At 59.9% G+C, this 57671-nt stretch carries 48 protein-coding genes (1 of these 48 running past the window's edge); 39 read left to right on the forward strand and 9 right to left on the reverse strand.

All coding sequences use genetic code 11. The features are described from left to right. Positions 1-387 precede the first annotated feature (387 nt). Positions 388-2577, reverse strand: coding sequence for a patatin-like phospholipase family protein (locus tag HU767_RS04035; protein WP_186704631.1), 2190 nt, complete (start codon positions 2575-2577; stop codon positions 388-390). Between the two features lie 71 nt (positions 2578-2648). Between HU767_RS04035 and HU767_RS04040 the strand changes: the two genes are divergently transcribed. Then, positions 2649-2936, forward strand: coding sequence for a SelT/SelW/SelH family protein (locus HU767_RS04040; RefSeq protein WP_003199006.1), 288 nt, complete (start codon positions 2649-2651; stop codon positions 2934-2936). On the opposite strand, the gene HU767_RS04045 is transcribed toward HU767_RS04040, so the two are convergent. Further along, positions 2930-3820 carry a DMT family transporter gene (locus tag HU767_RS04045; RefSeq protein ID WP_186728590.1) on the reverse strand — a complete coding sequence of 297 codons (891 nt, stop codon included), beginning with the start codon at positions 3818-3820 and terminating at the stop codon, positions 2930-2932. The two genes, HU767_RS04040 and HU767_RS04045, sit on opposite strands and share 7 nt — an antisense overlap. A gap of 219 nt (positions 3821-4039) precedes the next feature. Further along, positions 4040-4789: a helix-turn-helix domain-containing protein gene (locus HU767_RS04050; protein WP_186704749.1), complete on the reverse strand. Its 750-nt coding sequence runs from the start codon at positions 4787-4789 to the stop codon at positions 4040-4042. Positions 4790-4923: 134 nt separating this feature from the next. On the opposite strand from HU767_RS04050, the gene HU767_RS04055 reads away from it, so the two are divergent. Beyond that, positions 4924-5742, forward strand: a complete 819-nt coding sequence (locus tag HU767_RS04055) for a UDP-2,3-diacylglucosamine diphosphatase (protein ID WP_186704633.1) — start codon at positions 4924-4926, stop codon at positions 5740-5742. A 150-nt stretch (positions 5743-5892) separates the two neighbouring features. On the opposite strand, the gene HU767_RS04060 is transcribed toward HU767_RS04055, so the two are convergent. Continuing rightward, a complete protein-coding gene (locus HU767_RS04060) occupies positions 5893-6477 on the reverse strand; it encodes an HD domain-containing protein (RefSeq protein WP_186728591.1) in 585 nt (194 codons plus the stop codon). A 12-nt stretch (positions 6478-6489) separates the two neighbouring features. After that, complete coding sequence (locus HU767_RS04065; protein ID WP_186728592.1) at positions 6490-6801, reverse strand: DUF962 domain-containing protein; 312 nt, start codon at positions 6799-6801, stop codon at positions 6490-6492. Between the two features lie 138 nt (positions 6802-6939). On the opposite strand from HU767_RS04065, the gene HU767_RS04070 reads away from it, so the two are divergent. Then, the gene (locus tag HU767_RS04070) at positions 6940-8001 is read left to right on the forward strand and encodes an AraC family transcriptional regulator (RefSeq protein ID WP_186704636.1); all 1062 of its coding nucleotides are present in this window, start codon (positions 6940-6942) and stop codon (positions 7999-8001) included. Here HU767_RS04070 and HU767_RS04075 read toward each other — a convergent pair. After that, positions 7958-9412, reverse strand: a complete 1455-nt coding sequence (locus HU767_RS04075; RefSeq protein ID WP_186704637.1) for a TrkH family potassium uptake protein — start codon at positions 9410-9412, stop codon at positions 7958-7960. The genes HU767_RS04070 and HU767_RS04075 overlap by 44 nt on opposite strands. Before the next feature lie 161 nt (positions 9413-9573). Here HU767_RS04075 and HU767_RS04080 point away from each other — a divergent pair, with 161 nt between their 5' ends. Further along, entirely contained in the window at positions 9574-10137 is a 564-nt protein-coding gene (locus tag HU767_RS04080) for an NAD(P)H nitroreductase (protein ID WP_186728593.1), read from the forward strand. A gap of 196 nt (positions 10138-10333) precedes the next feature. Here the strand turns inward: HU767_RS04080 and HU767_RS04085 are convergent, their stop codons facing one another. The 3 genes from HU767_RS04085 to phhA all read right to left on the reverse strand — a co-directional run bounded on the left by HU767_RS04085 (position 10334) and on the right by phhA (position 12768). Continuing rightward, positions 10334-11527 carry an amino acid aminotransferase gene (locus HU767_RS04085; RefSeq protein WP_186728594.1) on the reverse strand — a complete coding sequence of 398 codons (1194 nt, stop codon included), beginning with the start codon at positions 11525-11527 and terminating at the stop codon, positions 10334-10336. Continuing rightward, positions 11527-11883, reverse strand: coding sequence for a 4a-hydroxytetrahydrobiopterin dehydratase (locus tag HU767_RS04090; RefSeq protein WP_003184087.1), 357 nt, complete (start codon positions 11881-11883; stop codon positions 11527-11529). Before HU767_RS04090 ends, HU767_RS04085 begins: the two co-directional genes overlap by 1 nt. A 99-nt stretch (positions 11884-11982) precedes the next feature. Beyond that, entirely contained in the window at positions 11983-12768 is a 786-nt protein-coding gene (phhA, locus tag HU767_RS04095; protein WP_186704640.1) for a phenylalanine 4-monooxygenase, read from the reverse strand. A 397-nt stretch (positions 12769-13165) separates the two neighbouring features. Between phhA and HU767_RS04100 the strand changes: the two genes are divergently transcribed. The 35 genes from HU767_RS04100 to HU767_RS04270 all read left to right on the forward strand — a co-directional run. Continuing rightward, positions 13166-14728 carry a sigma-54-dependent transcriptional regulator gene (locus tag HU767_RS04100; RefSeq protein ID WP_186728595.1) on the forward strand — a complete coding sequence of 521 codons (1563 nt, stop codon included), beginning with the start codon at positions 13166-13168 and terminating at the stop codon, positions 14726-14728. Positions 14729-15051: 323 nt separating this feature from the next. Continuing rightward, positions 15052-15789, forward strand: coding sequence for a flagellar basal body rod protein FlgF (locus HU767_RS04105; RefSeq protein ID WP_186704642.1), 738 nt, complete (start codon positions 15052-15054; stop codon positions 15787-15789). A 49-nt stretch (positions 15790-15838) separates the two neighbouring features. After that, positions 15839-16624: a flagellar basal-body rod protein FlgG gene (gene flgG / locus HU767_RS04110; protein ID WP_053120245.1), complete on the forward strand. Its 786-nt coding sequence runs from the start codon at positions 15839-15841 to the stop codon at positions 16622-16624. Between the two features lie 67 nt (positions 16625-16691). Continuing rightward, positions 16692-17387, forward strand: a complete 696-nt coding sequence (gene flgH / locus HU767_RS04115) for a flagellar basal body L-ring protein FlgH (RefSeq protein ID WP_186728596.1) — start codon at positions 16692-16694, stop codon at positions 17385-17387. A 60-nt stretch (positions 17388-17447) separates the two neighbouring features. Next, a complete protein-coding gene (locus HU767_RS04120; RefSeq protein WP_161798353.1) occupies positions 17448-18518 on the forward strand; it encodes a flagellar basal body P-ring protein FlgI in 1071 nt (356 codons plus the stop codon). 14 nt (positions 18519-18532) lie between these two features. Continuing rightward, on the forward strand, positions 18533-19837 hold the full coding sequence (flgJ, locus tag HU767_RS04125; protein ID WP_186704750.1) for a flagellar assembly peptidoglycan hydrolase FlgJ: 1305 nt from the start codon (positions 18533-18535) through the stop codon (positions 19835-19837). Positions 19838-19847: 10 nt separating this feature from the next. Further along, positions 19848-21914: a flagellar hook-associated protein FlgK gene (gene flgK / locus HU767_RS04130; protein WP_186704644.1), complete on the forward strand. Its 2067-nt coding sequence runs from the start codon at positions 19848-19850 to the stop codon at positions 21912-21914. Positions 21915-21927: 13 nt separating this feature from the next. Beyond that, on the forward strand, positions 21928-23493 hold the full coding sequence (locus HU767_RS04135; protein WP_186704645.1) for a flagellar hook-associated protein 3: 1566 nt from the start codon (positions 21928-21930) through the stop codon (positions 23491-23493). A gap of 94 nt (positions 23494-23587) precedes the next feature. Then, complete coding sequence (locus HU767_RS04140) at positions 23588-27160, forward strand: glycosyltransferase (RefSeq protein ID WP_186728597.1); 3573 nt, start codon at positions 23588-23590, stop codon at positions 27158-27160. A gap of 149 nt (positions 27161-27309) precedes the next feature. Further along, positions 27310-30930: a calcium-binding protein gene (locus tag HU767_RS04145; RefSeq protein WP_186728598.1), complete on the forward strand. Its 3621-nt coding sequence runs from the start codon at positions 27310-27312 to the stop codon at positions 30928-30930. A 251-nt stretch (positions 30931-31181) separates the two neighbouring features. Beyond that, complete coding sequence (locus HU767_RS04150; RefSeq protein WP_186728599.1) at positions 31182-32921, forward strand: type I secretion system permease/ATPase; 1740 nt, start codon at positions 31182-31184, stop codon at positions 32919-32921. Further along, positions 32921-34231, forward strand: a complete 1311-nt coding sequence (locus tag HU767_RS04155) for an HlyD family type I secretion periplasmic adaptor subunit (protein ID WP_186728600.1) — start codon at positions 32921-32923, stop codon at positions 34229-34231. The genes HU767_RS04150 and HU767_RS04155 overlap by 1 nt, the downstream gene beginning before the upstream one ends. Positions 34232-34435: 204 nt before the next feature. Then, entirely contained in the window at positions 34436-35209 is a 774-nt protein-coding gene (rfbF, locus tag HU767_RS04160) for a glucose-1-phosphate cytidylyltransferase (protein ID WP_186728601.1), read from the forward strand. Beyond that, entirely contained in the window at positions 35191-36273 is a 1083-nt protein-coding gene (gene rfbG, locus HU767_RS04165; RefSeq protein ID WP_186728602.1) for a CDP-glucose 4,6-dehydratase, read from the forward strand. Before rfbF ends, rfbG begins: the two co-directional genes overlap by 19 nt. After that, complete coding sequence (rfbC, locus tag HU767_RS04170) at positions 36270-36830, forward strand: dTDP-4-dehydrorhamnose 3,5-epimerase (protein ID WP_186728603.1); 561 nt, start codon at positions 36270-36272, stop codon at positions 36828-36830. Before rfbG ends, rfbC begins: the two co-directional genes overlap by 4 nt. Next, positions 36827-38053: a class I SAM-dependent methyltransferase gene (locus tag HU767_RS04175; RefSeq protein WP_186728604.1), complete on the forward strand. Its 1227-nt coding sequence runs from the start codon at positions 36827-36829 to the stop codon at positions 38051-38053. Before rfbC ends, HU767_RS04175 begins: the two co-directional genes overlap by 4 nt. Continuing rightward, positions 38050-39171, forward strand: a complete 1122-nt coding sequence (locus HU767_RS04180) for a DegT/DnrJ/EryC1/StrS family aminotransferase (RefSeq protein ID WP_186728605.1) — start codon at positions 38050-38052, stop codon at positions 39169-39171. The genes HU767_RS04175 and HU767_RS04180 overlap by 4 nt, the downstream gene beginning before the upstream one ends. Continuing rightward, positions 39168-39857 (forward strand): acetyltransferase, encoded by a 690-nt coding sequence (locus HU767_RS04185; protein ID WP_186728606.1) that lies wholly within the window; start codon positions 39168-39170, stop codon positions 39855-39857. Before HU767_RS04180 ends, HU767_RS04185 begins: the two co-directional genes overlap by 4 nt. 2 nt (positions 39858-39859) lie before the next feature. Further along, on the forward strand, positions 39860-40588 hold the full coding sequence (locus HU767_RS04190) for a cephalosporin hydroxylase family protein (RefSeq protein WP_186728607.1): 729 nt from the start codon (positions 39860-39862) through the stop codon (positions 40586-40588). A gap of 50 nt (positions 40589-40638) precedes the next feature. After that, complete coding sequence (locus tag HU767_RS04195) at positions 40639-43566, forward strand: TIGR00180 family glycosyltransferase (protein WP_186728608.1); 2928 nt, start codon at positions 40639-40641, stop codon at positions 43564-43566. Between the two features lie 26 nt (positions 43567-43592). Continuing rightward, on the forward strand, positions 43593-44594 hold the full coding sequence (gene pseB / locus HU767_RS04200; protein ID WP_186704654.1) for a UDP-N-acetylglucosamine 4,6-dehydratase (inverting): 1002 nt from the start codon (positions 43593-43595) through the stop codon (positions 44592-44594). Further along, positions 44591-45751 (forward strand): UDP-4-amino-4,6-dideoxy-N-acetyl-beta-L-altrosamine transaminase, encoded by a 1161-nt coding sequence (gene pseC, locus HU767_RS04205; RefSeq protein WP_186728609.1) that lies wholly within the window; start codon positions 44591-44593, stop codon positions 45749-45751. The genes pseB and pseC overlap by 4 nt, the downstream gene beginning before the upstream one ends. A 6-nt stretch (positions 45752-45757) precedes the next feature. Beyond that, the gene (gene pseF, locus HU767_RS04210; RefSeq protein WP_186728610.1) at positions 45758-46459 is read left to right on the forward strand and encodes a pseudaminic acid cytidylyltransferase; all 702 of its coding nucleotides are present in this window, start codon (positions 45758-45760) and stop codon (positions 46457-46459) included. Further along, a complete protein-coding gene (gene pseG / locus HU767_RS04215) occupies positions 46456-47961 on the forward strand; it encodes a UDP-2,4-diacetamido-2,4,6-trideoxy-beta-L-altropyranose hydrolase (protein WP_186728611.1) in 1506 nt (501 codons plus the stop codon). Before pseF ends, pseG begins: the two co-directional genes overlap by 4 nt. Next, a complete protein-coding gene (gene pseI / locus HU767_RS04220) occupies positions 47954-49006 on the forward strand; it encodes a pseudaminic acid synthase (RefSeq protein ID WP_186728612.1) in 1053 nt (350 codons plus the stop codon). The genes pseG and pseI overlap by 8 nt, the downstream gene beginning before the upstream one ends. A 197-nt stretch (positions 49007-49203) precedes the next feature. Next, on the forward strand, positions 49204-50130 hold the full coding sequence (locus tag HU767_RS04225) for a ketoacyl-ACP synthase III (protein ID WP_186704659.1): 927 nt from the start codon (positions 49204-49206) through the stop codon (positions 50128-50130). Between the two features lie 83 nt (positions 50131-50213). Beyond that, positions 50214-51506: a 6-hydroxymethylpterin diphosphokinase MptE-like protein gene (locus HU767_RS04230; protein WP_186728613.1), complete on the forward strand. Its 1293-nt coding sequence runs from the start codon at positions 50214-50216 to the stop codon at positions 51504-51506. After that, positions 51503-51772 (forward strand): hypothetical protein, encoded by a 270-nt coding sequence (locus HU767_RS04235; protein ID WP_186728614.1) that lies wholly within the window; start codon positions 51503-51505, stop codon positions 51770-51772. The genes HU767_RS04230 and HU767_RS04235 overlap by 4 nt, the downstream gene beginning before the upstream one ends. 253 nt (positions 51773-52025) lie before the next feature. Beyond that, a complete protein-coding gene (locus tag HU767_RS04240) occupies positions 52026-52877 on the forward strand; it encodes a flagellin domain-containing protein (protein WP_186728615.1) in 852 nt (283 codons plus the stop codon). 72 nt (positions 52878-52949) lie between these two features. Further along, the gene (locus HU767_RS04245; RefSeq protein ID WP_186704663.1) at positions 52950-53315 is read left to right on the forward strand and encodes a flagellar protein FlaG; all 366 of its coding nucleotides are present in this window, start codon (positions 52950-52952) and stop codon (positions 53313-53315) included. A gap of 82 nt (positions 53316-53397) precedes the next feature. After that, entirely contained in the window at positions 53398-54831 is a 1434-nt protein-coding gene (fliD, locus tag HU767_RS04250; RefSeq protein ID WP_186728616.1) for a flagellar filament capping protein FliD, read from the forward strand. Positions 54832-54961: 130 nt separating this feature from the next. Further along, the gene (gene fliS / locus HU767_RS04255) at positions 54962-55357 is read left to right on the forward strand and encodes a flagellar export chaperone FliS (RefSeq protein WP_030141090.1); all 396 of its coding nucleotides are present in this window, start codon (positions 54962-54964) and stop codon (positions 55355-55357) included. An 11-nt stretch (positions 55358-55368) separates the two neighbouring features. After that, a complete protein-coding gene (locus HU767_RS04260; RefSeq protein ID WP_109751343.1) occupies positions 55369-55665 on the forward strand; it encodes a flagellar protein FliT in 297 nt (98 codons plus the stop codon). 170 nt (positions 55666-55835) lie between these two features. Beyond that, on the forward strand, positions 55836-57311 hold the full coding sequence (locus HU767_RS04265; RefSeq protein WP_003199076.1) for a sigma-54 dependent transcriptional regulator: 1476 nt from the start codon (positions 55836-55838) through the stop codon (positions 57309-57311). A gap of 128 nt (positions 57312-57439) precedes the next feature. Beyond that, positions 57440-57671: the 5' end (the start) of an ATP-binding protein gene (locus tag HU767_RS04270; protein ID WP_186728655.1), read on the forward strand. 959 nt of this gene lie beyond the right edge of the window; only the first 232 of its 1191 coding nucleotides appear in the window; its start codon is at positions 57440-57442; the stop codon falls past the right edge of the window.

The raw sequence follows: 57671 nt of genomic DNA on the forward strand, positions 1-57671 counted from the left end.
TCAGGTGAATAGAAAGGCATGACCATACTCTTGCCGCCCCCGAAATGCTTTTAGGAATTTGGAGAGGCGACAACTAGCCTGACACCGGGGGATATCACCGGCACAGACCCACCGCTATCGCGAGCAGGCTCGCTCCCACAGGGATCTCTGGTGGACAGGGATTTTCGCGTATATCCCGATCCAGTGTGGGAGCGAGCCTGCTCGCGAAGGCGACTGCACAGCCAATATCACCGGCACAGACCCACCGCTATCGCGAGCAAGCTCGCTCCCACAGGGATCTTTGGTGGACAGGGATTTCGCCTACATCCCGAATCCAGTGTGGGAGCGGGCTTGCTCGCGAAGGCGTCAGGTCAGCCCCTCTACCTTTCCCAGGCAAACGCCTACTTCTCAAAACGTCTGCCCCAGGTTCAGGTAAACCGCCTGTTCATCATCGTCGTTAAACCCATAGCTGAAATTCAGTGGCCCCAGCGGCGTATCGAAGCCGAGGAAAATGCTCGCGGCATTGATGTAGCCGCTGTCGAACTCGTTGTCGTTGTTCCAGGCCCGGCCGCGCTCCAACGAGCCACCGATGTACAGCGGGAAGTCCAAGGGCAGGTAGGCCCGCGGTGTGAGGCGGCGGTAATACACGGCACGCATCAGGCTCATGTTCTGTCCGGACACTCCATCTTCGCGAAAGCCCGACAATTGCCGCGCGCCACCGAGCACAAAGCTGGACGTCACCACCTCGGCGGTGTCCAGGGTGCGGCCGTAGCGCCCGCCCAGGATGAAAGTGTCCGGGCCGCTGCTCAGGGCCTTGTCCAGTTTGAACTCCCATTGACGGTAACGTTGGTCGGAGCCCAGTCCCGGTTCGTATTGGCGCCAGCTCAGGCCGATGTCTTCCCCTTCATGGGGAAAATACACACTGTCCAGGGAGTCGAACGAATACTTGAGCTCGTAGAAACCCTCGTTGAAATTCTCGCTGGGCTGGTCGTGGTCGCCGATGCGCACATCGGCCTTGCCCCAGGCTTGGCCGACACCGAAGCGAATTTCACCACTGTTGCCAATCTGGCGGCCCACGTTCAGCCCGAAGCCATAGCGCTCGACGCGATACTGGGCCACCGGGTCGTTGTCCAGGATGGACTCCACGTTGCGCGATTCGAATTGCCCATAGGGGGCGATGAAGTAGCGCGAGCCGACATCCAATGGCTGGTAGAACTCGCTGTACAACTCCTGCTTGTCGCCGATCTGCGCCCGGGTCAGCCATTCGGCACCCAGGCGATTGATGCCGTTGACCCGATAACTGGCCCCCAGGTTGAAAGCGCTGTCGCCGCGCATGTCGTCCGACAGGCTCAGCCCCAGCCGCAGATAATCGGTGCCGGTCCGTCGGCCCCGGGCGCTGATCACCAGCGTACGGTCCTGGCCTTTGTGGACCACGCGGTATTGCACCTGCTCGAAGTAATCCAGGCCGTACAGCGTACCCATGTCGGTCTGCAGGCGAGCCAGGTCCAGCGGCTCGCCAATCTGCTGGCGAATGTAATAGCGAATCACGTCATCGCCGACTTTCGAGTCGTTCTCCACGCGAATGGCGGTAATGACCGGCGTGCGTTCGCTGGGCGTACGCGCGGCCATGAGTTCGGCGTCGGGTGTCTCGGACGGGCGTAGCGGGGCCAGGCGGGCGTCGAGTATGCGGGTGGCGCGGTAGCCGGCGTCGATCATTTCCTGGGCACGGCCGAAGTCGGTAGAGCCGAAGCTCGCCAGGGCCGGCTGGATCAATACGTCGTCTTTTTTCAGGGTCGCCAGTTGCTCTTCAGAGTTGCGCCGGGTCATCAGGGTGGTCGATTGGTTCAGCACATCGACCACCGTGACCAGTTGCTTGCGGGTGCGCAGCGGCGTGCCGATGTCGACCACAATGGCCATGTCCACGCCCATTTCCCGGGCCACATCCAACGGGATGTTATCGGCCATGCCACCGTCCACCAGCAGCCGGCCGTCCAGTTCCACCGGGGCGAACACCGCCGGGATCGACATGCTGGCGCGAATGACCTTGGGCAGGTGGCCTTTGCGGAACACCACCTTTTCGCCGGTGGCGATGTCAGTGGCGACGGCGCGAAACGGGATCGGCAGTTTGTCGAAGTCACGCGTATCGCTGGCATGGGCCAGCAGGCTTTCAAGCAGCAGGGCCAGGTTCTGGCCCTGGATCACCCCCAAGGGCAGGCCGAGGCTGCCGTCGTCACGAAAGCTCAGTTTCTGCTTCACGAGAAAATCCCGGTCATCCTGTTTGCGCCGGAACGGCACGTCCTTGCGCGGCGGCGCGTCGGACAAGGCCTGTTGCCAGTCGATGCCCAGGGCGAGTTTTTCCAGTTCGTCGATCTTGTAGCCCGAGGCGTACAGCCCGCCGATCACCGCGCCCATGCTGGTGCCGGCAATGGCATCGATCTTGATGCCTTGCTCTTCCAAGGCCTTGAGCACACCGATGTGGGCCAGTCCCCGCGCCGCGCCGCCGGACAGTACCAGGCCGATTTTCGGCCGCGGTGCTTCGACAGCCTGGACGAAAAGGGGCAACAGCAGCAGAAGCAGGAGGGGCAGGAGGCGGCGCATCGTCAATCTCGGGGAGGGCGATCAAAGGCGGGTATTATAACGACGCCTTAGCACCCAGGAGTCCACCCGCCATGACCGAACACAAACCGGAAGTCGTCATTACCTATTGCACCCAGTGCCAATGGTTGCTGCGCGCCGCCTGGCTGGCCCAGGAACTGCTCAGCACCTTTGGCGACGACCTGGGCAAAGTGTCCCTGGTGCCGGGCACCGGCGGTGTATTCCACATCAGCTGTGACGGTACGCAGATCTGGGAGCGCAAGGCCGATGGCGGTTTCCCCGAGGCCAAGGTCCTCAAGCAGCGGGTCCGCGACCGGATCGACCCGGAGCGGGACCTGGGCCACAACGATCGGGTTCAGTGAGACGCGGCTTGGGTCTCCACCCGCGGTTTTTTCGAGCCGCCCAGTTGGCTTGAGATCACGATGGCCGTGATGATCACCACGCCGCCCAGCAACATGCGCAACGTCGGGCGCTCGTCGAACAGCCACCAGGCCATGGCGATGCCGTAGACCGGCTCCATGGCAAAGACCACCGCCGCCGTGCGGGCCTTGATCACGGCCAGGCTGGCGACGAACAGGCTGTGGGCCAGGCCGGTGCAAAACACGCCGAGCAAGCCGATCCACAACCAGTCGATGGGACGAACGTCGCTCAATTGCGGTGCGGCCACCGGCAGCAGGCACAACCCGACCACCACGTTCTGGCACAGCGCGGCCTGTACCGGCGGCACATGGGCGGAACCAGCACGGTTGGTCAATGACAACAGCGAAAACAGCAGCCCCGAGGCCACGGCCCAGAGCAGGCCGGTGGTGGCACCGCTGGCCAGGTCGAAGCTCGGCGTGACCAGCACCAGGCCGACGCTCACCAACACCACCAGCCAGATTTCATTGGCGCGAATCCGCTCGCGGAAGATCAGCCCCTCGAGCAATACCGTGAAGGCCGGGAAACTGGCGAACCCCAGCGTGGCGATTGCCACACCGGCCACTTTCACCGCGATGAAGAAGCTCACCCAGTGCCCGGCCAGCAACAGGCCGCCCAGCAGCAATCGCCGACCATCCTGGGCCCGCAGTTTCTGCCAGCGGCTGCGGCTGGCGAACCGGGCAAACATCGCCAGGGCCAGCACGGCGAAGACGGCGCGACCGAACACGATGACCGCTGGCGAGGCCGCGGCGAGTTTGCCGAAGACACCGGTCAGGCCAAACATGAGTGCGCCAATGTGCAGGGCGCCGAGGGCAGTACGAGGCGTCATTTCGATCCTTTCAACAGACAGTGGGGCAACTGGTGAATGTCTTCTGTGGGAGCGAGCCTGCTCGCGAAAGCGCTGGTCCAGGCAATGCAGATATTGACTGACAGATAGCAATCGCGAGCAGGCTCGCTCCCACAGGGCTGTTCCCCTCACAGATTGCAGTATTTAAGCGCGGTTGAGGCGGCTGTGTCTGTCGCGAGCCTAGCGATTTTTAGCGCGAACCTAGCGCTGATGCCGCAGCTTGCCCGGCGTGGCGCCGAATTCGCGCAGCACCGCCGCGGCGAAAGCACTCTGGGAGCTGTAGCCGACCTGATGGGCGATCTCGCCGATGGGCAGGTCCGACTCCCGCAACAACGCCACGGCCTGGTGCAAGCGGCGGCTACGGATGTACGCCATCGGGGTTTGCCCGCACTCGGCGATGAAACGCGCGTGCAGGCGGGCACTGGAAAGGCCGGCGACCCGTGCCAGGTCCGCCACTTGCAGCGGGTAGGCCGCGTTCTGGTCGATGTGGGCGTTGAGCGCGGCATAGGGCAGGCGCCGGCCACCGAGGGTTTCCCGGCGAACGCCGTTGAGACTCGCCAGCAGCAGTACTGCGCCTTGCTGGGCGATCACCGGGTCGTCCACCGGGCTGCCCGCCAGCCAACTGACCAACTGGCTTTGCCCCGCGTCCAGGGGCAGGCGAACGCTGTCGTCGAGCAAGCGGCGGCTGGCGTCGGCGTGATCCCCCAGGCATTGTCCGACCCAGTCGTCACTGGGCACATCCAGTACCAGGCAGCGGCTGCCGTGGGGGCTGCCACAGCCATGATGGGCGCCGGCGGGTACCACCACGAAACTTTGTTGCACCACTTGGCTGCCACGACCTTCGACCTCGAAGTCCAGCGCGCCGGACAACCCGAACACCAGCTGCGCGTGGTCGTGGCTGTGGGCGATCAAGTCGTGGCTGTAGTGGCGTAGCGTGAGGATCGGTCGCATCGCGGTCTCCCGTGTCAGGCCGCCAGCATACACCGAGGGGCAACGCCCGGCGTTGTCATGCAATGGACTTGTGTTTGTCATAGGCCATTAACCGCTGGGGTGCACAGTGGCGAAAACGATCAGAGGGTTGCCCAATGACCAGCGCCGAACTCGCCAAACCCAGCCGCAAGCAGCGTGTACGCACCCTGTGGATCTCCGATGTGCACCTGGGCACCCGGGACTGCCAGGCCGAGCACCTGTCGCAGTTTCTCAAGGGCTACCACGCCGACAAGATCTACCTGGTGGGGGACATCATCGACGGCTGGAAGCTGCGCGGTGGCATGTATTGGCCCCAGGCCCACACCAACGTCATTCGCCGCTTGCTGACCATGAGCAAGCGCGGTACCGAAGTGATCTACGTCACTGGCAACCATGACGAATTCCTGCGGCGCTATTCGAAGCTGATCCTGGGCAATATCCAGTTGGTGGACGAAGCGGTGCACGTCACCGCCGATGGCCGGCACCTGCTGGTGATCCATGGCGACCAGTTCGATGTCATCACCCGTTACCACCGTTGGCTGGCGTTCCTCGGGGACTCGGCCTACGAATTCACTCTCACGCTGAACCGCTGGCTCAACCACTGGCGGGCCCGTTATGGCTACGGTTACTGGTCGCTGTCGGCGTATCTCAAGCACAAGGTGAAGACGGCCGTCAGCTTTATCAGCGACTTCGAAGAAGCCATCGCCCACGAGTGCGTGAAGCGCGAATTGCATGGCGTGGTCTGTGGGCACATCCACCATGCCGAGATGCGCAAGGTGGGCGAGGTGGAATACCTCAATTGTGGCGACTGGGTCGAATCCTGCACGGCGCTGATCGAACATTGGGATGGGACGATCGAGTTGTATCGGTTGGCGGACGCCCAGGCGCGGGAGGCGCTGGCCAAGACTGAGTTGAAAGTGACTGAGCCTGCCTAGGCCAGCCTGCCTGTTTCTCAAGCCCACAGAGTGCTTGTGTGGCGAGGGAGCTTGCTCCCGCTGGCTGCGCAGCAGCCCTGGAAAAGAGGGGCGCTTCGCGCCCAGCGGGAGCAAGCTCCCTCGCCACGGGTTTTCCTGCGTCCGTTGGATTCAGGCTTGCTCCGCCATCGCCGCCTTGTAGATCGATTGCTTCGGCGCGGCAAACAGCCTTTCCAGCATCGGCTCGAAGAAGCTCAACGGCAATGTGTCGTACTCGGGATCGAACGCCGCCGCGTCGTATTTCGCACAGAAATCAATGGTCGCCTGGTACTGAGGATGTTCGAAAAACTGCTCGCGCAGGTGCCGGTCCATGCCCAGGTGATGGAAGAAGTAATAACCCTGGAAAATGCCGTGCTTCTCCACCATCCACAGGTTTTCGGCGCTGACGAAGGGCTTGAGGATCGCCGCGGCGATGTCCGGGTGGTTATACGAACCCAAGGTGTCGCCGATGTCGTGGAGCAGGGCGCAGACCACGTATTCCTCATCGCGCCCGTCACGGTAGGCACGGGTGGCGGTTTGCAGGGAGTGGGTCAGGCGATCCACCGGGAACCCGCCGAAATCGCCGTCCAGCAGTTTCAAGTGAGCCAGGATCCGGCCCGGCAATAGCCGGGCGTAGGCGCTGAAGTCGGCCGCGATGATCGCCCAATCTTGCGCAGTGCCGTCCTGCATGTGGGTAAAGCGTGCGTGGTTGCTCATCGACACTCCTTATCAGAACGCGACCTTGCCCAGCAGCATGTCGCGGTACATGACGAAATCACCGAGCAGGCTGTAGAGCGGATGCTGGAAGGTGGCGGGACGGTTCTTTTCGAAGAAGAAGTGCCCGACCCAGGCAAAGCCGTAACCGGCCACCGGCAGGGCGACCCACAGCCACCAGGCGCCCACGACGAGGGCCATGACGAATACCAGGATGACCAGGGAGGTGCCGATGAAATGCAATCGTCGGCAGGTGCTGTTGCTGTGTTCGCTGAGGTAATACGGGTAGAACTCAGCGAAGGTATTGAATCGTTTGGCGTTTTCCACGACGGCTGACTCTGTGGTTATTGTTTTGATATTTAAGTCTAGAGCTATCAATTACAACGGCCAGTGACAATCAGCGCCACTTTAGTATCCTTCGCAAATCCAGCCGTACCCTGCGGCTCGTCATGCAAGTAAAACGTCATGAGCGAACGAACGACTTCTTCAAGCTGGGCGATGGGGATTGTCAAGGCGTTGGAAATGGACGGCCTGGATTGTCGGGCGCTGTTCAATCAATTGGGGCTGGATTTCGATGCGCTGGACGATCCGGATGCACGGTTCCCCCAGGACTCGATGACGCGGCTCTGGCAACGGGCGGTGGAGTTGTCGGGCAACCCGGCCATTGGCTTGAACATGGGCAAGGTGGTGCGCCCGGCCTCGTTCCATGTGGCGGGCTACGCCTTGATGTCCAGTCGCACCCTGGTGGAGGGTTTCCAACGGCTGGTGCGGTACCAGCGGATCATCGCCGAAAGCGCCGACTTGAGTTTTCGTCCGTTGGAAGGCGGCTATGGGCTGATCCTGACCGTTCATGGCGACCATCTGCCCCCGACCCGCCAAAGCGCCGAAGCGTCCCTGGCCTGTGCGCTGGCCCTGTGCAGCTGGTTGACTGGGCGCACCCTGCATCCGGTAAAGGTGCTGTTCCAGGGCGCCGAACCCTCGGACCCGGCGCCTTATCAGCGAGCTTTTCACGCGCCGCTGGTGTTCGGCGCGCCCTATGACGCGCTGATCTTCGAACGGGCCGACATGGAGGCGCCGCTGCCAACGGCCAATGAAGCCATGGCGCAGTTGCACGATCGGTTTGCCGGGGAATACCTCGCGCGTTTCTCGGAAAGCCGCGTGACCCACAAGGCACGACAAGTCTTGTGTCGGTTGTTGCCCCAGGGGGAACCCAAGCGAGACGTGGTGGCGCAGACGTTGCACCTGTCCCAGCGCACCTTGCAACGGCGCTTGCAGGAAGAGGGCACCAGTTTCCAGAGCCTGCTGGAGGACACCCGCCGCGAGCTGGCCGAGCAGTACCTGGCACAGCCGGGCATGACGCTGCTGGAAATCGCCTACCTGTTGGGATTTGCCGACCCGAGCAATTTTTTCCGGGCCTTTCGCCGCTGGTTCGACACCACGCCCGGCGAATACCGGGCGCGATTGGCGAGCCAGCCTGAACCGGTCAGTGACGCCAGAACGCCGGGATACACAGCACGAACACGGTGATGATCTCCAGCCGGCCCAGCAACATGCCCCCCGACAGAATCCACTTGGCGGCGTCCGGCAGCGGTGCGAAGTTGCCGGCCGGCCCGATGGTTTCCCCCAGCCCCGGGCCGACGCCCGACACGGTACTGGCCGCACCGGTCAACGCCGTCATCCATTCCACCCCCAACAGCGACAGCAGCAGGGCGATCACGCAGATCGTGATGGCGAAGAAGAACGAGAACGTCAGGATCGAGCGGACGATTTCCTCGTCGAGGCGATGACCGTTGTATTTTTGCTTGATCACCGCACGGGGATGGATCAATTGATTAAGGTTGGCCCGCAGCAGGATGTAGGCGACTTGGAAGCGAAAGATCTTGATCCCGCCGGCCGTCGAACCCGAGCAACCGCCGACGAACCCCAGGTAGAAAAACAGCATCAGCGAGAAATTGCCCCACAGGCTGTAGTCGCCGAGGGCGAAGCCGGTGGTGGTGACGATGGACGTCACGTTCAGCGCCACGTGCCGCAGGGCGTCCAGCCAATGCAGGTCGGTGGTCGCCCAATACCAGGTGCCGAGCACCAGCCAGGTCACCAGCAGCACGCCAATGAGCCCCTGGACCTGCTGGTCCTTGATCAACGCCCGGCGATTGCCCCGCAACATCGAGACGTACAGGGCAAACGGCAGGCTGCCGAGGATCATGATGACGATGGCGACCCAGTGCACCGCCGGCTGGGTCCACTTGGCCAGGGACAGGTCCGAGGTGGAGAAGCCGCCGGTGGAAATCGCCGACATCGAATGGTTGATGGCATCGAACAGGCTCATCCCGGCCCACCAGAGCGCCAGGGTGCCAAGAATGGTGATGCCCACGTAGGCCGCCACGATCAACCGCGCCACCATGTGGGAGCGGGGCATGACTTTTTCCGAGCGGTCCGATGACTCGGTCTGGAACAGCCGCATGCCACCGATGCGCAGCAGGGGCAGGATCGCCACCGCCATGCCGATGAAGCCGATACCGCCGAGCCAGTGCAGCAGCGAGCGCCACATCAGGATGCCCGGCGACATATTGTCCAGGCCGCTCAGGACGGTGGCCCCGGTGGCGGTGATGCCCGACATGCTTTCGAAGAACGAATCCGTATAGCTGATGTGCTGGGTCAGCAGGAACGGCAGCGCAGCGAAGATACACACCACCAGCCAGCTGCTGACGGTCAGCAGGTACATGTCCCGCGGCCGCAGGTGGATGTGTTCCGGGCGCCCGGGAAGTACCAGCGCCAGGCCGGCGAGGAACGTGATCATGCTCGACCAGAGGAACGACGGCAGGTCGCCAGTGCGCTCGAAGATCATCAGCGTGACCATGGGCACGACCATGAAGATCGCCAGGGTGATCAGGAAGATGCCGATGATGAAACCGATGATTCGCAGGGTCGGCAACGCCATGAAGTCCGCTCAGGCTGAAAGGGAAGGGCGCCATTCTACCTGCGGCCAGCGTCCTGTAAACCGGCACTCGGCGGCGCCTGGCTGCCTGGCCTCGGAATTTGCGCTAACGGACTCGCCGCACAGCCACTAGAATAGCTGGACATTTTTTCAGGAGGTGGCCGATGCAGGCTCTCGACGCTTTGCTCAACCGTGTTTCCGTCCCGCGCCTGGTGGAGCCGGCACCCACGCCGGAACAGCGCGAGCTCATGTTCGCCGCGGCCATGCGGGCACCGGATCACGGCCAGTTGCGGCCATGGCGCTTCTTGACGGTGGAAGGGCAGGCGCGGCATCGCATGGGCGAGCTGCTGGCCGAAGCGGCAAAGTTCAATGACCCGCTGGTGCCCGAAGCCGTCGTGGAAAAGGCCCTCAATGGCCCATTGCGCGCGCCCCTGGTCGTGGTGGTGATCGCCCGTCTGCAGGACCATTTCAAAATCCCGAAATCCGAGCAACTGCTGGCGGCCGGCTGCGCGGCCCATGGCATCCTGCTGGCCGCGTATGCCCAGGGGATTGGTGGCGTGTGGCGCACCGGCGAACTGGCGTACTCGCCACATGTGGCCCGGGGGCTTGGCCTGGAAGACGGGGAGGAAGTAATCGGTTTCCTCTACCTGGGCACGCCGCAGAAAGAAGCGCGTACCGCACCGCAGGAAGATGTGGGGCAGTTTGTCCGCGAGTGGACGGGCCAATAACGGCTCAAGGGCGGCGGATGACTTGAGGCTGGTTTGATCCACCGTGGCGAGGGAGCTTGCTCCCGCTGGGCGGCGAAGCCGCCCCAAGTGGAACAGCGCTATCCCTCAGGCACACCGCGCCAGGCCAGTTTACGACTGCTGCGCAGCCGAGCGGGAGCAAGCTCCCTCGCCACACAATCAACAGCCGACGGTGGTGTTATCTGCACGCGTCGGCAATCGCCTCGGCCAGCAAGTCCAGGCGCGTGGCATCGATACCGGCCACGTTGGCCCGGCCGGTGCCGACCATGTAGACGCTGTGGCGTTCGCGCAGGTGCTTGACCTGTTCCGGCGTCAGGCCGGTGTAGGAAAACATCCCGCGTTGCACGCCGATATGGGCGAAGCGCTCGCGCAGACCATGGGGTTCGAGGGCTTCCAGCAAACCGCTGCGCAATTGCGCGATGCGCAGGCGCATGGCCTGGACTTCATCGGCCCACAGGCTCTTGAGTTCCGGGTTGCCGAGGATGGTCGCCACCACGGCTGCGCCATGGTCTGGTGGCGTCGACCACAGGTTGCGGGCGATGTTGGCCAATTGGCTGCGGATATCGATCAGTTTTTCGCCGTCCCGGGCGCAGATGATCAACGCACCCGTACGGTCGCGGTACAGGCCGAAGTTCTTCGAACAGGAGCTGGTAATCAGCACTTCCGGCAACGCTTCGGCAAATAGCCGGACCGCCCAGGCGTCCTGTTCCAAGCCATCGCCAAAGCCTTGGTAGGCGAAGTCGATCAGCGGCAGCAGGTCGCGGCTGCGCACCACTTCCAGCAGCTGCTGCCATTGCTCATGGGACAGGTCGAACCCTGTCGGGTTGTGGCAGCAGGCATGCAGCAAGACCACATCGCCTTTGGGCGCTTGGTTCAGGGTTGCCAGCATCGCCTCGAAATCCAAGCGGTTATCGGCGCCCACATAAGGGTAATGGCTGACCTTGACCCCGGCCGTGGCGAAAATGGTTTCGTGGATCGGCCAGGTCGGGTTGCTCAGCCAGACGCCACGGCCCGGCAGGCACTGGGCGATGAAGTCGGCGCTCAGGCGCAGGGCCCCGGTGCCGCCGGGTGTCTGGGTGGCGCCGGCACGTTTTGCGCTGATCAGCGGCGAGTCGGCGCCCAGCACCAGCTCATTGATCAACTGGCCGAACGCGGCGTCGCCATGACCGCCGATGTAGGTCTTGGTGACCTGGCGATCCACCAGTCGCTGCTCGGCCTGCTTCACCGATTGAAGAATCGGCGTCAGGCCTTGGGCATCCTTATAGACGCCCACGCCCAGGTCGAACTTGCTCGGGTTGCTATCCGCCCCGTAGGCCTCCATCAGGCCGAGGATCGGGTCGCCGGGTACCCGGCCGATGGCGTCGAAATGCATTACTTGCGGCCCTCGGCGGTCTTGGCCACGTCATCGGTGCGAGCGGCCATGATGAAGTCGTTGCGGTGCAGGCCCTTGATGGAGTGGCTCCACCAGGTCACGGTGACTTTGCCCCACTCGGTGAGCAGGCCTGGGTGGTGGCCTTCGGCCTCGGAGATCTCGCCAACGGCGTTGGTGAACGCCAGGGCGTGCTTGAAGTTCTTGAACAGGAAAACTTTTTCCAGCTGCATGACGCCGTCGCGCACTTCGATGTTCCAGTCCGGGATCTGTTTGATCAACACCGGCAATTCTTCGTCGCTGACTTGTGGGGCATCGGCGCGGCAGGCTTCGCAGTGGGCTTGGTTCAGAGTGTTCATGGTGTGTTCCTGGATCGAATATTTGAAAAACGTCGATGCACCCACGCTAAAGCAAAGCCGCGTCATGCAACAGACTCAATTGGGATTAAAAGACGCGGCTCACGCCGCTTTGGGCGGAAATTTCGGGGCGTGCAGGCCCAGTTCCCGACCGCGCTTGACCATGCCCATGATGTCTTCGTGGGCCAGGTCGAACAGGCGCTTGAGCTCGGGCAACACGAAATACACCGGTTGCAGGATGTCGATGCGGTACGGCGTGCGCATGGCTTCCAACGGATCGAAGGCCTGGTGCTCGGGCTCGTCGGACAGGCAGTACACGGTTTCCTTGGGCGACGAGAGGATGCCTCCGCCGTAGATGCGTCGGCCCTGCGGGGTCTGCACCAGGCCGAACTCGATGGTCATCCAATACAGGCGCGCCAGGTAGACGCGTTCTTCCTTGGAAGCCTGTAGGCCGAGTTTGCCGTAGGTGTGGGTAAATTCGGCAAACCAAGGGTTGGTCAGCAACGGGCAGTGGCCAAAGATCTCGTGGAAAATGTCCGGCTCTTGCAGGTAATCCAGCTCTTCACGGGTACGAATGAAGGTCGCCACCGGAAACTGCTTGCTGGCGAGCAATTCGAAGAAGGTCTGGAAAGGTATCAGCGCCGGGACGCGGGCGACTTGCCAGCCCGTGGTCTCGCCCAGCACTTTGTTGACTTCGTCCAGTTGCGGGATGCGGTCGTGGGGCAGGCCCAGCTTGTCGATGCCGTCCAGGTATTCCTGGCACGCACGGCCTTCGATGACTTTGAGCTGGCGGGTGATCAGCGTGTTCCACACCGCGTGCTCTTCAGCGGTGTAGTGGATAAAACCTTGCGCATCGGGCTCGCGGGCCACGTATTGCGTCTGCTTCATGCTGCTCTCCTGCTGATTTCCCTCAGGGGGAAGATGCGTTTGTTGTTATGTCGAGCGATGCATTAGAGATAACCCGAAGCGGCGATGTGTGCATCGGCTTGGCGAGGATGGATTGGGCGAACGACGGGTTGAATCGTAAAGTTTTCGTTACGATTTGGCGGGCGGTACGATCTTTCCGGGATTTTCGGGTGGGAAAAGGCCTACATCTGTCACATAATCTTGACGATTATTTGCGTTGCCACGCCGAAAACCTTTGTGGCGAGGGAGCTTGCTCCCGCTGGGGCGCGAAGCGGCCCCTGTTTTGGGTCTGCTGCGCAGCCCAGCGGGAGCAAGCTCCCTCGCCACAGAGGGGCTGGAATGGCGCGGTTTTCTATCTCATATGCACCTGGGTCCTTTCATGCGCATCAAAGTCCATTGCCAGAATCGCATCGGCATCCTCCGGGACATCCTCAACCTGTTAGTGGAGTACGGCATCAACGTCGCCCGGGGCGAGGTCGGTGGCGAGCATGGCAATGCGATCTACCTGCACTGCCCGAACCTGATCAACATCCAGTTCCAGGCGTTGCGTCCGAAATTCGAAGGGATTGCCGGGGTGTTTGGCGTCAAGCGCGTAGGGCTGATGCCCAGCGAGCGTCGGCACATGGAGCTCAACGCCTTGCTCGGCGCCCTGGAGTTTCCAGTGCTGTCCATCGACATGGGGGGTTCCATCGTCGCGGCCAACCGGGCGGCGGCGCAGTTGCTCGGGGTGCGGGTCGACGAGGTGCCGGGGATTCCCTTGTCACGCTATGCCGAGGATTTCGACTTGCCGGAACTGGTGCGCGCCAACCAGTCGCGCATCAACGGCCTGAGGGTCAAGGTCAAGGGCGACGTGTTCCTGGCCGACATCGCGCCACTGCAATCGGAACACGACGACAGCGAAGCCATGGCCGGTGCGGTGTTGACCCTGCACCGGGCCGACCGGGTGGGTGAGCGGATCTATAACGTGCGCAAGCAGGAGCTGCGCGGCTTCGACAGTATTTTCCAGAGCTCGAAGGTGATGGCGGCGGTGGTCCGTGAGGCCCGGCGCATGGCACCGCTGGACGCGCCGCTATTAATTGAAGGCGAAACCGGCACCGGCAAGGAACTGCTGGCCCGGGCTTGTCACCTGGCGAGCCCGCGTGGGCAATCGCCCTTGATGGCACTCAACTGCGCCGGGCTGCCCGAGTCGATGGCCGAGACCGAGCTGTTCGGCTACGGCCCCGGTGCATTCGAAGGGGCGAGGGCCGAAGGCAAGCTCGGCCTGCTGGAACTGACCGCTGGAGGAACGCTGTTCCTCGACGGAGTCGGGGAGATGAGCCCGCGCCTGCAAGTGAAACTGCTGCGCTTCCTGCAGGACGGTTGCTTCCGGCGTGTCGGCAGCGATGAAGAGGTGTACCTGGACGTCAGGGTGATCTGCGCCACCCAGGTGGACTTGTCCGAACTCTGCGCCCGAGGCGAATTTCGTCAGGATTTGTACCACCGCTTGAATGTGCTTTCGCTACACATCCCACCCCTGCGCGAATGCCTCGATGGCCTGGGGCCACTGGTGGAGCATTTCCTCGACCAGGCCAGCCGCCAGATCGGCTGTGCACTGCCCAAGCTGGCGCCGGCGGCCATGGACCGCCTCAGTCATTACCATTGGCCGGGCAACGTCCGGCAATTGGAAAACGTGCTGTTCCAGGCGGTTTCCCTGTGCGATGGCGGGAAGGTGAAAGCCGAGCACATCCGCCTGCCGGACTACGGCGTGCGCCAGCCCCTTGGCGATTTCTCCCTTGAGGGGGGCTTGGACGAGATCGTTGGGCGTTTCGAGAAAGCGGTACTGGAGCGCTTGTATTCCGAACATCCCAGCAGCCGGCAACTGGGCAAGCGGCTGGGGGTTTCCCATACGACCATTGCCAACAAGTTGCGTGAGTATGAAGTGGGCAAAGAATCCGGCGCGTGAAGATAGGCGTTTCGTGGCGAGGGAGCTTGCTCCCGCTCGATTGCGCAGCAATCGCCAAAAGTGTGGGGTCGCTACGCAGCCCAGCGGGAGCAAGCTCCCTCACCACAGGGGGCGTCCATTGATCAGGTTAGGCGGACACTTGCCGTAAGCGGCACAACACCGCCGGTTTTTCGTCTTCGATACCTTCCCCAAATCCCTTCCAGAACCCTCAAGTCCTTTGTTTCCAGGACCCAGGGGCGCCAGAAAAAAGTTGGTCTGCAAATTGCTTAAGGCTGTGCAACACAGCAGTGGGCGGCAAACGTCCGGCATGCAGAGGAACGACAGTGGACAAGTACCTTTATGTGGCAATGACCGGCGCCAGCCAGAACGCACTGGCGCAGCGGGCCCATGCCAACAACCTGGCGAACATCTCCACCAATGGCTTTCAGAAAGACCTGGAGCAGGCGCGCTCGATGCCGGTGTTCGGCGACAGCTTTCCGGCGCGGGCGTTTGCCCTCTCCGAGCGTCCTGCCACCGATTTCACCCCGGGTGCGCTGATCGAGACCGGTCGCGATCTGGACGTGGCGGTCAGCGGGCCGGGCTGGATGGCCGTGCAGAACCCCGATGGCGGTGAAAGCTACGTGCGCACCGGCAGCCTCAATGTCGACGCCCTGGGCGTGCTGCGGGCCGGCAACGGCATGCCGGTGATGGGCAATGGCGGTCCGATCGCCGTGCCACCCGAGCAGAAAATCGAAATCGGCCAGGACGGCACCATCAGCATCCGCGCCATGGGCGAAGGCCCGCGGGTGATGGCGGAAGTGGACCGCATCAAGCTGGTCAACCCAGACCTCAGGACCATGACCAAGGGCCTGGACGGCTCGATCCGGACCAAGGACGGCCAGCCGGCGCCCATCGACGGCAACGTGCAATTGGTGTCCGGGTTCCAGGAGGCGAGCAACGTCAATGCCGTGGATGAAATGACGTCGGTGCTGGCCCTGGCCAAGCAGTTCGAGCTCCACGTCAAGATGATGAACACCGCCAAAGAAGGCGATGAAGCCATGGCTCGGGTCTTGCAGATCTAACTATTAATTACAGCGTCGCGCCGAAAAACAGGCGTACGAGGAGAATCGAATGCTTCCGGCTCTTTGGGTTGCCAAAACAGGTCTGTCCGCCCAGGACACCAACCTTTCCACCATTTCCAACAACTTGGCGAACGTCTCGACCACGGGTTTCAAACGTGATCGCGCCGAGTTCCAGGACTTGCTCTACCAGGTAAAACGCCAGCCAGGCGCCCAATCGACCCAGGACAGCGAATTGCCGTCGGGCCTGCAAGTGGGTACCGGTGTGCGCATTGTCGGCACCCAGAAAAACTTCAACGCCGGCAGCCTGCAAACCACCGAGCAGCCGCTGGACATGGCCATCGACGGTCGCGGTTTCTTCCAGATCCTGCAGCCGGACGGCACCACGTCCTACACCCGTGACGGTACCTTCCACCTCGACTCCAACGGCCAGATCGTCAACGCCAGCGGTTTCGCCCTGGAACCGGCCATTGTCATCCCGAACGATGCCCAGACCTTCACCGTGGGCCGTGATGGCACCGTGTCCATCACCGTGGCGGGCAACCCGGCCGCCCAGGTCATCGGCAACCTGCAGACCGCCGACTTCATCAACCCGGCCGGCCTGCAAGCGGTGGGCAACAACCTGTTCCTGGAAACCGCTGCCAGTGGCGCGCCGCAAGTCGGCACCCCAGGCTTGAACGGCTTCGGTACCACGCTGCAGAACACCCTGGAAACCTCCAACGTGAGCACGGTCGAGGAGATGGTCAACATGATCACCACCCAGCGCGCCTACGAGATGAACTCCAAGGTGATCTCCACCGCCGACCAGATGCTCTCGTTCGTTACGCAGAATCTGTAACCGCGTCGTCCGTCATTACGTAGACAGGGCGGCCCCAGGGTCGCCTGCAACACCAAGAGGTAGGGTCATGAAACGCTTCGTATCTGTTCTGGCACTGAGTGGGATTACCGCACTCGCGGGCTGTGTTGCGCCAACGCCACGGCCCAATGACCCGTATTACGCTCCGGTGTTGCCGCGTACGCCGTTGCCGGCTGCCGCCAACAATGGCTCGATCTACCAGGCCGGCTTCGAGCAGAACTTGTACAGCGACCGCAAGGCCTTCCGGGTCGGTGACATCATCACCATCACCCTGAACGAGCGGACCCAGGCCAGCAAGAACGCCAACTCGCAGATCGACAAGACCAGCGAGACCAGTGTCGGCCTGACCTCGCTGTTCGGCTCCAGCCTGACCACCAACAACCCGATCGGTGGCGGCGACCTGAGTCTCAACGCCGGCTACGGCTCCGACCGTGCCACCAAGGGCGACAGCCAGTCCGGCCAGAGCAACAGCCTGACCGGCTCGATCACCGTGACCGTCGCCGATGTGTTGCCCAACGGCATCATCGCCGTGCGCGGCGAGAAGTGGCTGACCCTCAACACGGGCGATGAGCTGGTGCGTATCGCCGGCATGGTTCGCGCCGATGATATTTCCACCGACAACACTGTCCCATCGACCCGCGTGGCCGATGCGCGCATCACCTATTCGGGCACTGGTGCCTTTGCCGATGCGAGTCAGCCAGGTTGGTTCGACCGTTTCTTCCTCAGCCCGAAGTTCCCTTTCTAGGTGGCCAAGTTGAATCTCAAGCGGTTGAATCTTAAACAGCTGTTGATCGGTGCCCTGGTGATGTCGGCAGCCTTCACCGCTCAAGCCGAGCGTCTGAAGGACATCGCCAGCATTTCCGGCGTGCGTTCCAACCAGTTGATCGGCTACGGCCTGGTCGTGGGCCTGAACGGCACCGGTGACCAGACCACCCAGACCCCGTTCACCCTGCAGACGTTCAACAACATGCTGTCGCAGTTCGGCATCAAGGTGCCGGCCGGCTCCGGCAACGTGCAGTTGAAGAACGTCGCGGCGGTGTCGATCAGTGCCGATCTGCCGGCATTCGCCAAGCCCGGCCAGCAAGTGGATATCACCGTTTCGTCGATCGGTAACTCCAAGAGCCTGCGTGGCGGCACCTTGTTGCTGACGCCGCTCAAGGGGATCGACGGTAACGTCTACGCCATTGCCCAGGGCAACCTGGTGGTGGGCGGTTTTGACGCCGAGGGTCGCGACGGTTCGAAGATCACCGTCAACGTTCCGTCGGCCGGTCGCATCCCGGGTGGTGCGTCGGTGGAGCGTGCGGTGCCGAGCGGTTTCAACCAGGGCAACAGCCTGACACTGAACCTCAACCGTTCCGATTTCACCACGGCCAAGCGCATCGTCGACAAGATCAACGACATGCTTGGCCCAGGCGTGGCCCAGGCCATCGACGGCGGTTCGATCCGCGTCACCGCGCCACTGGATCCGAGCCAGCGCGTCGACTACCTGTCGATCCTGGAAAACCTCGAAGTCGATCCGGGCCAGGCGGTGGCGAAAGTCATCATCAACTCCCGTACCGGCACCATCGTGATCGGCCAGAACGTCAAGGTTTCCCCGGCCGCCGTGACTCACGGCAGCCTGACCGTGACCATCACCGAAGACCCGATCGTCAGCCAGCCGGGGCCATTGTCCAACGGCCAGACCGCCGTGGTCCCGCGTTCGCGAGTCAATGCCGAACAGGAAGCCAAGCCGATGTTCAAGTTCGGCCCGGGCACGACCCTGGATGAAATCGTCCGGGCGGTGAACCAGGTCGGCGCGGCGCCGGGCGACTTGATGGCCATTCTTGAAGCCTTGAAGCAGGCCGGCGCGTTGCAAGCCGACCTGATCGTGATTTAAGGAAAGCGGTCATGGTGGATATGCGCAAAGGCGCCTTGATCAGCGGGGATTCGGGGTCCTACTCGGACCTGAATCGCCTGAACCAGCTCAAGGTCGGCGACAAGAACAGCGAAGGCAACCTGCGCAAAGTGGCGCAGGAATTCGAGTCGCTGTTCCTCGGCGAAATGCTCAAGTCCATGCGTTCGGCCACCGAGGCCCTGGGCAAGGACAATCCGATGAACACGCCGGAAGCCAAGCAATACCAGGAAATGTACGACCAGCAGTTGGCCGTTTCCATGTCCCGCGAAGGCGGTGGTATCGGCCTGGCCGATGTGCTGTTGCGCCAGATGTCGAAGAACAAGCCATTGGTGTCCGGCGAGGCGGCGACATTGTCGGCTGCCAAGCAACAAGAGGCGCAGGACACCGTCGCCAAGGCACCGGTGCCGACGCCAGTGGCGGCCGGGACCCTGCCTACCGATGGGCCGTTGTCGCGTACCAGTGGCCAGCGTCCGTTGTGGGCCTCGCGGGCCGTGAGCGCGCCGCAAGGGGCCGAGGGCGTCCACCGTAACGACATGGAACTGCTCAACCAGCGGCGCCTGGCCCTGCCACCGAAACTGGCTGACCGCCTGCTCGCCGGGCTGGTGCCTTCGGCTGCGGCCAATGCCGATGCCCCTGCGCAGAACCTGCTGCCGGATCGCGCCATCGCCGCCGTCAAGCCGGCCACCGGCGAACTGGCCAATGGCGACTGGCTGGCCGCGCTCAAGGCGTCCGAGCCCAAAGGCGACATGCAGGTCTATGGTCGCGCCGTGGCCCAGCCACCGTTGGCGCCAGCGCGCAAGGCCTTCCGCGATGCCGATGAATTCGTCAATGCCATGCTGCCAATGGCCAAGGAAGCCGCCGACCGCATCGGTGTCGACCCACGTTACCTGGTGGCCCAGGCCGCCTTGGAAACCGGTTGGGGCAAATCGGTGATGCGCCAGCCCGATGGCAGCAGCAGCCACAACCTGTTCGGCATCAAGGCCAGCAAGAATTGGACGGGCGATTCGGCGCGGGCGATCACTAGCGAATTCCGCAATGGCGAGATGGTCAAGGAGACGGCCGAGTTCCGTTCCTACGCCTCGTACCGCGACAGTTTCCATGACTTGGTCAATCTGCTGCAAAGCAACAGCCGCTATCAAGAAGTGCTGAAGTCGGCCGATAAACCGGAACAGTTTGTACGCGAGTTGCAGAAGGCCGGTTACGCCACCGACCCGAACTACGCCAGCAAGATTTCGAACATAGCCCGGCAGATGACGAGTTACCAAAACTACGCATCGGCTGGTGCCACCACGACTTTATAAGGTCTGAACCATGAGTTTGCTCAATATCGGGATGTCGGGTCTGTCCGCAAGCCAGACCGCACTGGTGACCACGGGTAACAACATCGCCAACGTCGATACCGCCGGGTATTCGCGTCAGCAGACCGTGCAGACCACCAAGGCGTCAAACCAGTACGGCAACGTGTTCATCGGTTCCGGCACGACCCTGGCCGATGTGCGCCGGGTGTATAACTCGTATCTTGAAGCGCAACTGAAGACCACCACCTCGCTCAACAGCGATGCGGCGGCCTACCAGGGGCAGATCACGCCGCTTGACTCGCTGCTGTCGGACAGCGGCACCGGCCTCAACGGCGCGCTGACCAAATTCTTCGCCTCGGTGCAGAACGTCAACGCCAAGCCGGGCGACGATGCGTCCCGCCAGTTGCTGCTCAGCGATGCTCAAGCCCTGAGCAACCGTTTCAATTCGGTTGCCAGCCAGCTGACCGCGCAGAACGAAAACATCAATGGCAACCTGTCGAACATGGTCGACCAGATCAACAGCCTGGCCACCACCGTTGCCCAGTTGAACAAGAAAATCGCCGAAGTCTCCAATTCTGGAGGCGCGCCGAACGATTTGCTCGACGCGCGCAGCGAAACCATTCGCCAACTGTCGACCTTCACCGGCACCCAAGTCGTCGAGAACGGCAGCAGCCTGGACATCTACCTCGGTTCCGGCCAGCCGCTGGTGATGGGCAACATCACCAATAAACTCGAAGCGGTGCCGGACAAGAACGATCCGGGGCGCATCGGCATCCAGCTCAACAGCGGCTCCAGCGTCATGGACCTCACCCAGGTGATGACCGGTGGCGAGATCGGTGGCCTGATGCGCTACCGCAGCACCGTGCTCGACCCGGCCATGAACGAGCTGGGCCGCGTGGCACTGGTTGTCGCCGATCAGATGAACAGCATCCAGGCCTCGGGCATCGACAAGAACGGTGCGTTTGGTTCCAACCTGTTCAGCAGCATCAACAGCGCCGCGCAGATGAGCCAGCGCAGCGTCGCCTCGCTGGGCAATAGCGCAGGCTCCGGCAACTTCAATGTGTCCATCGAAGACACCGGCAAGCTGACCACCAACGACTACAAGATCACCTTCACCAGCGGCACCAACTACACCGTACAGCGCCTGCCTGATAACACCTCCCTGGGCGCGTTCAGCACGACGACCACGCCAGCGCCGGTCGTCGATGGCTTCTCGCTGACCTTCGCCAATGGCACTGCGGCCGCCGGCGATTCGTTCAAGATCACCCCGACCCGCAACGCGGCGGGCAGCATCAAGACCGAGATGACCGACTCCAAGCGGCTGGCGATTGCTGCCCCGCTGGGCGCCGCCATCACGCCGGGCGGCAGTGGCACGCTGACCATTCCGGCCAGCGGCCAGCCGACCATGACGACGAAGCTGGACATCTACGACGAGGCCACCACCAGCATCATCCAGAACGGCATCAAGAATTCCATGCCGGTCAAGGTGGTGTTCGGCGCGACCTCGGCCGATGGCACGAGCCAGGCTTATCAGTTGCTCGATGCCAAGGGCGGATTTATCAGTGGCGGCACGATCAAACCCGGTCAGAGCAACACCCTGAGCCTGAGTGTTCCGCTCAAGGATGCCAGCGGCAACCCGATCATGGATTCGTCCGTACCGCCGGTGCAACGTACTGTCGCGTTCGACATGTCCATCGCCGGCGCGCCATCTAATGGGGCAGGCATCGACATAAGCCTCAGCCAGCCTGGCACCCTGGACAACCGTAACGGTAACGCGCTCGCGGGCTTGCAGACCGCCAAGACCGTCGACACCGGTGCCGCCAGCAAAGGCATTTCCCTGAACGATGCCTACGGCAAACTGGTTGAAGGCGTCGGCGCCAAGGCTGCCCAGGGCAAGCTCGACAGCGCCGCCACCGGTGCAATCCTGGACAATGCCAAGAACGCCCGCGATTCGTTGTCCGGCGTGGACCTGGATGAAGAAACCGGCAACCTGGTCAAGTTCCAGCAGTACTACACCGCGTCTTCGCAGATCATCAAGGCTGCGCAGGAAATCTTCAGCACATTGATCAACAGTCTTTAAGGAGCCGTAGCCCATGCGCATTTCTACTTCTCAGTTTTACGAAAGCACGGCTGCGAACTACCAGAAAAACTTCGCCAACGTGGTCAAGACCAGCGAAGAGGCCAGCAGCCTGGTGCGCGTGAACACCGCCGCCGACGACCCGGTGGGGGCTTCGCGTCTGCTGCAACTGGGTACACAGGCTTCGATGCTGGCCCAGTACGAAACCAACGCCAACACCATCAAGGCCACCTTGGGCACCACCGAAGCGGTGATGACCAGCATCGGCAACGTGTTGCAGCGCGCCAAGGAATTGGCCGTCGGTGCGGGTAACGCCGGTTACACTGATGCCGATCGCCAGGCCAACGCTTCGGAGCTGGCGCAGATCGAAGAACAATTGCTGAGCCTGATGAACAGCAAGGACGAAAACGGCAAGTACATCTTTGCCGGTTCCAAGGGTGACACCATCCCGTTTACCCGCAACACCGATGGCAGCTACAGCTACAACGGCGACCAGGTGACGCTCGACCTGCCGATCGGCGACACCATGTCGATGGCCACCAACAGCACTGGCTGGGAAGTGTTCCAGCAGGCCGTCAATACCAGCCGCAGCCAGGTCACCCGCACCGCGCCGCCGGTGGATGACGGACGCGTGGTCTTGTCCGACGGCCAGGTGTCGTCCAGTGTCAGCTACAACAGCAAGTTCCGCAGCGGAGAGCCGTACACCGTTGAGTTCACCAGCGGCACGCAACTGAAAATTACCGACGCGCTCGGCAATGACGTGACCGCCGAAGCCAGCCAGGGTGGCGCGTTCGACCCTAACAGCAAGAGTGGGCAGGCGGTCCAGTTCCGTGGTGTGGAACTGACCCTGAACATCAATCTGCAAGCGGGTGACGTCCCGGGCACCGTGTTGCCAGGCCATACTTTCACCCTGGCTGCCAAGCCGGACACCTTTGTTCCGATGCGCAGTCCCGGCAACCCGACCGCAGTGCAGATCACCGGCAGCGAGATCACCGATCCGGTGGCGTACCACGCCAGTTTCCCTACCGGGGCGGCCGTGTTGAAGTTCACCAGCGCCACCGATTTCGATCTCTACGCAGCACCGCTGACGGCTAACAGCCAACCCGTGTCCAGTGGCACCCTGGCTGGCAACGTCGCAACAGCGTCGGGCGTTAGCTTTACCCTGAACGGTACGCCAGCCGCAGACGATCAGTTCAGCATCGCGGTCAACACCCACGAAACCCAGAACGTCCTGGACACCGTGAATCAGTTGAAGACCGCGTTGAGCACGCCGACTAACAACGATCCTATTGCGCTGCAGAAGCTGCAGGCTTCGCTGGCGTCCGGTATCGGCAACCTGGCGAGCGGCACCGATCAATTGTCCAGCGCCCTGAGTTCGGTGGGTGGTCGTGGTGCTGCTCTGGATACCCAGAGCGATACCAACCAGAGCTTGATCCTGGCCAACAACCAGACCCAATCGTCGATCCGCGATTCCGATGCGGCCGAGGTGATGACCCGCCTGACGTTGCAACAGACCATGCTGCAAGCCTCGCAACTGGCGTTCAGCAAGATCGCCCAGTTGGGTCTGTTCAACAAGATCTGAGCCGGTATCGACCGAGCCGCCAACCGTCTTTTTTTAAGCGGTTTCGGGGCTCCGACCTGAAAAGGCCGGAGCCCGCCGCTCGAGAGTTTTAACCGTGAAGTCACTTCCCCTCGTCAGCATCGTCATTCCTGCCTATAACCCTCGGTTTTTCGACCAGGCACTGCTCAGTGCCCTGGCCCAGACCTACGAAAACGTTGAAATCATCGTCTGCGACGATTCGCCTGGCGATGAAATCCGCGACATAGTCGCGTCTTTCAAAGAACCGGCCCATCCGGTCCGCTATCTGAAAAACCGTCAACGACTAGGGCTGCAGGGCAACCTGTTGCGCTGTGTCGAAGAGGCGCAGGGCGAGTTCATCAAGGTGCTGTGCGACGACGACCGTCTGTTCGCACAGAGCATTGCGATGCAGGCCCAGGCGTTGATGGACCATGCTGACGTGAGTGTGGTGTTCTCGCTGCGACTGCTGTGTGACGCAGGCAACTTCATCTTGCCGCCCCGCATGGACAACTGCCGCTTTTCGCCGAATGACGCCCTGCTCAAGGGCGACGACATGCTGGCGATTTTCGAGAGCACGCCGACCAACTTTATTGGCAATTTCAGCTCAACCCTGATGCGTCGGGCCGATGTGCTGGAATTGTTGCCTGCTCTGATACAGGAGGGTGCCGGTTTTGTTGCGCTGCTCGATTTTGCTTTGTTTGTCTGCTTGATGCGGCGCGGCAATCTGATTGCCTTGAATACCCTTTCAAGTATCGAGCGCTTTTACCCGGAGCGTTTGAGCAAGACCCCCGAAATGCTCAAGGCGGCAAAGATAGAGTGGGACTGGCTGGCCCAGATGCTGGTTGTGCGCAGCGGTGAAGCGGCTCCGGCCTCGGGCTGGGTGCGCTGCATTGACCTGGACAAGATCACCGATGAACCTCATGCCTGGCAGGAGCTCTGCGTAACCCGCTTGTTGGGCAACCGCAATACCGTCGTGAATGGTCGAGTGGGCGCGCAAAGTGAAAGTTATGCGGACTTCTATCGCGAATGGCTGGCAATCCGTCGGTTCAGTGAAGTGGAGCGACGCGTCATGTCCGCGCGCATCGATAGTTGGCCGTTTCGGCCGAATATCGTGCCTTTGGTCATCGATGCTCTGGGTGATTCGACGTCGCTTGCGGTGACGTTACGTAGCATCAAGGACCAGTTGTACCCAGCCCAGGCCGTAGTGGTGCTTTCCGATGCTCACTGCGAAGTGGAAGAACGAGTGCTGCAGCTGCCTTATCAAGCCGATTGGCCAAGTCAGTTGAATGCCATCGTTCCGCAGTTGGAAGGTGCACACTGGTTCTACGTGTTGCGAGCGGGCGACGTGCTGCGCGATTCGGCGTTGCTGATCCTCGCCGAGCGTGTCGCCGGAAGGCCGGGCATCCTTTGCGTCTACAGTGATGAAGGCACGGTGGTGGACGGCGAGTCCTTCGAGCCAGTGTTCAAGCCGGATTTCAACCTGGACCTGATGCGCGCCTACCCCTATGTCGGTCGGACCCTGGCTTTCGACCGTGAACGATTCATGGCCCTTGGTGGCTTTGAACCGAAACACGGTGAACTGGCCCCCCACGATCTGCTCTGGCGCCTGGTGGAAGAGGCCGGCCCCCAGACCATCGAGCATATCGCGGAAATCCAGGTCGAGTCGGACCAGAGTTTCGCCCAATGGTTATCGCTGCCCGAGGTCATCGAGGGCAATGCCCGGTTGGTGGGCGCGCACCTGGATCGTATCGGCATCGATCATGAGATTTCCCCGGACACGTTGCCGTTGATCAACCGCATCAACTACCGACACGGCGACCGTCCACTGGTATCGATCATCCTGCGCACCGGTGATTCGCTCGCAGCCTTGCAGCGTTGTGCCGAGAGCCTGATCGAGCGCACGGCCTATCCTCATTATGAAATCCTGATCGTGGACAGCGGTGTTCGAGACCCGGCCATGCTCGATTGGTTGGAGAACATGTCGCAGTTGGGCGCGAGCATGTTGCGGGTATTGCGATACGCCGGCGAGGACAACGACGCGGCGGTGCGCAATTTTGCTGCAGCTCAGGCCCGGGGCGACTATTTGATATTGCTCAGCCCGCACACGGTCATTTGCGAAAATGACTGGCTGGACGAACTGGTCAATCATGCCCAGCGCCCTGAGGTTGCGGTGGTTGGTGCGAGAATACTCAGTCCTCAAGGCACGATTATCGGCGGCGGGCAGATTCTTGGGTTGGCCGGCCCAGTGGGGACGCCTTTCTACGGCGAAGCGGCGGTTTCTCGCGGCTATATGCAGCGTTTGCATACGACCCAGAACTGGAGTTCGGTAAGCAGCGATTGTCTGATGGTGCGCAAGCAGGTCTTCGACGAGCTCGGCTGCCTGGACGATGCGTCCTTTACCTTCGGCCTCAGCGATGTCGATCTGTGCCTGCGCGCAGAAAAAATTGGCTATCTGGTGGTCTGGACGCCTTACGCCACGGTCATGAAAGTCGACCTGCCGTCGACCGCTGCACAGCCTGAAGAAACCGCGTTGGTTGAGCGCGAGCGCGAAGTCTTTTACCGCAAATGGCTGCCGCAGATTGCTCGCGATCCGGCCTACAATCCTGCGCTAAGCCTGGGTGCGTCCAGCTTCAGCCTGGAACCGTCGCTGCGCAACAACTGGAATCCGTTCTGCACTCGCGCGCTGCCATTGATACTTGGCTTGCCGGTCAACGCCTCCGCCGTCGGTCATTACCGTGTTATGGCGCCGTTGGCCGAGTTGGAAGCCGCCGGACGGGTAATCTCCCGGGTCGCCTACGAGTCACCTTCCACTGTTGAGATCGAGCGTCTGTCGCCGGATACGATCGTATTGCAGGGGCGCTACAGCGAAGGGTCTGCCGGCGATATTCTTAGAATGAAGAAGTATTCCGGCGCCTTGCGGATCTTTGAGCTCGACGATTACGTCGTCAAAGCACCGAAGAAAAACACGCATGCGCGCAACAAGCCGGCCAATATCGAGCAGATGCTGCGCGAAGGCATCGGGTTATGCGATCGCGTGGTGGTGACGACGCCTTCGCTCGCTGACGCCTTGTCGAGTATGCACAATGAAATCCGCATCGTGCCTAATATGTTGCCGCCGGAACCGTGGGCAAAGTTGACCAGCCAGCGCGGTACGTCCTCCAAGCCTCGGGTGGGTTGGGGCGGGGGGACGAGCCACAGTGGCGATCTGGAGATCATTGCGGACGTAGTTCGCGAACTGGCCAATGAAGTGGAGTGGGTGTTCTTCGGAATGTGTCCGGAAGCATTGCGGCCTTATATCCATGAGTTCCATGGCTCAGTACCTTTGAATCACTATCCGTTCAAACTGGCCCGCCTGAACCTCGATCTCGCGCTGGCTCCCTTGGAGTTCCACATTTTCAACGACTGCAAGAGCAACCTGCGCCTTTTGGAATATGGTGCCTGTGGCTACCCGGTCATCTGCACCGACACCAAGGCCTACGACGGTTTCCTGCCCTGCACCAAAGTGCGTAGCAACAGCACCGAGGAATGGATCGCAGCCATCCGCATGCACCTGGCCGATCCGGACGCCAGCTACCGCATGGGCGACGAACTGCGTGAAGCGGTATTGCGCGACTACATGCTCAGCGGCAAGAACCTGCAGCATTGGTTGTGGGGGTGGTTGCCGGATTGACTCCGAGGAAATAGGCGACTTCGGTCGCCTTTTTATCATCTGAATCTCCAGCTTATAGGCTGATACTGGCAAACGGTTTTTGATCACAAGTGGCGCTCTACTGTTGCTTGGACGTTACCCGCTTTCACAACGGAGCAAGGAAGAAGCAAATGGCAGTGATTAATGGAACAAGCGGCGTAGATACGCTGGCCGGAACCAGCGGTGATGATGAAATCTATGGTTTAGGCTCGAATGATGTCCTTCTGGGCAGCGCCGGGGCGGACAAATTGGATGGGGGGACGGGGGTCGATACCGTGGATTACTCCGCGTCGACGGCTGGCATCGACATTGATATTCGCAACGGTGTCGGCCGGGCCGGTGTCGGTGGGGATGCTGAAGGCGATACGCTGGTCGCTGTCGAAAAAGTCATCGGTACAGCGCTCGATGACATTTTCACAAGTACGATTGGCAACCTTACTCTTGAAGGTGGCGCGGGTAACGATGTTTATAACGTCGCCACCAGCGGCGTAAAAATAGTTGAACAGGATAATGGTGGCATCGACGAGCTGCGTACCAGCTGGAAGTTGATGACCATGGATCCTTTCATTGAGAGAATGACCTACACCGGCAGTGTCGATTTCACCGGTTACGGTAACGCCAGCGACAACATCATCATCGGCGGCGTGGGCAACGACGTGTTGTTCGGAGGTGACGGCGCCGACCAGTTCTTCGGCGGCGCGGGGCTGGATGTGGCTGGCTATACCGACAGCAAGGTCGCGGTGAACATTAACCTCAAGACCGGTGTTCACTCCGGCATCGCAGCGGGCGATACGTTCACTGACATTGAAGTGATTCGGGGTACAGGCGCTGCCGACACTTTTGTCGCGGATGGCCGGGCGATCGGTTTCGATGGCGGCGCGGGCATCGACATGGTGGATTACTCGACATCGGCCGAGGCAATCAATGTCGATATTCGCATCTATAAAGGCCTGCCTGGAATTGGCGGTGACGCCGAGGGCGATACGCTGGAAGGGATCGAAAAAGTCATCGGTACCGCATTCAATGACACGTTCACCAGTGCCTGGGGTGCCGTGACCATGGAAGGTGGTGCTGGAGACGATCTGTATACCGTCAACACCAGCGGGAATAAGACGATTGAGCTGGCCGATGGTGGTTATGACGAGGTGCGCACTAATCAAGCGACCTTTACTCTGAACCCATTCATCGAGAAGCTGACCTATACCGGCACGGCTGCCTTCACCGCTTACGGCAACGCCAGCGACAACATCATCACCGGCGGCGTGGGCAACGATGTGCTGTTCGGTGGTGACGGCGCCGACCAGTTCTTTGGTGGCGCGGGGCTGGATGTGGCTGGTTATACCGACAGCAAGGTGGCGGTGAATATTAACCTTAAGACTGGTGTTCACTCCGGCATCGCCACTGGAGATACCTTTACCGACATCGAAGTGATCCGTGGTTCGAATTTGAATGACACCTTCGTGGCGGATGGCCGGTCGATCGGTTTTGACGGCGGCGCGGGTGTCGACACGGTGGATTACTCGACGTCGGCCGAGGCAATCAATGTCGATATTCGCATCTATAAAGGCCTGCCTGGAATTGGCGGTGACGCCGAGGGCGATACGCTGGAAGGGATCGAAAAAGTCATCGGTACCGCATTCAATGACACGTTCACCAGTGCCTGGGGTGCCGTGACCATGGAAGGTGGTGCTGGAGACGATCTGTATACCGTCAACACCAGCGGGAATAAGACGATTGAGCTGGCTGATGGCGGTTATGACGAAGTGCGCACCAATCAGGCGAGCTTCACGCTGAACCCGTTCATCGAGAAGCTGACCTATACCGGCACGGCTGCCTTCACCGCTTACGGCAACGCCAGCGACAACATCATCATCGGCGGCGTGGGCAACGACGTGTTGTTCGGAGGTGACGGCGCCGACCAATTCCTCGGCGGCGCGGGGCTGGATGTGGCCGGGTATACCGACAGCAAGGTGGCGGTGAACATCAACCTCAAGACCGGGGTTCACTCTGGCATCGCGGCTGGAGATACCTTTACCGACATTGAAGTAATTCGGGGTTCAAGTTTCGACGATACGTTTATTGCCGATGGTCGAGCGATCGGTTTCGACGGCGGCTTGGGCGTTGATACGGTGGATTACTCGACGTCGGCCGAGGCGATCAATGTTGATATTCGCGTCTACAAAGGCCTACCTGGAACTGGCGGCGATGCCCAGGGTGACACGTTGGAAGGCATCGAAAAGGTCATAGGCACCGTATTCAATGACACATTCGCCAGTGCCTGGGGAGCCGTGACGATGGAGGGGGGGCTCGGTGACGATGTCTACATCGTCAATACCAGCGGCAACAAGACGGTCGAGTTGGCGGATGGCGGCTTTGACGAAGTATTTACTAATCAGGCCATCTTCACCATGGACCTGTTCATTGAGAAGATGACCCACACTGGCGCGACGGCATTCACAGGTTATGGCAACACCGGCGATAACATCATCATAGGCGGTACAGGCAACGACGTACTGTTCGGCGCCGCTGGCGCGGATCAACTCATTGGTGGGGCCGGCGTGGATGTCGCCAGCTATGGCGATAGCCGGGTAGCGGTTACCCTTAATATGACGACAGGCGTCCATTCCGGTATTGCAGCAGGCGATACCTATCAAGAGATTGAAACGCTGCGCGGGTCGGGTTTTAACGACACCTTCATCGGCGGTTCGCAAGCGATGGGGGCGGATGGCGCGCTAGGAATGGATCTGGCCAGCTATGAACAGTCCTCCAGCGCGGTGACCATCGATCTGATAACCAATGTGAACGCTGGTGATGCGGCAGGCGATACGTTCACCGCAATCGAGATCTATCAGGGGTCCAGCTTCGATGACACCCTGTTGGGCTCCGCTAAAGCCGACATTTTTATTGGGGGCGCGGGCGCCGACGTCATTGATGGTCGCGATGGTGTGGACCAGGCCTGGTATATCAACAGTTCTGCCGCAGTAGAGATCAATCTCCAGACGGGTATTCACCAGGGAGGCGACGCCCAAGGCGATGTGCTGACTAACGTCGAGCGGATCATGGGCAGCCAGTTCAACGATTCAATGACAGGAGACAGCCTCGCTAACTGGCTGGAGGGCGGGTTGGGCGATGACACCATTTATGGAGGCGATGGTGCCGACTACATTTATGGTGGTTTGTACACGGCCACAGGGCCGATGCTTCCAGGAAGCTCTACCAACGTTGCTCAGGCCGATCAGCTCTATGGTGGCCTCGGCAATGATGCGATCACCACGGCCAACCTGGATACCGGAACAATGGCTTATGGAGAGGCAGGCAACGACGGTATTGCGGTTTTCAGCGGCACTGCTGACGGTGGGGCCGGCAACGATATTCTATTGGGCAGAGGGGATGGTTTCCGCTTGTTGGGCGGGACGGGCGATGACACTTTGACTGTCGCCGAAGGTGGTCAGGGGTTCCTAAATGGAGGTCAGGATGATGATACCTACGTCGTAGATGCCTACGGTCAAGTCACGATTAAGGATGACGGTACAGGAGGATTGGACCGGGTGTTGCTCAACAGCATGGAGTCAATGGACACCATAACGACCGTGCGATACGGCAATGACGCCTATATCTTCAATACTTCCAGCTACCATTCAGGCCAGCCTCTTTCGGAGATGGGTGTGAAACTGCAAGATTGGTATGCAGGCTCAAACACCATCGAGCAATTCCAAACGTCCAATGGAGATGTTTTTACGATCCCAGCATGACACCTGCGCTGCCCCTTGGCCCCGGGGGCAGCGATAGGGCTACAAACGCCTTTGGGTCTCGATCCAGAGGCGTTTTTATGTGTACCGGGATCTTGCTAATACGAGCCCCTGCCACAAGTGGAATCTCTGGTGTAGAACTTGCAGCTCAGCGCAAATCGCGCAATCAGCGTCAAGTTTCCATACGAATTCTGTCACTAGGTCAATATCGACTGGCGACATGGACGCCATGAACACCAAGGGACGGATAACAGTTGAAAAACCATAATGCTTTCAGTGCACCTGTCGTCGCACCTTCATTGAAATCGGTATTGCGTAGAGGTCTGCTCGGCGCTGCGCTGTTTTCCGGAGTGATCAATATTTTGGCGCTTGTCGGCCCGGTGTTCATGTTGGAAGTTTACGACCGGGTTATCCCTAGCCAGAGCGTCCCGACCCTGGTTGCCCTGGGGCTGCTGGCACTTGGGGTTTATGCACTTTCAGGCCTGTTGGATATCATTCGCTCCCGGGTCATGGTGCGAATTGCCTCCTCGCTGGATCTGGCGCTGTCCTCTAAGGTTTTCACCGTCATCGCCGGTGCGTCGTTGAGAACTCCCATTACGGGCGATGCCTTGAAACCTGCCCAGGAGTTGGATCAGATTCGCGGTTTTATTGGCGGACCGGGCCTGGTGGCTTTTTTCGATTTACCCTGGATGCCGGTCTACCTCGCAGTCTGCTTTTATATTCATCCGCTGTTTGGTCTTTTGACCGTCGGCTTGATGATGATCCTAATTGGCCTGACCCTGATCACTGACCGGCGGACCCGCAAATTAATGCAGGCGTCGGCCGATGCGTTGAACACGCGCAATCACATGGGACAGCAAGCACATCAGAATGCCGAAGCGCTGATGGCCATGGGCATGCTGGCCAACACATCGGCGATCTGGCAGAAAAATCACGGCGCCTTCATCACTTTGCAGCGGCATTCGATCGACATCGGTGGTTTTTTCGGTGGCATCTCCAAGACCTTGCGCCAGGTTGTTCAGTCGGCCGCCCTGGCCCTGGGGGCGTGGCTGGTGATCAAAGGCGACCTGAGCGGCGGCACAATGATCGCGGCGTCGATTATTGTGGCACGGACCCTGGCACCGGCTGAGCAAGTCATTGCCACGTGGCGTAGCCTGCTGGGTGCCCAGATCGCCTGGAAGAAGCTCCTCGAAGTGTTCGCTCTGTTCCCTGATTCCCAGAGCAAGACCGAGTTGCCGCCTGCCCATCGCAATTTGCAGGTAGAAAACGTTTTCGCCGCACCGCCCGGCACCCAGCGCCTGACTTTGCAGAATATCAACTTCATGGTCGCCGCAGGCACTGCCGTGGGTGTGGTAGGGCCGAGCGCATCGGGTAAGTCGTCATTGGCTCGCGTGCTGGTCAATGCCTGGACACCGGCTCGCGGGCATGTCCGGCTCGACGGTGCGCCGCTGGATCAACTGTCCGAGCAGGCTCGAGGCAAATCGATCGGTTATCTGCCGCAAAGCGTTGGATTGTTCACCGGGACCGTCGCCCAGAACATCGCCCGGTTGGATCCTTCAGCACCGGACAGCGCGATTGTCAGCGCCGCGCAATTGGCAGGTGTTCATGAGTTGATTCTGCAATTGCCCCAAGGCTATGAAACCCATGTGGGTGAGGGCGGGGCCAACCTCTCGGCCGGCCAGCGGCAGCGGGTCGCATTGGCCAGGGCAATGTTCGGTGAGCCGTTCCTAGTCGTGTTAGACGAGCCGAATTCAAATCTCGATGCCGAAGGCGAACAGGCGCTGGCCAAGGCCATCCTGACGCTCAAGAGCCGTGGTGCAATCGTGGTGGTGATTGCCCATCGCACCAATATCCTGTCAGTAATCGATCAGATACTGATCATCGAGAATGGTATGCAAGCCGCTTACGGCCCGAGGGATGTCGTTCTCAAACGAACTCCCACAGCGCCCCCTCGGCCCTCCACCAATGTTGTGGAACTGGGAGTATCGAACTGATGCATACCGACCAAGAAGACAACCTGACCGATTCTTTGTCCCGCCATTTACGTTGGGGGGCGATCTCGTTACTGGTGCTGCTCGGCGGAGGGCTGACCTGGGCGGTGTTCACCAATCTGTCAGGCGCCGTCATCGCCACGGGTGTGTTAGCGGTGGAGGGCAGCGTCAAGACCGTCCAGCATCCTACCGGTGGCGTCGTCGCCGAACTGCTGGTCAAGGAAGGACAGGCCGTCGCCGCCGGGGACGTCCTTTTGCGCCTTGATGCCACCTTGCCCGCCGCCAGCCAGGCTATCGTCAGTAAATCGCTGAACCAGGCTTGGGCTCGTCTGGCTCGCCTGGAGGCCGAGCGGGACAATCATAGCGAAGTAGCGATACCCAACGAGCTGTTGACTCGCATGAGTCTGGAAGAGGCCAGGTCAGTCATGGCTATCGAGCAGCAATTGTTTTTTGACCGACGAGCTTCTCGTGAGGGCCAGAAAAAACAGCTACGCGAGCGTGTCCAGCAGCTCAACGAAACCATTGCAGGCCATGATATCCAGCAGAAAACAAAGCTGGAGGAAATCGAGCTGATCGACTCGGAATACCAGGCGGTCAAGAAGCTGTTCGACAAGGGCATGATGACCCTGGATCGGGTCAATGCCTTGGCCCGGGGGATAGCCCGGCTGCGCGGAGAGCGCGGTCAGTTGATGGCATCCATCGCCGAGGCGCGGGGCAAGATCGCCGAAACCGAGTTGCAACGACTCCAGGTTGACCAGACTTTCCGCACCGAGGTTTCCCAGGAATTGCGCGACCTGCTGGCTCGCCAGGGTGAACTGATCGAGCGGGAAATCACTGCCAGCGACCAGCTCAAACGCATCGACATCACCTCGCCTATTGCCGGGCGCGTGCAGCAATTGGCGGTGCACACGGTCGGTGGTGTCATTTCGCCGGCGGAAGGGCTGATGCAGATCGTACCCGCCGATGATGAACTGCTGGTGGAGGCGAAGATCAGTGCCCAGGACATAGACCAACTTACGGTTGGGCAACCCGCGACCTTGCGTTTGAGCGCGTTCAACCGCAGCACCACCCCCGAACTGACCGGAACCGTGGTGCGGCTGTCAGCGGATCTTGTTCAGGATGAGCGCTCTGGGGTGGGTTTCTATCGGGCGGGCATCAAAATTCCTCGCAGTGAGGTGGCAAAGTTGCAAGGGCTTGCCTTGGTGCCGGGGATGCCCGTGGAGTCGATGATCCAGACCGGCTCCAGGAACGTCATGTCTTATTTGCTCAAGCCTCTCAGCGACCATGCCCAACGTGCATTCAGAGAGGGCTAAGTCTTCCTGCTGAGTGGTAATACGCGCCGGAGCCTGAAGCGGCAGCATTTGCTGGCGCGTTTCCTGCAAGCCCCCCTCATATCGCCATAAAACGAGCGCTCGCGGCCTATCGCAGCGCTCGGATCGGCATCGAAGGTGTAATCCCCGCGCCCGCAAAGCGAAACAACGCTTGGCCGAGCCCGGTGATGAACGAGAGGGGAGACGATGAAGGCAGTTATCTTGGCGGGTGGTCTCGGCACGCGGATCAGCGAGGAGTCGCACCTCAAGCCCAAGCCGATGATCGAGATCGGTGGCAAGCCAATTCTTTGGCACATCATGAAGCAGTATTCCGCCCATGGAATCCACGACTTCGTGATCTGCCTGGGCTACAAGGGCTACGCCATCAAGGACTTTTTCGCCAACTACTTCCTGCACACCTCCGATGTCACCTTCGACATGTGCAACAACCGCATGGACGTTCACCAGAACTACAGCGAGCCGTGGCGCGTGACGCTGATCGACACGGGTGAGGACACCATGACTGGTGGACGTCTGCGTCGGGCAGCTCGTTACCTGGAAAATGAGGAGGCGTTCTGCTTCACCTATGGCGACGGCGTGTCGGATTTGAACATCGGTGCCTTGGTGGACTTTCATCTGGCACACGGCAAGCTCGCTACGGTGACGGCTGTCCAGCCACCAGGTCGCTACGGTGCGCTGGATCGGGAAAACGACCGAGTGTTGGGTTTTACTGAAAAACCACGGGGGGATGGCGGCTGGATCAACGGCGGCTTCTTCGTGCTCTCGCCTAAAGTGCTACCGCTGATTGAAAGCGATGCCACTTCCTGGGAATCCGGTCCGCTGGATGGCCTCGCGGCACGGGGCGAGTTGATGGCGTTCCAGCATGATGGGTTCTGGCAACCAATGGACACCCTGCGGGACAAAAACCACCTCGAAGCCCTGTGGCAAAGCGGCGAGGCCCCATGGAAGCAATGGTCGTGAATTCGGAGTTCTGGCGTGGCAAGCGCGTACTGGTCACCGGCCATACCGGTTTCAAGGGCAGTTGGCTGACGCTGTGGCTGCAAAGCCTGGGGGCCAAGGTCAGTGGCTTTTCCCTTGACCCGGCCACCCAGCCAAACCTGTTCGAGCTGGCCCGCGTGGACGAGGGCATCGATGACCGGCGCGGTGATTTGCGCGACCTCGGCGCCTTGCTGGAATTGCTGGCGGACGTGCAGCCGGAGATCGTCCTGCATCTGGCGGCGCAGCCGTTGGTGCGCGAAGGTTATCGCGACCCGTTGGGCACGTATTCCAGCAACGTCATGGGCACGCTCAACCTGCTGGAAGCGGTTCGCCAAGTGGGTGGGGTCAAGGCGTGTGTACTGGTTACCACCGATAAGGTCTACGCCAATCAGGAATGGTTATGGCCCTACCGCGAAAACGAGCCTTTGGGCGGTCATGATCCCTATAGCAGCAGCAAGGCCTGCTGCGAATTGCTGGCGCAGTCTTATGCCGCCTCATTCTTCTCGCTTGAGCGCTATGCCGAGCATGGTTTGGCCCTGGCCACGGCGCGGGCCGGCAACGTGCTGGGGGGCGGAGATTTCGCTCCCGAGCGCCTGATTCCCGACGTGCTTAAAGCGTGGTCGGCAGACGAGCCGGTGACGCTGCGTTATCCACAGGCCGTTCGTCCGTGGCAGCACGCCTTGGAACCCTTGACTGGTTACCTGTTATTGGCTGAATGCCTGTATCAGCAGGGACCGGAGTTCGCCGGTGCCTGGAATTTCGGTCCAAGTGAAGCCGACATGTGCAGCGTCGGTGAAGTCGTCCAATTGTTGGCCGAGCGCTGGCCGCAAGCGCCGGGCCTGCGCATCGAGCCGAGCGATTTGCATGAGGCCGGCCTGTTGCGCCTGGACAGCAGCCGCGCCCGGCAGTTGCTTGGCTGGCAGCCGCGCTGGTCGTTGCAGCAATGCCTGGCCCAGACCCTGGATTGGCACTTGGCGTGGCAGAACGGTGACGACATGCGTCAAGTCACCCTCGGCCAACTGAACCTGTATCGAGGCGCGTTGTGAGCGAGTTTTCCTTGAAGGCATTGCCGCTGGCCGATCTGTTCAACGTCCAGCACAAACGCTTCGAAGACCAGCGTGGGCATTTTGCCCGGCTGTTCTGCGAAGGCAGCCTGAGCGCATTTGGCCAGCCGTTCCATATCCGCCAGATCAACCATTCCTGCACCCGTGAGCGCGGTAGTGTTCGCGGGTTGCATTATCAGAACGCGGCGCAGCCGGAAGCCAAGCTGATCACGTGCCTGCGCGGCGAAGTCTGGGATGTGGCGGTGGATTTGCGCCCCGATTCCGAGACTTTCCTGCATTGGCATGCCGAGCACCTGAAGGCCGGTGATGGCCGCAGCCTGTTGATCCCGGCGGGGTTCGCCCATGGGTTCCAGACCCTCACCGACGACGCGGAGCTGCTTTACTTGCACAGTGCCGACTACGCTCCCGAGCACGAGGGTGGCCTGTCGGTGAATGATCCGCGGCTGGCAATTGCCTGGCCGCTGCCTGTCAATAATCTGTCGAGTCGGGACAGCAACCATCCCTTGCTCGACGAGCGTTTCGCTGGAGTGCGTCTATGAACTGCCGAGGTTGCGGGACTGCCCTGGCTTTGCCGTTGATCGATCTCGGTACTTCGCCGCCATCCAACGCTTATGTGCGGGCCGACCAATTGGATCAGGCCGAGCAGTGGGTGCCGCTCAAGGTCGCGGTATGCCAGCAATGCTGGTTGGTGCAGACCGAGGATTACACCCGCGCGGACACATTGTTCGACGCCGAGTATGCCTATTTCAGTTCTTTTTCCAGCACCTGGCTGGCCCACGCCGAGCGCTATGTTGCCGAGATGGCCGAGCGTTTCGACCTGAGTGCCGGCAGTCGCGTGGTGGAAATTGCCGCCAACGATGGCTACCTGTTGCAGTACGTGGCCAAGCGCGGTATTCCGTGCCTGGGCGTCGAGCCGACGCGCAGCACCGCCGAGGCGGCTCGTGCCAAAGGCCTGGAGATCCGCGAGTTGTTCTTTGGCCGCGAAACGGCCACGCAGTTGAACAGCGAAGGCTGGGCAGCGGATTTGATGGCGGCCAACAACGTATTGGCCCACGTGCCGGACATCAATGATTTCCTCGCCGGCTTTGCCACTCTGCTCAAGCCAACCGGCGTCGCCACGTTCGAGTTTCCGCAACTGCTGACATTGATGGCCGGGCAGCAGTTCGACACGCTGTACCACGAACATTTTTCCTACTTGTCGCTGACGTCCGTGCAGACCCTGTGCGAGCGCAATGGGCTTGAAGTATTCGATGTCGGCCAACTGTCGACCCACGGCGGCTCGTTGCGAGTCTTCGTCCAGCGGGTCGATGGAATCCGGCGTCCGGTCCAATCTTCAGTGCAGCAACAATTGCAGGCCGAACGGGAGGCAGGCGTGAAAACCGCCGCCTACTACGCCACCCTGGCGCCAGCCGCCGAAGCGATCAAGCATGGCTTGTTGCGTTTCCTGTTGCAGGCCAAGGCCGATGGCAAGCGTGTGGTCGGTTATGGCGCGGCCGCCAAGGGCAACACCTTGCTCAACTACGCCGGGGTCAAGCCTGACTTGCTGGCGTGGGTGGCGGATGCCAATCCGCACAAGCAGGGTAAATATTTGCCGGGCAGTCGGATTCCGATCGTGTCGCCTGAGCGTATCGCGGCGGAGAAACCCGATTACGTCTTGGTATTGCCTTGGAACCTGCTGGCGGAAATCACTGGCCAGTTTGCCTCGATTAATAGCTGGGGCGCGCGGTTCGTAGTCGCTGTTCCGGAGTTGAGCATTCAATGAGCAGAATTCATTACACCAAGCCGAGCGTCGGCGAACTGGAAGCGCGGTATGCGCTGGATGCGGTCAAAAATGGTTGGGGGGATCGTTGTTACGAATACCTGACTCGTTTCGAGCATGGCTTTGCCGAGCACCTCGGAGTGCCCTATGCCATCGCTACCTCAAGCTGCACCGGGGCATTGCATATGGGCATGGCCGCGCTGGGCATTGGCTCCGGCGATGAGGTGATTCTCGCCAATACCAATTGGATCGCATCTGCAGCGCCGATAACCTACTTGAACGCCATACCGGTGTTCGTTGATGTCCTGTCCGATAGCTGGTGCCTGGATCCCGAGCAGGTCAGGCGCGCCATTACGCCAAGAACCAAGGCGATTCTGGCTGTTCACTTGTACGGGAATTTGTGTGACATGGACGCCTTACTGGCCATAGGCCGGGAGCATGGCATCCCCGTCATTGAAGACGCTGCTGAAGCCATTGGTTCGCAATGGCGTGGCAAGGCGGCGGGCTCCCTGGGCGCGTTTGGAGCGTTTTCGTTTCATGGTACGAAGACCATGACGACCGGCGAGGGCGGGATTTTCGTCACGTCGGACAAAGCTCTGTATGAGCGGGTGCTTACCCTTTCAAACCACGGTCGTGTCGCCGGTAGCAGCAAACAGTTCTGGCCGGAATTCATCGGTTTCAAATATAAGATGAGTAATCTTCAGGCCGCCGTAGGCTGCGCCCAGGTCGAGCGCATTGATGAGTTGATTGAGCGCAAGCGGACAATTTTTGCCAACTATGCACGGGCGCTGAATCCGCTACCGGGTGTTCGAATGAACCCGGAACCTGCGCATGCACGTAACGGTTATTGGATGCCGACCGTCGTATTCGACGCCGAGACTGGCGTTCACCGCGACGAGTTGATTTCTGCTTTCCACGCCGCCGATATCGACGCACGGGTATTTTTCTGGCCGCTCTCCTCTTTGCCCATGTTCAACGAACGAGGCTGCGATACACCGGTGGCCTTTGCATTGCCGGAACGCGCGTTCAATCTGCCAAGCTATCACGACATGACTGATGACGATCAGGAGCGGGTTGTTGAGGTCATTCGCGGAGTCATCGCGCAAAGGCAACGCTCATGAAAATGTACCTGCTCGGAGCTGCCAATCCAGAAGCGGTACGTATGCTCAATGCAGTAAGGCGCAACAACCCGAATCTGCAATTCGCCTTTCTAGACAACGACCGCAATAAACAGGGGACATCGTTTTATGGGGTCCCGGTGATCGGCGGTTCTGAGCGAGTCCGTGACCTTCAAGGCGACCAGGTGCGCTTCGTCAACCTGATTACCGGCAGCACCCGCTTGCGTTATGAAACCACCCGAGAATTAGTCGAGGCCGGTGCCACGCTGGGGCAGTTCATACACCCTGGTATTGACCTGACTATGGTTAGCATGGGGGTGGGCAGTTATTTGCAAGAAGGGGTGATCCTGCAAGCCGAAGTGGCGCTCGGTGATAACACAAGCATCAGTGCCGGCAGCGTAGTGGGCCATGAAGGACGGATCGGCCACTCGGTTTTCCTGGCCCCCAGCGTCAGCATCGCTGGGTGCGTGGAGATTGGTGACGGAACCTTCATAGGCACCAATGCCACCATCCTCCCACGCTTGCGTATAGGTCGCTGGGTCACCATCGGGGCCGGTGCCGTCGTTACCAAGGATGTACCAGACTATTCGATCGTGGCGGGTAACCCGGCCAGGATTATCAAGACTAACGCAGTGCCTTATCCCGACGGCAAGATCTTCAACAGCCGTTTCCCTGAATCTGGAGCGTGATAATGAATCCCCATGAGCAGTTTCGCGAAGAAGTAAAAAATAATATCGAAGGTTTGCAACAGGATAAGGCACTGCAAAGCGAGTCCCTGGATTGGGTGGGCACAACCGCCCGGCATAAGTACACCTACAATTTCAGCTGGATGGGCCGCCCCATCATCCAGTTCCCCCAGGATATGGTCGCGATGCAAGAGATCATCTGGAACTTGCGTCCGGATGTGATCGTTGAAACCGGTATCGCCCACGGCGGCTCGCTAGTGTTCTACGCATCGATGCTGGAGTTGATCGGCCATGGCGAGGTGCTGGGTGTCGACATTGATATTCGTCAGCACAATCGCGAAGCAATCGAAGCGCATCCAATGACCAAACGCATCAGCATGATCCAGGGGTCGAGCATTGATGCTGCCATCGTCAGCCAAGTGCGTGAGCGAATTCAGGGTAAGAAAGTGCTGGTGGTGTTGGACTCCAATCACACCCATGAACATGTACTGCAAGAGTTGCGTCTGTATGCGCCGATGGTGTCGGTGGGTAGCTACTGCGTTGTCATGGACACCGTGGTGGAGGACATGCCCGAAGATGCGTTCCCTGATCGTCCTTGGGGCAAGGGCGATAATCCTAAAACCGCAGTATGGGCGTACCTGAAGGAAAACACTGACTTCGAGATTGATGAAGCGATCCACAGCAAATTGTTGATCACTGTTGCCCCGGATGGCTATCTGCGTCGAGTTCGCTGAGCCGCGATTTTTATTACGTTTATCAGACAAACAGTCTGCTGGGAAAAGATATGCAAGGCATTAACGGTTCTGAAAACAGATTGCCCCTGAGTGAATTGCTCACTGTGGTGCTTATTTCGCACAATCGTCCGGCCTTTTTGCGCAGGGCTTTACAATTCTATTTCACGTTGCCTTGCAAGATACTGGTTCTCGATTCGTCGTCCGATGCGCTGGATGGGGCGCAGATTGCGGACAATATTGATTACCGACACCTGCCACAGTTCGGCTATTGGGGCGTCCAGACCAAACTGAACTATGGTGCTGAACAGGTCACCACGCCGTTTATGGTATTGGCTGCGGATGATGACTTCCTATTGCATGATGCATTGATCCAATCCGTCGATTTCCTGGCAGCCCATCCTGACTATGGCCTATGCCATGGCTACGGCATGATGTACTTGGCACGTGCAACGGAGGTTAATTACTATCGACGAGACCTTCGGGTATGTGAAGACTACTCATCACCGTTGGGTGAAGAACGGGTCATGGCATTCCTGGGTCAGTTCTTGCCACCCTTCTATGCAGTAACCCGCACCGATCTGCTTCGCCAGTGGTATCGGCTCCAGCCTCCGGAAACCAGTTTCGAATGGCAGGAAATAGGTCATAGTTACTATCTTCTCGCTTGCGCCAAGGCACGAATCCTGCCGATCCCCTACGCGGTGCGTGAGATGAACTATGGCGGCTCTGCGCATAACACTAACGTGTTGACTGTTTTGACCTATACCGACGTGAAAACCGTTGCAGAACGAGAGCGATTTGCAGAGTTCCTCGCATCGCTTCCCACCGGCATCAGCTGTCAGGACCTGGAGCAGCGCAAGCAAATTGCCTTGGACAGTTTCAAAGCCATGGCGGATTGTTTGTTGGGTGGCAAGTCGCTGGCAGGAAAAATGATCGTCCGCTCGGCATGGAAAGAGCCTGCGACCGAACCGGCTCGTTACTTCGGCCCCACTCAGTTCGTTGAAATGCCCTTCTACAACAAACCGATGTTCGATTTGTTGACTGAATTTGAATTCCTTATTCATGCAATGCCGGCGGGCCGGCTGCAGCTTCAGGAGCTGGAAGGGATTCTGGTTAGACAGAGCGAGCTTATGTGTATTCATCCCAACGACAACGAGCGCACTATCCGGGCGCGTCTGTGGGAAGCACTAAGCCTTAACGTTTTTAACCGCACTGTCGTCAAGCGCCTCGCCGAGTCCCTTAGGGGCACGGAAGAGCATGAGGAAAGTATCAAGTTACAGGCTTGGGCTGATCGCTTGGATTCGGTGCCCGGGCCGGACAGCGACCGATTGTTGAAAAGTCTGCCGTCTGGACAGCTTTTAAGCTGGCTTGATGCGCGTGGCCCCGATGCGATTCAACGTTCGGCGATCACGACATATCTGAGCGAGCATCAAGGCGGCCCGCGGTTCGGCATCCTGTTGCTGGACCTCGACGCTGACATGTTCAAGCTACAGGCGACCTTCGACAGTCTGGTCAACGGCCATTGCAAAGCGTTCAATGTCGTGGTGTTCACCACGGGTGACCTGCCAGCGACCACCACCGTGCGCGACACCGTTCATTTCGTCAAGGTCAGCGCTACCAACTATGTCGAGCGCATCAACCAGATCATCGGACAATCCTCAGCCGACTGGATGGTGCTGGTCGAGGCTGGTGACCGGTTCACCCAAAACGGCCTGCTACGTGCCAGCCTCGAGTTGATCGGCGCCGATGGCGTGCGTGCCGTGGCCATGGACGAAATCCAGCGCAAGGCCGATGGCAGCCTCACCGATGTGTTCCGCCCGGGCGTCAATCTCGATTTCCTGCAATCGGTGCCTTCGCTGATGGCACGGCATTGGCTGATTCATCGTGATGTACTGGTACAGGCTCGCGGTTTCACACCTGAATACACTCAGGCCCTGGAGTTGGACCTGCTGTTGCGTTTGATCGAAGACGCCGGGCTGGCCGGCCTGGCGCACCTGGCCGAGCCGTTGCTGATCTGCAACGCCCCGGCGCAAGAGGAAAACCCCCAGGAACGCCAAGTACTGACACGCCACTTGGCAGCCCGGGGTTATCGTGCCCAGGTTACTGCGGCATTACCGATGACCTATCAAATCGACTACCAGCATGCCGAGCGGCCGTTGGTATCGATCATCCTCGAAAGCCGGGACAACTTCGAACAGGTACAGCAGGCACTGGTGAGCGTGCTGCAGCGCACCCGTTATCATCGTCACGAAGTTCTGATCGCCGATAACCATAGTCAATCCGAAGCATTGGCCCAGTGGCTCGACAGCCTGGAAGGCAAGGGCGATCGGATCCGTATCCTGCGCAGCGATCGGCGCTTGAGTGCGTCGGCTCTGTACAACTGGGCGAGCGCCCAGGCCAAGGGCGAATACCTGGTGCTGTTGTCGGCCGAGGTGCAAGTGATCAACGCCAACTGGCTCGATAGCCTGCTCAACCAAGCCCAGCGACCGGAAGTGGGGATCGTCGGCAGCAAGCAGATGGATATTCGTGGCATCACCACCCAGGCTGGCCTGGTGCTCAAGCCCGATGGCCAGGTGGCCTCGGTGTTCGTTGGCGAACGCAAGGACGCCAAGGGTTATCTCAACGGCCATCAGGCGGAACAGAACTACTCGGCGGTGTCCGGCGCTTGCCTGATGATCCGCAAGGATTTGTTCGACGCTGTTGGTGGCCTGGACGAGGATCAATTCGCCGAGGCCTTTGCCGATGTCGACCTTTGCCTGAAAACCGCCGACGCGGGTTATATCACGGTCTGGACACCCCAGGCCCAGATGCTGCATGCCGGTACGTTCCCCGATGCGCCGGAGGCGGCCGACGCCTTGCGCAACAAGTGGCAGGCACGCTTCGACCATGACGCGGCCCGGAACCCGAACCTGGCCTTGACCGGCACCGGTTTTGCGTTGGGCGCCGCCACGGCTGTCGATTGGGCGCGGTTGCTCGCATAAGCCTGCCAGGCAAAAGGAATCAGGGTATGTTCAACGGTAAATCGATTTTCATCTCAGGCGGCACCGGCTCGTTCGGGCGCAACTTCATCCGCCGGTTGCTGGAGCAATACCAGCCCAAGCGCGTGGTGGTGTTTTCCCGCGACGAACTCAAGCAGTATGAGATGCAACAGACCTTCAACGCCCCGTGCATGCGTTATTTCCTGGGAGACGTGCGCGATGCCGATCGCCTGCGCCAGGCCATGCGTGGCATCGATTACGTGGTGCATGCCGCGGCCCTCAAGCAGGTGCCGGCGGCGGAATACAATCCCACCGAATGCATTCGTACCAACGTCAATGGCGCCGAAAACATCATCGCAGCGGCCATCGACAACGGCGTGAAAAAGGTCGTTGCGTTGTCCACTGACAAAGCGGCCAGCCCGATCAATCTGTACGGCGCGACAAAGTTGCTGTCGGACAAACTGTTCGTCGCCGCCAACAATATCGCGGGCGAACAGCAGACCCGCTTCGCCGTGGTGCGCTATGGCAACGTTGCGGGCTCCCGGGGCTCGGTGGTGCCGTTCTTCAGCAAGCTTATTGCTGAGGGTGCCACCGAATTACCGATTACCGATGAGCGCATGACTCGCTTCTGGATCACCCTCGATCACGGCGTGCAATTTGTGCTCGACAGTTTCGCCCGCATGCATGGCGGCGAGGTGTTCGTGCCGAAGATCCCGTCGATTCGCATCGTCGACCTGGCGTCGGGCATGGCGGGTCATTTGCCTCATAAGAACGTCGGCATTCGGCCTGGTGAAAAGCTTCATGAGTTGATGGTGCCGCTGGACGATGCGCGCATGACCATCGAGTTCGCCGATCATTACACGATCCAGCCATCGATTCGCTTCACCAGCGTGGACGTGGATTTCGCTGTGGATAACCTGGGTGAACGCGGCAGGCCCGTCGCGGAGGATTTCGAGTATCGCTCCGACACCAATCCGCACTTTCTGTCGGTGGAGCAGATCGCAGATTTGCACGCCCGGCTGTCGGTATGATTCCTTACGGTCGGCAAAGCCTCGATCAGGCGGACATCGATGCCGTGATGGCCGTGTTGCAGTCCGATTGGCTGACGCAAGGGCCTGCGATCGAGCGCTTTGAACAGGCCATGGCCCGCCGCTGCCAGGCCGGCCATGCCGTGGCGGTGTGCAACGCGACCGCCGCGCTGCACATTGCTTGCCTGGCGGCGGGGCTTGGGCCGGGGGATCGCTTGTGGACCACACCCAACACCTTCCTGGCCTCGGCCAACTGCGGCCGATATTGTGGCGCGCAGGTGGATTTCGTCGATATCGATCCGCTGACCTGGAATCTGGACGCCGTTGCCCTGGCCGCAAAGCTTGAAAAGGCCGAGCGTAACGGGACCCTGCCCAAGGTGTTGGTGGCGGTAGCGTTCTCCGGGCAAAGCTGTGACATGCGTGAAATCGCCCGCTTGTCCGAGCGTTACGGTTTCACGGTCATCGAGGACGCCTCTCACGCGGTGGGAGCCTCTTATGCCGGCAGGCCGGTGGGGTGTGGCGAATTCGCGGACATGACGGTGTTCAGTTTCCACCCGGTGAAAATCATCACCAGCGCCGAAGGCGGGATGGTCCTGACCAATCGCCCGGAGCTGGCGCAGCACCTGCAACGTCTGCGCAGCCATGGGATGACCCGTGACGCTGAACAGATGAGCGAGCCTAGCCATGGGCCTTGGTACTACCAGCAGGTGGAGTTGGGTTTCAATTACCGCATCACGGATCTTCAAGCTGCCCTGGGGCTTTCCCAGTTGAATAAGCTTGAAGGTTTCATCGCGCGGCGTCGTGAACTGGCGTCGCGCTATAACCGCTTGCTGAATGGTTTGCCACTGACCTTGCCCGGTTTGCAACCCGAGGCCGAATCGGCTTGGCATTTGTATGTCGTACGCTTGCGGCTCGACGAGATATCCCTCGATCATCGTCAGGTCTTCGAAGGCTTGCGTGCGGCAGGGATTGGCGTGAACCTGCACTACATACCGATCCACCTGCAGCCGTATTACTGCGATCTGGGATTTGCCCAAGGTGATTATCCACAGGCCGAGCGTTATTACGCCGAGGCCATCAGTCTGCCGATGTTTCCTTCCCTCAGCGACGAGGAGCAAGAGTATGTGGTTGGGCAACTGCAACGATTACTCGAGGAGTAACGACGCGTGAGCGCAATCGCGATCATTCCCGCCCGTGGCGGCAGCAAGCGTATTCCTCGCAAAAACCTGAAACCGTTCGATGGCGTGCCGATGATTGCCCGTTCGATTCGCACGGCGCTGGAATCGGGGTTGTTCAACGAAGTGATCGTCAGCACCGATGATGAGGAAATCGCCGAAGTGGCAAAGGCTCACGGTGCGCAAGTGCCATTCTTGCGGCCGGCAGCGTTGGCGGATGATTTCACTGGGACGGCGGCGGTGATCGCTCATGCCCTGGATGAGCTGCGTGAACGACCGTTCGAATTCGCCTGTTGCATCTATGCCACGGCACCCCTGCTGCAAGCTCGGTTTCTGCGTAAAGGTTTTGACTTGCTGCGCGGGCATCCCGACAAATCGTTCGCATTTTCCGTGAGCACTTTCGGCTTCCCCGTACAGCGTGCACTGACCTTGGACGATCAGGGCGCGTTGACGCCGCTGTATCCGCAATTTCGCGATATCCGCTCCCAGGACCTGGCCGAAGCTTTCCAGGACGCCGGCCAATTCTATTGGGGGCGGCGGGACGCCTGGTTGCGTGGCGATGCATTGTTTTCGTCCAAAAGCCTGCCGGTCGTGTTGCCTCGTTATTTGGTGCAAGACATCGATACAGCCGAAGATTGGAAGCGCGCCGAGTATCTCTACGCCGCTTTGAGAGCGGGCGGTGAATTGCAATGAGAGTGCTGATTCGCGCCGACGCTTCGCCCACCATAGGCAGCGGGCATATTGCCCGTTGTCTGACTTTGGCGCGGGTGTTGCGCGAGCAGGGTGCGCACGTCGCGTTTGCCTGCCGGCTGCTCACTGGGCATCGCCTGCATGCCCTGGAGGCCGAGGGCTTCGAGACGTTCGCCCTGCCCAATTTTTATCCCGGGGAAGATCCGCAACAGGCCATCGAGTCGTTGCTGCCCTGGCACGCAGATATCGATGCGTTGGAACGAGCCTTGGCCGGCCGGCCCGGTTTCGACTGGATCATCGTTGATCATTATGGCCTGGATCATCATTGGCAGACCGCTGCCCGGCGCTTTGCGCCAAGGATCATGGCGGTGGACGACTTGGCGACTCGGACTTATAGCGTCGACCTCTTGCTCAATCAGAACCTGTCCGGCACGCAAGCGGCGTATGAAGGGTTGCTTCCCGAGGAATGCCGTACGCTGCTGGGCCCGCGCTACGCGTTGTTGCGCGAGGAATTCCGTTGCGAGGCGATTGACATAAAACCCAAGGTCAAGCGCGTGCTCGTCAATTTCGGCGGTTTTGATGCGGCGATGCAGACCCATCACGCAATGCTGGCGCTGGCGGATTACCCAGGGCTGGAAGTGGATTTTGTGGCGGGCGCGGACAACCCGGCTTGGGCTCGGATGGAACGGATGGCGGCGAGTCGGCCCCACTGGCGATTGCACAGTTTCGTCAGTCATTTTCATCAGCTCATGTTGGAGGCCGATCTGTTCATTGGTGCCGGTGGCGGAACCAGTTGGGAGCGGGCAGCCGTGGGATTGCCCACGATCTGTATCACGGTATCGAACAATCAGCAGGCTAACAGTGACGTAATGGCGACATTCGGTGCCCATATTTACCTTGGCCCTAGAGAGAACGTCACGGTTGAACAGTTGCGCCAGGCCATCGGATTCGTCGTGGATAACCAGGGGTTGCGCAAGAGCTTGGCACAGCACTCCCGGCGACTGGTCGATGGCTTGGGCGTCTCACGCGTCGCCGTCGCGCTGGCCGGTGCCTTGTTGCGGGTTCGTCCGGCCACGCAAGCTGACGCCCGTCTGCTTTTCGAGGGGCGTAATGCCGAGGCCGTTCGCAGAGTATCGCTGGATCATTCGGTCATCGACTGGGATCGTCATTGCCAATGGCTGCAAGCCAGCCTGGTCAATCCACAGCGCTTGCTGTTGATTGGCGAAGCGTCCGATGGTCCCGTCGGCGCACTGCGTTATGACTTGCAAGGCAGCGAAGCGCTGATATCGATTTATCTGTTCGAGAACCGCCTGGGCATGGGGTGGGGCAGGGCACTGCTGGCCCATGGTGAGGCGTTTGCTAGCGCCCACTGGCCGCAACTGCGCAGTTTTACCGCTCAGGTTCTGTCCGGCAATCAAGCGTCTCTGGCGCTGTTCCGCCAGGCAGGTTTCAGTCGGGGCACATGCGTGTTCAACCGGGTATTGAAGGATGAAGTTCATGAGTAGTTTCAAGATCGGCCAGCGCAGCATCGGGGCTGACGCGCCGCCTTTCATCATTGCCGAGATGAGCGGCAACCATAACCAATCCCTGGAGGTGGCCTTGCAGATCGTCGAAGCCGCCGCCCGGGCCGGTGCTCATGCGTTGAAGCTACAGACCTACACCGCCGATACCATGACGCTGGATCTGAGCGAAGGCGAGTTCTTCATCAAGGACCCCAACAGCCTTTGGGCTGGAACATCGCTCTATGATTTATACCAAAAGGCCCATACGCCGTGGGAATGGCACGCTCCGATTTTCGCCCGGGCCAAGGCGCTGGGCATGCTCGCCTTCTCCACACCGTTCGACGAGACGTCCGTGGGTTTCCTGGAAAGCCTGGACGTGCCGGCCTACAAGATCGCCAGTTTCGAAAACACCGACTTGCCGCTGATTCGCCGGGTCGCCGCTACCGGCAAGCCGCTGATCATTTCCACCGGCATGGCCAGCATTGCCGAACTCGACGAAACCGTGCGTACTGCCCGCGAGGCCGGTTGCAAGGATCTGGTATTGCTCAAGTGCACCAGCACCTATCCGGCAACACCGGCCAACAGCAACGTGCGCACCATTCCCCATTTGCGGGAGTTGTTCGGTTGCGAGGTGGGGTTGTCGGACCATTCCATGGGCGTCGGGGTGTCCGTGGCTGCGGTGGCGCTGGGGGCGACCGTCATTGAAAAACACTTCACCCTGGACCGTGCCGCCGGCGGCGTGGACGCCAGTTTCTCCCTGGAACCGGCAGAGCTGGCAGCGCTGGTGGTCGAAACCGAGCGCGCCTGGCAGGCCATGGGGCAGGTGCGCTACGGCGTGACCGAGGCTGAGCAAAAGTCGCTGGTCTATCGCCGTTCGCTGTATGTCACGCAAGACATGGCTGCCGGCGAAGTGTTTACGTCGCAGAACGTGCGGGCCATCCGCCCGGGCCTCGGACTGGCGCCGAAACATTTGGATTCCCTGATAGGCCATCGCGCCCGCCAGGCCATCAAGCGCGGCACTGCGCTGTCGTGGTCGTTGGTCGAATAGCTTTTTGATCGGGCTTATTCGGCAATTTAGCGTGACCTGCGAGTCATAACGCGCATCTTCACTGTATTGTATTGACCGGGAAGATGGCGCCTGGCCCTTATCAGGACCAGTGATAGCCCTTTACACTTCCCGTTTGTCGGCGCCCCTCGATTCCTTGCGAGCGGTGGTATTGGGCTGTTTTTGATTGGGAAGCCGTAATGATTGGCATAAAAAGCATTGCGAGCTACGTTCCTGTAGCCGGCGTGGACAATTACGCACAAGGTGCGAAGTTTGAAAAGGATGAAGAGTTCATCCTTGGCAAGATCGGTTCCGCCTTCTTGCCACGCAAGGATGACAGTCAGGAAACCTCGGATCTGTGTGTCGAAGCGGCCAATGCGCTGTTTGCCAATAATCCCGATCTAAAGCGCGAATCCATCGATGTACTGATCGTCGTCACCCAGAACGGCGATGAAGAAGGCTTGCCCCACACCGCGGCCATCGTCCAGGACAAGCTCGGTCTGCCCACTAGCGTGGCGGCGTTCGATATTTCCCTGGGCTGCTCGGGTTATGTCTACGGCATCTATGCCATCAAAGGTTTCATGGAAGCCGCCGGCCTGAAGAATGGCCTGTTGGTGACCGCCGACCCATACTCGAAGATCGTCGATCCGGAAGACCGCAACACCACGATGCTGTTCGGCGATGCCGCCACGGCGACGTGGATGGGTGAAGATGCGCCGTGGCAGTTGGGCAAGGCCAAGTTTGGCACTGACGGTTCCGGTGCGCCGCACCTGAAGGTCAGCGATGGTGTGTTCTTCATGAACGGTCGCCAGGTGTTCAACTTCGCGTTGCTCAAGGTGCCGGCTCATTTGCATGAGCTGCTGGCCGAGTCTGACCTGCAGGCCAGCGATATCGATGCGTTCTGTATTCACCAGGGCAGCGCGGCGATTGTCGATGCCGTGGCGCGGCGTTTCGAAGGCGAGCCGGAGAAGTTCATCAAGGACATGGTTGAGACCGGAAACACGGTCTCGTCGAGCATTCCGCTGCTGTTGGAGAAGCACGTGCTCGATTCCGACTGGAAACGGGTGGCGTTGAGTGGCTTCGGCGTAGGTCTGTCATGGGGTTCGGCGATCATCTATCGCCCGTGAATCTATAAAACCCAGGCACAAAAATAGCGTCCAAGGTGTAATCTTGGACGCTATTTTTTTGCCTGACGCGAAAGCGAGACACCATGAGCGAGTTCTTCGAGCGCAATCTCCAGATCATCCAGCAGCGTTGGCCGGCCCTGGCCGGGCGCCTGTCAATGGAGGATGTTGCTGGCTTGCAAACCGATCTGGTGGAGGGGCTTGGGTCGACCCTGAGCGTCAACGGTATCCAACTGAGCAGTCGCCATGATCGCCTCGCCGAGGCCGACCTGCAAGCCGCCAGCGTGGCGCCGGACGCCTCCATTGTGCATGTCTATGGCACCGGGCTGGGCGATCTGCAGAGTCGTTTGCTGGAGCGGGCAGGGCTTGAACGGTTGTCGGTGCATATCCTCAACGGCGCGGTGTTCGCCCTGGTGCTGCAGGTGCTGGACCAATCGCCCTGGCTTTCCGACCCGAGGGTGGTGTTGCGCTATGCCGGCGATCTGGCGGAAATCCAACTGCCATTTTTTGCGCTCCCCGCCGAGTTGGTGCTGGCCGATGATTACAGCGCCAAGATTCGTGATCGGTTGATCAGCGAAATTCATCTGGACTTCACCAACCAGGCGTTTGACCCCCGGTCCCCTGAGATTGTCGAGCGCCTGCAATCGACGTTAAGTCTTGTGCAGGAAGATCGTGACGTTTCCGAGCTGTTCGGTTCCTTGGACGGGCGTGAGGCGTTCGTCATTGCCACCGGTCCGAGTCTTGAGCGGCACTTCGAGAAATTGCGTCACCTGAGCAACCAAACCGAGCGACCATTGTTGATTTGTGTCGATACGGCTTACCGACCGTTGATCGATCATGGCGTTGCCCCGGATATCGTGGTCAGCATCGACCAGCGTATTTCGGCACGTCATCTTCCGCCTGAAGACACCGACGGCATTGCCCTGGTCTATCTGCCGATGGCCGATCCCTTGGTGATCGGAGCGTGGCGGGGAGCGCGTTATGCCGGCTACTCCTCGAGCCCTGTCTACCGTCAGATGCGGGCGCAGCTGCGCCGCGCCGAACTCCATGTAGGCGGCAGCGTGATTCATCCGGCCGTCGACCTGGCGGTGAAAATGGGCGCTGCACAGGTCACGCTCTTCGGTGCCGATTTTGCCTTTCCTCATGACAGGACTCATGCAGGTTGGGGCGACGGTGATTTGGGCCCGCAACTGGGCGCGTCCCGGCATTGGGTGCTCGATGGGTATGGCCGGCGAGTCAAGACCCAACTCAACTTCCGCAGCTACCTCTGTGAGCTGGAACGTTTTATTGCCGGGCACCCCCAGGTGCGGTTCCTCAACAGCAGTCGGGACGGGGCGATGATCGTCGGCACCGATTTCCATCCGGAGTATGCGCAATGACTACGCTTGATGAGGCAATCAATGATGCCCGTGAATGCGCGCGCCTGTTTCGTCTCGGCAGGGACGTTGAGGCGGGGTTGGCGATGGTCGCGCTGGTTGAATCGACTCAGCCCTTGGTTGAACGGATGCCAGGCGATGTCACCACATCATGGAATCGGCTGCTTGCCTTGATGTTCGATGACCAGCAGGCGCAGAACTGGATCTCCCTGGCCGATTACCTTGAGTACGAATGGGTCCAACTGTTGACCGCTGGTCAGGCTATCTAGCTCTCTTGGGCTACGTTCATCACTGGTATTGCCTTCAACGACGCCAGCGGCGTTTCCCTGACGCCATTTTTCTACCCTTGAATCGCAGCCAAGTCCTTGATTTACGAGGGGTGGCATCCTGATGGCAAAATTTTTGAAAAATCTGCTAAAGCAAGTTCCGATTACGACGATAACTATTACGAAGGTTCTCTAGGCCACACCCGGCGGTTGCCAGGGCCGGAAGCCGCAGTACCCAACCAACGAGGAATTCGTCATGGCTTTAACAGTAAACACTAACGTCACATCGTTGAACGTTCAGAAGAACCTGAACAAGGCTTCCGATGCTCTGTCCACTTCGATGACCCGCCTGTCGTCCGGCCTGAAAATCAACAGCGCCAAAGACGACGCCGCTGGCCTGCAGATCGCTACCCGTATGACTTCGCAAATCCGCGGTCAGACTGTTGCGATCAAGAACGCCAACGACGGTATCTCCATCGCTCAGACCGCTGAAGGCGCTCTGCAGGAATCCACCAACATTCTGCAGCGTATGCGTGAACTGGCTGTACAGGCACGAAACGACAACAACGGCACCGCTGACCGTGTCGCTCTGAACAAAGAATTTGCTCAGATGTCGGACGAACTGACCCGTATCGCCAACTCCACCAACCTCAACGGTAAGAACCTGATCGACGGTACCGCTGGCACCATGACCTTCCAGGTTGGTTCCATGACCGGTTCTGACAACCAGATCACCCTGACCCTGGACAGCGGCTTCGACGCAGCGACCCTGAGCGTTGACTCTGCCACCGTCGTCATCAGTGCTGTTGACAGCGCATCGGCTGAAAGCGCCACCGCCGCTGCAATCGACGCGATCGACGCTGCTCTGGCAACCATCAACTCCAGCCGTGCGGACCTCGGTGCTGCCCAGAACCGTCTGACCAGCACCATCTCCAACCTGCAGAACATCAACGAAAACGCCGCTGCTGCACTGGGTCGCGTACAAGATACCGACTTCGCTGCTGAAACTGCCCAGCTGACCAAGCAGCAGACTCTGCAACAGGCTTCCACTTCGGTTCTGGCCCAGGCCAACCAGCTGCCATCCGCTGTACTGAAGCTGCTTCAGTAATAGTCGGATGAGTTTTAGCGGGGGAGTGCGCTTGCGTACTCTCTCGCTTTTTCCGTTCAAGAGGTGATGGACATGGATATGAGCGTGAAGCTGAACTTGTCTTATCCGGCGGCGAAACCGGCGCCCAATGTGGCCGATAAGCCCGTGGAGAAGCCTCGGGCCGAGGTTGCTGTGGTAGCTCCGGTCAAAGAAGCCCCTAAAGATGCTGCTGCCGAGCAGGACAAACTCAAGAAAGCCGTTCAGGAAATCGAGAAGTTCGTCCAGTCGGTCAAGCGCAACCTGGAGTTCTCTATCGATGAGCCTTCAGGCAAAGTAATAGTCAAAGTGATTGCCAGCAGTTCCGGCGAAGTGATTCGCCAGATTCCTAATGAGGAAGTCTTGCGGCTGGCGGACAGTTTGAATGATGCAAACAGCTTGTTGTTCAGCGCCGAAGCCTGACAACCGGCACGAATTCTGTTGTTATGTTCTTTTGGGCGTTGTAAAGGTCAAAAGGCCGGCGACACACTGAAGGGAGTCCCACATGGCAAGTCCAATTCTACCTGGCTTGGGTTTAGGCTCTGGCCTTGATACCTCTGCGATCGTCAAGGCACTGGTTGATTCTGACAAAGCGGCCAAGCAAGGTCAGATCGACCGCGCCACCAAGACCAACACCGCCAACATCTCAGGGATCGGAACCCTGAAATCGTTGTTGGCTACCTTCCAGTCCGCACTTGAAGCCCTGGGCAGCACGACCACGCCCCAATTCACAGGGGTTTCTGCCACCTCGGCCAATACCAGCGCACTGACAGTGACGGCCGGTAACACCGCTGTAGCCGGCACTTACTCGGTAAACGTCACTCAGTTGGCAACGTCATCGAAAGTGGCTACCGCCGCGTTCGCGGGTGGCGCCTCCAGTGTCGTAGGCGCGGGCACGCTGACTATCAGCCAGAGTGGTCAGGATTACACGCTTGATATTCCGGCTGACGGGACGCTGCAATCGGTTCGGGACGCGATCAATAGCAAGTATTCCTCCAGTGGTTTGACCGCCAACATCATCACGGACAATTTTGGCTCCCGCTTAGTAGTGGGGTCGACAAAAACCGGCGCTGGCAGTGATATCTCGCTCAGTGGAATTGCCAGCCTGGCTGCCAACGGTTCTGTGGAGATGGGGACGCCTAGCGCAACCTCCTCGGGATCAATCGGCCTCGCCAAGGACGCTGTGTTTACTGTCGACGGACTGTCGATGACCAGTCCGACCAACAAATTGGATAACGTCGTTTCCGGCCTGAGCATGACATTGCTTGTCGAGGACACGGGTCCTACGATCGTCACTGTGGCTACCAACGCAGACGGCCTGAAGGCTTCGATCCAGAAATTTGTCGATGCTTATAACGCGATTGCCAAGGCAGTCACCTCGTTGACCAAGCCGTCGACGGATGCCAATGGAAATTCGGTGCCCGCGGCGCTGACGGGCGACTCGTTGCCGCGTTCCCTGCTGGCGGCCATTCGTGCGCCGTTGTCCGAAACCGGGGCGGGCGACAAGCTCACCGTATTGTCTCAGTTGGGTATCACCACCAACCAGACAACGGGGGCTCTTGATTTCAACAGCGCGAAATTTACTGACGCGTTGAATACCAAGCAGTTGGGTGGCGAAGTCCAGACGCTGTTCACTGGTGAGAATGGCTTGATCGAGCGCATGCAGAATGCGCTCAAGCCCTTCACGGAAAACAAGACGGGACCTGACGGAAAGACGGTAATCGATAGCGTCTTGACGGCAAGATCGAAGAATCTCGATATCATCAAGGCCAAATTGAGTGCCGACCAACTGGCGCTGGACCGTCGGATCGAAACGCTGACTGCGGTGTTGACCAAAAAGTACAACGACATGGATACATTGGTCGGCAAGCTGAAAGCCACCGCCAGTAACATCACATCCATGTTCGAGGCAATGACAGCGCAGCAGAGAAATAGCTGATTCTGACTGATGCAAAAAAGCCCGGTAGCGTCTCAGGACGCTCCGGGCTTTCGGCTTTTTCGACCTAAAGTTTTTTGACGCAGCGTCGATACGCTGTTTATACGAACCGAAGTTTTTGATGAGGTAGAACATGAATCCGATGTTAGCCCTTCGCCAATACCAGAAGATTGGCGCCCAGGCGCAAACCTCCGAAGCAAGTCCCCATCGTCTGGTGCAAATGCTCATGGAGGGCGGGCTGGACCGTATCGCCCAGGCCAAGGGCGCGATGGAACGCAAGGATATTGCCAACAAAGGCGTGCTGATCAGTAAGGCCATCGGCATCGTCGGCGGCCTGCGTGAAGGCTTGGATCTGGAAAACCAGGCCGAGTCGGTAGCCGAGTTGGACGCTCTCTACACCTACATGATGAAACGCCTGGCCGAAGCCAACGCCAAGACCGATCCGAAGATCCTCGACGAAGTCGCCGATCTGCTCCGCACGGTCAAGGAAGGCTGGGACGGCATCGCGCCAGCTGGTCCGCAATTCTAAGGAGTGCTCTCATGAGTCTTGTCCTGCAGCGAATCGAACAAACCCGTGACGCCTTGGTCGATGCCTTGGCCGAGCGTAACTGGGAGGCCATCGGTCAATTGGACCTGGCGTGCCGTTCCTGCATGGAAGACGTCCTGGGTGAGCCTCAGGTGGACGAGGCGGCGTTGCGGACCAATCTTGAGGAATTGCTGGGGGTGTATCGGCAATTACTGGAGGCGGCGACGGGAGAGCGTCAGGCGATCGTCGATGAGATGCAGCAGATCCATCAAGCACAGAACGCTGCAAAGGTTTACCATCTGTTTGGTTAATGCTCAGTTAATCCGAATCCGTTGCGCCATAAATTTGACTGTGCACGGTTTTTTGACTTAACTAGTAACTGTTTACAGATTTCAGGCGTCTACAGGCATAACAAGTCTGCAAGCGTCTAGCTTGCCCCCTAATTTTTGGGCATTGGGTTGACTAGGGAAGTTGCTATTGCATGTGGCGTGAAACCAAAATTCTCCTGATCGATGACGATAGCGTCCGCCGCCGCGACCTGGCGGTGATCCTGAATTTTCTTGGCGAAGAAAATTTACCCTGCGGAAGCCATGACTGGCAGCAGGCCGTCGGCTCATTGTCGTCCAGTCGTGAAGTCATTTGTGTCCTTATCGGGACCGTAAATGCTCCCGCAACGCTTTTGGGCTTGCTAAAGACACTCTCAACCTGGGATGAGTTCCTTCCGGTTTTGTTAATGGGCGAAAATTCTTCCCTTGACTTGCCTGAGGACCAGCGTCGCCGGGTACTTTCCACCCTCGAAATGCCGCCCAGCTACAGCAAGCTGCTCGATTCGCTGCATCGCGCGCAGGTTTACCGCGAGATGTACGATCAGGCCCGCGAGCGCGGCCGGCATCGCGAACCCAACCTGTTCCGCAGCCTCGTCGGCACCAGCCGGGCGATCCAGCATGTACGCCAGATGATGCAGCAGGTCGCCGATACGGACGCCAGCGTGCTGATCCTGGGCGAGTCCGGTACCGGCAAGGAAGTGGTTGCGCGCAACCTGCATTACCACTCCAAGCGCCGCGAAGCGCCGTTCGTGCCGGTCAACTGTGGCGCGATTCCGGCCGAGTTGCTGGAGAGCGAACTGTTTGGTCATGAGAAGGGTGCATTCACGGGTGCAATCACCAGCCGCGCCGGACGTTTCGAACTGGCCAACGGCGGTACGCTGTTTCTCGACGAAATCGGCGACATGCCGCTGCCGATGCAGGTCAAGCTGTTGCGCGTCCTGCAGGAACGCACCTTCGAGCGCGTGGGCAGCAACAAGACCCAGAGCGTCGATGTGCGCATCATTGCCGCCACGCACAAGAACCTTGAAAGCATGATCGAGGTCGGCAGTTTCCGCGAAGATCTCTATTACCGCCTCAACGTTTTCCCGATCGAGATGGCGCCACTGCGTGAGCGCGTCGAAGACATCCCGTTGCTGATGAACGAGCTGATCTCGCGCATGGAGCACGAAAAGCGCGGTTCGATCCGCTTCAACTCGGCGGCGATCATGTCCCTGTGCCGCCATGGCTGGCCGGGCAACGTTCGTGAGTTGGCCAACCTGGTGGAGCGCATGGCGATCATGCACCCGTACGGGGTGATCGGTGTGAACGAACTGCCGAAGAAATTCCGCTACGTCGACGACGAAGACGAGCAAATGGTCGACAGCCTGCGCAGCGACCTGGAAGAGCGGGTGGCGATCAACGGCCACACGCCGGACTTCACCGCCAATGCCTTGTTGCCGCCCGAAGGCTTGGACCTCAAGGATTACCTGGGAGGCCTTGAACAAGGGCTGATCCAGCAGGCCCTGGACGATGCCAACGGCATCGTGGCCCGCGCGGCGGAACGCCTGCGCATCCGCCGTACCACCCTGGTGGAGAAGATGCGCAAGTACGGCATGAGCCGTCGCGAAGGAGATGAACAGGCGGATGATTGACGCCTGTTTTCCAACCGCCTGATTTTCAGGCGGTTTTTTTTCGGCACGGGTATTGCTACAGCCCTCGCAACGTTCCGTTTAACTGACGGTCAGCCAAGCGAGAGAGCACGATGACCCAAGCCGCCCAGATGTCGCCTGTCCCCGAGCCGGGACACCTGCCGTCCGCCGAACAGGCGAGCCGGCTTGGACTTGAGCAGGCATTTTCGCTGTTCAACCAGATGTCCAGCCAACTGACCGATTCCTACAGCCTGCTCGAAGCCCGGGTCACCGAACTCAAGGGTGAGCTGGCCGTGGTCAGCGCCCAGCGCATGCAGGAGCTGGCGGAAAAGGAACGCCTGGCCAATCGGCTGCAGAATCTCC

Origin of the sequence: Pseudomonas sp. SWRI179, from assembly GCF_014268705.1 — a bacterium.
GTDB classification, from domain to species: Bacteria; Pseudomonadota; Gammaproteobacteria; order Pseudomonadales; family Pseudomonadaceae; genus Aquipseudomonas; species Aquipseudomonas zanjanensis.

Bases quoted from the DNA above. Each gene is read 5' to 3' on its own strand.
- HU767_RS04190 (WP_186728607.1), top strand. From the start codon at position 39,860: ATGAATCCCCATGAGCAGTTTCGCGAAGAAGTAAAAAATAATATCGAA.
- HU767_RS04040 (WP_003199006.1), top strand. From the start codon at position 2,649: ATGACCGAACACAAACCGGAAGTCGTCATTACCTATTGCACCCAGTGC.
- HU767_RS04055 (WP_186704633.1), top strand. From the start codon at position 4,924: ATGACCAGCGCCGAACTCGCCAAACCCAGCCGCAAGCAGCGTGTACGC.
- HU767_RS04085 (WP_186728594.1), bottom strand. From the start codon at position 11,527: ATGCATTTCGACGCCATCGGCCGGGTACCCGGCGACCCGATCCTCGGC.
- flgG (WP_053120245.1), top strand. From the start codon at position 15,839: ATGCTTCCGGCTCTTTGGGTTGCCAAAACAGGTCTGTCCGCCCAGGAC.
- HU767_RS04045 (WP_186728590.1), bottom strand. From the start codon at position 3,820: ATGACGCCTCGTACTGCCCTCGGCGCCCTGCACATTGGCGCACTCATG.
- fliD (WP_186728616.1), top strand. From the start codon at position 53,398: ATGGCAAGTCCAATTCTACCTGGCTTGGGTTTAGGCTCTGGCCTTGAT.
- HU767_RS04120 (WP_161798353.1), top strand. From the start codon at position 17,448: ATGTCGGCAGCCTTCACCGCTCAAGCCGAGCGTCTGAAGGACATCGCC.
- HU767_RS04100 (WP_186728595.1), top strand. From the start codon at position 13,166: ATGCGCATCAAAGTCCATTGCCAGAATCGCATCGGCATCCTCCGGGAC.
- HU767_RS04050 (WP_186704749.1), bottom strand. From the start codon at position 4,789: ATGCGACCGATCCTCACGCTACGCCACTACAGCCACGACTTGATCGCC.
- HU767_RS04230 (WP_186728613.1), top strand. From the start codon at position 50,214: ATGAGCGAGTTCTTCGAGCGCAATCTCCAGATCATCCAGCAGCGTTGG.
- fliS (WP_030141090.1), top strand. From the start codon at position 54,962: ATGAATCCGATGTTAGCCCTTCGCCAATACCAGAAGATTGGCGCCCAG.
- HU767_RS04185 (WP_186728606.1), top strand. From the start codon at position 39,168: ATGAAAATGTACCTGCTCGGAGCTGCCAATCCAGAAGCGGTACGTATG.
- pseG (WP_186728611.1), top strand. From the start codon at position 46,456: ATGAGAGTGCTGATTCGCGCCGACGCTTCGCCCACCATAGGCAGCGGG.
- pseB (WP_186704654.1), top strand. From the start codon at position 43,593: ATGTTCAACGGTAAATCGATTTTCATCTCAGGCGGCACCGGCTCGTTC.
- rfbG (WP_186728602.1), top strand. From the start codon at position 35,191: ATGGAAGCAATGGTCGTGAATTCGGAGTTCTGGCGTGGCAAGCGCGTA.
- HU767_RS04235 (WP_186728614.1), top strand. From the start codon at position 51,503: ATGACTACGCTTGATGAGGCAATCAATGATGCCCGTGAATGCGCGCGC.
- pseC (WP_186728609.1), top strand. From the start codon at position 44,591: ATGATTCCTTACGGTCGGCAAAGCCTCGATCAGGCGGACATCGATGCC.
- HU767_RS04090 (WP_003184087.1), bottom strand. From the start codon at position 11,883: ATGAACACTCTGAACCAAGCCCACTGCGAAGCCTGCCGCGCCGATGCC.
- flgH (WP_186728596.1), top strand. From the start codon at position 16,692: ATGAAACGCTTCGTATCTGTTCTGGCACTGAGTGGGATTACCGCACTC.
- HU767_RS04265 (WP_003199076.1), top strand. From the start codon at position 55,836: ATGTGGCGTGAAACCAAAATTCTCCTGATCGATGACGATAGCGTCCGC.
- HU767_RS04080 (WP_186728593.1), top strand. From the start codon at position 9,574: ATGCAGGCTCTCGACGCTTTGCTCAACCGTGTTTCCGTCCCGCGCCTG.
- flgK (WP_186704644.1), top strand. From the start codon at position 19,848: ATGAGTTTGCTCAATATCGGGATGTCGGGTCTGTCCGCAAGCCAGACC.
- phhA (WP_186704640.1), bottom strand. From the start codon at position 12,768: ATGAAGCAGACGCAATACGTGGCCCGCGAGCCCGATGCGCAAGGTTTT.
- pseI (WP_186728612.1), top strand. From the start codon at position 47,954: ATGAGTAGTTTCAAGATCGGCCAGCGCAGCATCGGGGCTGACGCGCCG.
- HU767_RS04075 (WP_186704637.1), bottom strand. From the start codon at position 9,412: ATGGCGTTGCCGACCCTGCGAATCATCGGTTTCATCATCGGCATCTTC.
- rfbF (WP_186728601.1), top strand. From the start codon at position 34,436: ATGAAGGCAGTTATCTTGGCGGGTGGTCTCGGCACGCGGATCAGCGAG.
- HU767_RS04245 (WP_186704663.1), top strand. From the start codon at position 52,950: ATGGATATGAGCGTGAAGCTGAACTTGTCTTATCCGGCGGCGAAACCG.
- HU767_RS04260 (WP_109751343.1), top strand. From the start codon at position 55,369: ATGAGTCTTGTCCTGCAGCGAATCGAACAAACCCGTGACGCCTTGGTC.
- HU767_RS04155 (WP_186728600.1), top strand. From the start codon at position 32,921: ATGCATACCGACCAAGAAGACAACCTGACCGATTCTTTGTCCCGCCAT.
- HU767_RS04240 (WP_186728615.1), top strand. From the start codon at position 52,026: ATGGCTTTAACAGTAAACACTAACGTCACATCGTTGAACGTTCAGAAG.
- HU767_RS04035 (WP_186704631.1), bottom strand. From the start codon at position 2,577: ATGCGCCGCCTCCTGCCCCTCCTGCTTCTGCTGCTGTTGCCCCTTTTC.
- HU767_RS04060 (WP_186728591.1), bottom strand. From the start codon at position 6,477: ATGAGCAACCACGCACGCTTTACCCACATGCAGGACGGCACTGCGCAA.
- HU767_RS04070 (WP_186704636.1), top strand. From the start codon at position 6,940: ATGAGCGAACGAACGACTTCTTCAAGCTGGGCGATGGGGATTGTCAAG.
- HU767_RS04225 (WP_186704659.1), top strand. From the start codon at position 49,204: ATGATTGGCATAAAAAGCATTGCGAGCTACGTTCCTGTAGCCGGCGTG.
- HU767_RS04145 (WP_186728598.1), top strand. From the start codon at position 27,310: ATGGCAGTGATTAATGGAACAAGCGGCGTAGATACGCTGGCCGGAACC.
- HU767_RS04180 (WP_186728605.1), top strand. From the start codon at position 38,050: ATGAGCAGAATTCATTACACCAAGCCGAGCGTCGGCGAACTGGAAGCG.
- HU767_RS04135 (WP_186704645.1), top strand. From the start codon at position 21,928: ATGCGCATTTCTACTTCTCAGTTTTACGAAAGCACGGCTGCGAACTAC.
- HU767_RS04195 (WP_186728608.1), top strand. From the start codon at position 40,639: ATGCAAGGCATTAACGGTTCTGAAAACAGATTGCCCCTGAGTGAATTG.
- HU767_RS04175 (WP_186728604.1), top strand. From the start codon at position 36,827: ATGAACTGCCGAGGTTGCGGGACTGCCCTGGCTTTGCCGTTGATCGAT.